The organism is Sporosarcina saromensis (assembly GCF_033253735.1).
Taxonomy (GTDB): domain Bacteria; phylum Bacillota; class Bacilli; order Bacillales_A; family Planococcaceae; genus Sporosarcina; species Sporosarcina saromensis.
Genome location: NZ_JAUBDI010000002.1, coordinates 57,672 through 115,161, shown reverse-complemented (window position 1 = coordinate 115,161; position 57,490 = coordinate 57,672). Strand labels below are relative to the sequence as shown.

At 39.8% G+C, this 57,490-nt stretch carries 70 protein-coding genes, 1 pseudogene and 2 riboswitches (2 of these 73 only partly in view); of the genes and pseudogenes, 65 read left to right on the top strand and 6 right to left on the bottom strand.

The features are described 5' to 3' along the window. A protein-coding gene (locus QT711_RS03240; protein WP_317942077.1) for a hypothetical protein crosses the window boundary here: on the bottom strand, positions 1–547 show its 5' portion. It extends 293 nt beyond the left edge of the window; the window shows 547 of its 840 coding nt (coding positions 1–547); it begins with the start codon at positions 545–547; the stop codon falls past the left edge of the window. A 14-nt stretch (positions 548–561) separates the two neighbouring features. After that, positions 562–1,059 (bottom strand): DUF3102 domain-containing protein, encoded by a 498-nt coding sequence (locus QT711_RS03235; RefSeq protein WP_317942076.1) that lies wholly within the window; start codon positions 1,057–1,059, stop codon positions 562–564. Positions 1,060–1,949: 890 nt separating this feature from the next. On the opposite strand from QT711_RS03235, the gene QT711_RS03230 reads away from it, so the two are divergent. The 30 genes from QT711_RS03230 (at position 1,950) to QT711_RS03085 (ending at position 23,030) form a co-directional block, all read left to right on the top strand. Next, positions 1,950–2,165, top strand: a complete 216-nt coding sequence (locus tag QT711_RS03230; protein WP_317942075.1) for a hypothetical protein — start codon at positions 1,950–1,952, stop codon at positions 2,163–2,165. 211 nt (positions 2,166–2,376) lie between these two features. After that, the gene (locus QT711_RS03225; RefSeq protein ID WP_317942074.1) at positions 2,377–2,598 is read left to right on the top strand and encodes a hypothetical protein; all 222 of its coding nucleotides are present in this window, start codon (positions 2,377–2,379) and stop codon (positions 2,596–2,598) included. Between the two features lie 85 nt (positions 2,599–2,683). Next, complete coding sequence (locus QT711_RS03220; RefSeq protein WP_317942073.1) at positions 2,684–4,507, top strand: hypothetical protein; 1,824 nt, start codon at positions 2,684–2,686, stop codon at positions 4,505–4,507. Positions 4,508–4,620: 113 nt separating this feature from the next. Further along, complete coding sequence (locus QT711_RS03215; RefSeq protein WP_317942072.1) at positions 4,621–6,069, top strand: hypothetical protein; 1,449 nt, start codon at positions 4,621–4,623, stop codon at positions 6,067–6,069. A 73-nt stretch (positions 6,070–6,142) separates the two neighbouring features. After that, the gene (locus QT711_RS03210; RefSeq protein ID WP_317942071.1) at positions 6,143–7,561 is read left to right on the top strand and encodes a helix-turn-helix domain-containing protein; all 1,419 of its coding nucleotides are present in this window, start codon (positions 6,143–6,145) and stop codon (positions 7,559–7,561) included. After that, on the top strand, positions 7,558–7,695 hold the full coding sequence (locus QT711_RS03205) for a hypothetical protein (protein ID WP_317942070.1): 138 nt from the start codon (positions 7,558–7,560) through the stop codon (positions 7,693–7,695). The genes QT711_RS03210 and QT711_RS03205 overlap by 4 nt, the downstream gene beginning before the upstream one ends. 106 nt (positions 7,696–7,801) lie before the next feature. Beyond that, positions 7,802–7,996, top strand: a complete 195-nt coding sequence (locus QT711_RS03200; RefSeq protein WP_317942069.1) for a hypothetical protein — start codon at positions 7,802–7,804, stop codon at positions 7,994–7,996. Next, complete coding sequence (locus QT711_RS03195; protein WP_317942068.1) at positions 7,996–8,148, top strand: hypothetical protein; 153 nt, start codon at positions 7,996–7,998, stop codon at positions 8,146–8,148. Before QT711_RS03200 ends, QT711_RS03195 begins: the two co-directional genes overlap by 1 nt. 9 nt (positions 8,149–8,157) lie before the next feature. Next, positions 8,158–8,454, top strand: coding sequence for a hypothetical protein (locus QT711_RS03190; protein ID WP_317942067.1), 297 nt, complete (start codon positions 8,158–8,160; stop codon positions 8,452–8,454). 60 nt (positions 8,455–8,514) lie between these two features. Next, positions 8,515–8,772: a hypothetical protein gene (locus tag QT711_RS03185; protein ID WP_317942066.1), complete on the top strand. Its 258-nt coding sequence runs from the start codon at positions 8,515–8,517 to the stop codon at positions 8,770–8,772. Between the two features lie 67 nt (positions 8,773–8,839). Further along, positions 8,840–9,121 carry a hypothetical protein gene (locus QT711_RS03180; RefSeq protein ID WP_317942065.1) on the top strand — a complete coding sequence of 94 codons (282 nt, stop codon included), beginning with the start codon at positions 8,840–8,842 and terminating at the stop codon, positions 9,119–9,121. Between the two features lie 96 nt (positions 9,122–9,217). After that, positions 9,218–9,697 carry a terminase small subunit gene (locus QT711_RS03175; RefSeq protein WP_317942064.1) on the top strand — a complete coding sequence of 160 codons (480 nt, stop codon included), beginning with the start codon at positions 9,218–9,220 and terminating at the stop codon, positions 9,695–9,697. Between the two features lie 104 nt (positions 9,698–9,801). Beyond that, positions 9,802–10,392, top strand: coding sequence for a recombinase family protein (locus QT711_RS03170; protein WP_317942063.1), 591 nt, complete (start codon positions 9,802–9,804; stop codon positions 10,390–10,392). A 209-nt stretch (positions 10,393–10,601) separates the two neighbouring features. Continuing rightward, positions 10,602–11,102 (top strand): hypothetical protein, encoded by a 501-nt coding sequence (locus tag QT711_RS03165; RefSeq protein ID WP_317942062.1) that lies wholly within the window; start codon positions 10,602–10,604, stop codon positions 11,100–11,102. Between the two features lie 88 nt (positions 11,103–11,190). Beyond that, complete coding sequence (locus tag QT711_RS03160) at positions 11,191–12,459, top strand: PBSX family phage terminase large subunit (RefSeq protein WP_317942061.1); 1,269 nt, start codon at positions 11,191–11,193, stop codon at positions 12,457–12,459. A gap of 27 nt (positions 12,460–12,486) precedes the next feature. Continuing rightward, positions 12,487–12,774 (top strand): hypothetical protein, encoded by a 288-nt coding sequence (locus QT711_RS03155; protein WP_317942060.1) that lies wholly within the window; start codon positions 12,487–12,489, stop codon positions 12,772–12,774. An 80-nt stretch (positions 12,775–12,854) separates the two neighbouring features. Then, positions 12,855–14,192 carry a phage portal protein gene (locus QT711_RS03150; RefSeq protein ID WP_317942059.1) on the top strand — a complete coding sequence of 446 codons (1,338 nt, stop codon included), beginning with the start codon at positions 12,855–12,857 and terminating at the stop codon, positions 14,190–14,192. A 305-nt stretch (positions 14,193–14,497) separates the two neighbouring features. After that, a complete protein-coding gene (locus tag QT711_RS03145; protein WP_317942058.1) occupies positions 14,498–15,289 on the top strand; it encodes a minor capsid protein in 792 nt (263 codons plus the stop codon). Between the two features lie 204 nt (positions 15,290–15,493). Continuing rightward, positions 15,494–16,087 (top strand): DUF4355 domain-containing protein, encoded by a 594-nt coding sequence (locus tag QT711_RS03140; protein ID WP_317942057.1) that lies wholly within the window; start codon positions 15,494–15,496, stop codon positions 16,085–16,087. 72 nt (positions 16,088–16,159) lie between these two features. Next, positions 16,160–16,942: a phage major capsid protein gene (locus QT711_RS03135; protein WP_317942056.1), complete on the top strand. Its 783-nt coding sequence runs from the start codon at positions 16,160–16,162 to the stop codon at positions 16,940–16,942. Positions 16,943–17,049: 107 nt separating this feature from the next. After that, positions 17,050–17,181 (top strand): hypothetical protein, encoded by a 132-nt coding sequence (locus QT711_RS03130; RefSeq protein ID WP_317942055.1) that lies wholly within the window; start codon positions 17,050–17,052, stop codon positions 17,179–17,181. A 2-nt stretch (positions 17,182–17,183) separates the two neighbouring features. Continuing rightward, on the top strand, positions 17,184–17,522 hold the full coding sequence (locus QT711_RS03125; RefSeq protein WP_317942054.1) for a phage head-tail connector protein: 339 nt from the start codon (positions 17,184–17,186) through the stop codon (positions 17,520–17,522). Beyond that, positions 17,519–17,815, top strand: a complete 297-nt coding sequence (locus QT711_RS03120; RefSeq protein WP_317942053.1) for a hypothetical protein — start codon at positions 17,519–17,521, stop codon at positions 17,813–17,815. The genes QT711_RS03125 and QT711_RS03120 overlap by 4 nt, the downstream gene beginning before the upstream one ends. 1 nt (position 17,816) lies before the next feature. Further along, positions 17,817–18,179, top strand: coding sequence for an HK97-gp10 family putative phage morphogenesis protein (locus tag QT711_RS03115; protein ID WP_317942052.1), 363 nt, complete (start codon positions 17,817–17,819; stop codon positions 18,177–18,179). Further along, positions 18,176–18,568: a hypothetical protein gene (locus QT711_RS03110; RefSeq protein WP_317942051.1), complete on the top strand. Its 393-nt coding sequence runs from the start codon at positions 18,176–18,178 to the stop codon at positions 18,566–18,568. The genes QT711_RS03115 and QT711_RS03110 overlap by 4 nt, the downstream gene beginning before the upstream one ends. Positions 18,569–18,573: 5 nt before the next feature. Beyond that, a complete protein-coding gene (locus tag QT711_RS03105; RefSeq protein WP_317942050.1) occupies positions 18,574–19,005 on the top strand; it encodes a phage tail tube protein in 432 nt (143 codons plus the stop codon). Positions 19,006–19,117: 112 nt separating this feature from the next. Continuing rightward, positions 19,118–19,426 carry a hypothetical protein gene (locus QT711_RS03100; protein ID WP_317942049.1) on the top strand — a complete coding sequence of 103 codons (309 nt, stop codon included), beginning with the start codon at positions 19,118–19,120 and terminating at the stop codon, positions 19,424–19,426. Next, the gene (locus QT711_RS03095) at positions 19,404–19,724 is read left to right on the top strand and encodes a hypothetical protein (RefSeq protein WP_317942048.1); all 321 of its coding nucleotides are present in this window, start codon (positions 19,404–19,406) and stop codon (positions 19,722–19,724) included. Before QT711_RS03100 ends, QT711_RS03095 begins: the two co-directional genes overlap by 23 nt. Before the next feature lie 100 nt (positions 19,725–19,824). Continuing rightward, on the top strand, positions 19,825–22,287 hold the full coding sequence (locus QT711_RS03090) for a phage tail tape measure protein (RefSeq protein ID WP_317942323.1): 2,463 nt from the start codon (positions 19,825–19,827) through the stop codon (positions 22,285–22,287). After that, the gene (locus QT711_RS03085; protein ID WP_317942047.1) at positions 22,284–23,030 is read left to right on the top strand and encodes a phage tail domain-containing protein; all 747 of its coding nucleotides are present in this window, start codon (positions 22,284–22,286) and stop codon (positions 23,028–23,030) included. Before QT711_RS03090 ends, QT711_RS03085 begins: the two co-directional genes overlap by 4 nt. Positions 23,031–23,073: 43 nt before the next feature. Here the strand turns inward: QT711_RS03085 and QT711_RS03080 are convergent, their stop codons facing one another. After that, positions 23,074–23,679, bottom strand: coding sequence for a hypothetical protein (locus QT711_RS03080; RefSeq protein WP_317942046.1), 606 nt, complete (start codon positions 23,677–23,679; stop codon positions 23,074–23,076). Between the two features lie 405 nt (positions 23,680–24,084). On the opposite strand from QT711_RS03080, the gene QT711_RS03075 reads away from it, so the two are divergent. The 12 genes from QT711_RS03075 (at position 24,085) to gcvPB (ending at position 33,471) form a co-directional block, all read left to right on the top strand. Beyond that, a complete protein-coding gene (locus QT711_RS03075; protein WP_317942045.1) occupies positions 24,085–24,939 on the top strand; it encodes a ParM/StbA family protein in 855 nt (284 codons plus the stop codon). After that, positions 24,936–25,166, top strand: a complete 231-nt coding sequence (locus tag QT711_RS03070; protein ID WP_317942044.1) for a hypothetical protein — start codon at positions 24,936–24,938, stop codon at positions 25,164–25,166. The genes QT711_RS03075 and QT711_RS03070 overlap by 4 nt, the downstream gene beginning before the upstream one ends. A gap of 116 nt (positions 25,167–25,282) precedes the next feature. Further along, on the top strand, positions 25,283–26,977 hold the full coding sequence (locus QT711_RS03065) for a recombinase family protein (RefSeq protein WP_317942043.1): 1,695 nt from the start codon (positions 25,283–25,285) through the stop codon (positions 26,975–26,977). Between the two features lie 35 nt (positions 26,978–27,012). Then, positions 27,013–27,189, top strand: coding sequence for a hypothetical protein (locus tag QT711_RS03060; RefSeq protein WP_317942042.1), 177 nt, complete (start codon positions 27,013–27,015; stop codon positions 27,187–27,189). Further along, a complete protein-coding gene (comGD, locus tag QT711_RS03055; protein ID WP_317942322.1) occupies positions 27,167–27,619 on the top strand; it encodes a competence type IV pilus minor pilin ComGD in 453 nt (150 codons plus the stop codon). The genes QT711_RS03060 and comGD overlap by 23 nt, the downstream gene beginning before the upstream one ends. Then, positions 27,609–27,911: a hypothetical protein gene (locus QT711_RS03050; protein WP_317942041.1), complete on the top strand. Its 303-nt coding sequence runs from the start codon at positions 27,609–27,611 to the stop codon at positions 27,909–27,911. The genes comGD and QT711_RS03050 overlap by 11 nt, the downstream gene beginning before the upstream one ends. Next, complete coding sequence (gene comGF, locus QT711_RS03045) at positions 27,896–28,345, top strand: competence type IV pilus minor pilin ComGF (protein ID WP_317942040.1); 450 nt, start codon at positions 27,896–27,898, stop codon at positions 28,343–28,345. The genes QT711_RS03050 and comGF overlap by 16 nt, the downstream gene beginning before the upstream one ends. Continuing rightward, a complete protein-coding gene (locus tag QT711_RS03040) occupies positions 28,326–28,505 on the top strand; it encodes a hypothetical protein (protein WP_317942039.1) in 180 nt (59 codons plus the stop codon). The genes comGF and QT711_RS03040 overlap by 20 nt, the downstream gene beginning before the upstream one ends. 4 nt (positions 28,506–28,509) lie before the next feature. Further along, complete coding sequence (locus QT711_RS03035) at positions 28,510–29,022, top strand: shikimate kinase (protein WP_317942038.1); 513 nt, start codon at positions 28,510–28,512, stop codon at positions 29,020–29,022. A 277-nt stretch (positions 29,023–29,299) separates the two neighbouring features. Beyond that, a riboswitch (glycine riboswitch) is annotated at positions 29,300–29,391 on the top strand. Position 29,392: 1 nt separating this feature from the next. After that, a riboswitch (glycine riboswitch) is annotated at positions 29,393–29,471 on the top strand. Positions 29,472–29,521: 50 nt separating this feature from the next. Further along, entirely contained in the window at positions 29,522–30,628 is a 1,107-nt protein-coding gene (gene gcvT, locus QT711_RS03030; protein WP_317942037.1) for a glycine cleavage system aminomethyltransferase GcvT, read from the top strand. Positions 30,629–30,653: 25 nt separating this feature from the next. Continuing rightward, the gene (gene gcvPA, locus QT711_RS03025; protein ID WP_317942036.1) at positions 30,654–32,000 is read left to right on the top strand and encodes an aminomethyl-transferring glycine dehydrogenase subunit GcvPA; all 1,347 of its coding nucleotides are present in this window, start codon (positions 30,654–30,656) and stop codon (positions 31,998–32,000) included. Next, a complete protein-coding gene (gcvPB, locus tag QT711_RS03020) occupies positions 31,993–33,471 on the top strand; it encodes an aminomethyl-transferring glycine dehydrogenase subunit GcvPB (protein ID WP_317942035.1) in 1,479 nt (492 codons plus the stop codon). The genes gcvPA and gcvPB overlap by 8 nt, the downstream gene beginning before the upstream one ends. A gap of 137 nt (positions 33,472–33,608) precedes the next feature. Here the strand turns inward: gcvPB and QT711_RS03015 are convergent, their stop codons facing one another. Next, positions 33,609–33,989, bottom strand: coding sequence for a rhodanese-like domain-containing protein (locus QT711_RS03015; RefSeq protein ID WP_317942034.1), 381 nt, complete (start codon positions 33,987–33,989; stop codon positions 33,609–33,611). Positions 33,990–34,096: 107 nt separating this feature from the next. Between QT711_RS03015 and QT711_RS03010 the strand changes: the two genes are divergently transcribed. Then, complete coding sequence (locus tag QT711_RS03010; protein ID WP_317942033.1) at positions 34,097–34,933, top strand: lipoate--protein ligase family protein; 837 nt, start codon at positions 34,097–34,099, stop codon at positions 34,931–34,933. A 168-nt stretch (positions 34,934–35,101) separates the two neighbouring features. After that, complete coding sequence (locus QT711_RS03005; protein WP_317942032.1) at positions 35,102–37,666, top strand: vitamin B12-dependent ribonucleotide reductase; 2,565 nt, start codon at positions 35,102–35,104, stop codon at positions 37,664–37,666. Positions 37,667–37,811: 145 nt separating this feature from the next. On the opposite strand, the pseudogene QT711_RS03000 reads toward QT711_RS03005, so the two are convergent. Both QT711_RS03000 and QT711_RS02995 read right to left on the bottom strand, forming a co-directional pair. Then, positions 37,812–38,699, bottom strand: a pseudogene (locus tag QT711_RS03000) (transposase); the annotation flags it as partial. A gap of 391 nt (positions 38,700–39,090) precedes the next feature. Further along, complete coding sequence (locus tag QT711_RS02995) at positions 39,091–40,074, bottom strand: DUF1385 domain-containing protein (RefSeq protein WP_317942031.1); 984 nt, start codon at positions 40,072–40,074, stop codon at positions 39,091–39,093. A 207-nt stretch (positions 40,075–40,281) separates the two neighbouring features. Between QT711_RS02995 and QT711_RS02990 the strand changes: the two genes are divergently transcribed. The 21 genes from QT711_RS02990 to recN form a co-directional block, all read left to right on the top strand. After that, entirely contained in the window at positions 40,282–40,695 is a 414-nt protein-coding gene (locus QT711_RS02990) for a hypothetical protein (RefSeq protein ID WP_317942030.1), read from the top strand. 76 nt (positions 40,696–40,771) lie between these two features. Then, entirely contained in the window at positions 40,772–41,218 is a 447-nt protein-coding gene (gene aroQ, locus QT711_RS02985) for a type II 3-dehydroquinate dehydratase (RefSeq protein ID WP_317942029.1), read from the top strand. Further along, positions 41,215–42,273, top strand: a complete 1,059-nt coding sequence (locus tag QT711_RS02980; protein ID WP_317942028.1) for a M24 family metallopeptidase — start codon at positions 41,215–41,217, stop codon at positions 42,271–42,273. The genes aroQ and QT711_RS02980 overlap by 4 nt, the downstream gene beginning before the upstream one ends. 21 nt (positions 42,274–42,294) lie before the next feature. After that, complete coding sequence (efp, locus tag QT711_RS02975) at positions 42,295–42,852, top strand: elongation factor P (protein ID WP_317942027.1); 558 nt, start codon at positions 42,295–42,297, stop codon at positions 42,850–42,852. Between the two features lie 144 nt (positions 42,853–42,996). Beyond that, a complete protein-coding gene (locus tag QT711_RS02970; protein WP_317942026.1) occupies positions 42,997–43,206 on the top strand; it encodes a SpoIIIAC/SpoIIIAD family protein in 210 nt (69 codons plus the stop codon). Next, positions 43,185–43,583, top strand: coding sequence for a SpoIIIAC/SpoIIIAD family protein (locus tag QT711_RS02965; protein ID WP_317942025.1), 399 nt, complete (start codon positions 43,185–43,187; stop codon positions 43,581–43,583). Before QT711_RS02970 ends, QT711_RS02965 begins: the two co-directional genes overlap by 22 nt. Before the next feature lie 15 nt (positions 43,584–43,598). Continuing rightward, positions 43,599–44,498: a stage III sporulation protein AE gene (locus tag QT711_RS02960; protein ID WP_317942024.1), complete on the top strand. Its 900-nt coding sequence runs from the start codon at positions 43,599–43,601 to the stop codon at positions 44,496–44,498. Positions 44,499–44,741: 243 nt separating this feature from the next. After that, entirely contained in the window at positions 44,742–45,167 is a 426-nt protein-coding gene (locus QT711_RS02955) for a hypothetical protein (protein ID WP_317942023.1), read from the top strand. Then, positions 45,154–45,696, top strand: coding sequence for a SpoIIIAH-like family protein (locus tag QT711_RS02950; protein ID WP_317942022.1), 543 nt, complete (start codon positions 45,154–45,156; stop codon positions 45,694–45,696). The genes QT711_RS02955 and QT711_RS02950 overlap by 14 nt, the downstream gene beginning before the upstream one ends. A 144-nt stretch (positions 45,697–45,840) precedes the next feature. After that, positions 45,841–46,356, top strand: coding sequence for an acetyl-CoA carboxylase biotin carboxyl carrier protein (gene accB / locus QT711_RS02945; RefSeq protein ID WP_317942021.1), 516 nt, complete (start codon positions 45,841–45,843; stop codon positions 46,354–46,356). 14 nt (positions 46,357–46,370) lie between these two features. Further along, positions 46,371–47,717 (top strand): acetyl-CoA carboxylase biotin carboxylase subunit, encoded by a 1,347-nt coding sequence (gene accC / locus QT711_RS02940; protein ID WP_317942020.1) that lies wholly within the window; start codon positions 46,371–46,373, stop codon positions 47,715–47,717. 47 nt (positions 47,718–47,764) lie between these two features. Beyond that, on the top strand, positions 47,765–48,166 hold the full coding sequence (locus QT711_RS02935) for an Asp23/Gls24 family envelope stress response protein (RefSeq protein WP_317942019.1): 402 nt from the start codon (positions 47,765–47,767) through the stop codon (positions 48,164–48,166). A 114-nt stretch (positions 48,167–48,280) separates the two neighbouring features. Further along, the gene (gene nusB / locus QT711_RS02930) at positions 48,281–48,661 is read left to right on the top strand and encodes a transcription antitermination factor NusB (RefSeq protein WP_317942018.1); all 381 of its coding nucleotides are present in this window, start codon (positions 48,281–48,283) and stop codon (positions 48,659–48,661) included. A gap of 27 nt (positions 48,662–48,688) precedes the next feature. Further along, positions 48,689–49,564, top strand: coding sequence for a bifunctional methylenetetrahydrofolate dehydrogenase/methenyltetrahydrofolate cyclohydrolase FolD (folD, locus tag QT711_RS02925; protein WP_317942017.1), 876 nt, complete (start codon positions 48,689–48,691; stop codon positions 49,562–49,564). A gap of 110 nt (positions 49,565–49,674) precedes the next feature. Continuing rightward, positions 49,675–51,033, top strand: a complete 1,359-nt coding sequence (xseA, locus tag QT711_RS02920) for an exodeoxyribonuclease VII large subunit (protein WP_317942016.1) — start codon at positions 49,675–49,677, stop codon at positions 51,031–51,033. After that, entirely contained in the window at positions 51,030–51,272 is a 243-nt protein-coding gene (locus tag QT711_RS02915; protein ID WP_317942015.1) for an exodeoxyribonuclease VII small subunit, read from the top strand. The genes xseA and QT711_RS02915 overlap by 4 nt, the downstream gene beginning before the upstream one ends. After that, entirely contained in the window at positions 51,265–52,149 is an 885-nt protein-coding gene (locus QT711_RS02910) for a polyprenyl synthetase family protein (RefSeq protein ID WP_317942014.1), read from the top strand. The genes QT711_RS02915 and QT711_RS02910 overlap by 8 nt, the downstream gene beginning before the upstream one ends. A gap of 813 nt (positions 52,150–52,962) precedes the next feature. Continuing rightward, positions 52,963–54,867: a 1-deoxy-D-xylulose-5-phosphate synthase gene (gene dxs, locus QT711_RS02905; protein ID WP_317942013.1), complete on the top strand. Its 1,905-nt coding sequence runs from the start codon at positions 52,963–52,965 to the stop codon at positions 54,865–54,867. Further along, a complete protein-coding gene (locus tag QT711_RS02900; protein WP_317942012.1) occupies positions 54,864–55,685 on the top strand; it encodes a TlyA family RNA methyltransferase in 822 nt (273 codons plus the stop codon). The genes dxs and QT711_RS02900 overlap by 4 nt, the downstream gene beginning before the upstream one ends. Positions 55,686–55,710: 25 nt before the next feature. After that, the gene (gene ahrC, locus QT711_RS02895; protein ID WP_317942011.1) at positions 55,711–56,160 is read left to right on the top strand and encodes a transcriptional regulator AhrC/ArgR; all 450 of its coding nucleotides are present in this window, start codon (positions 55,711–55,713) and stop codon (positions 56,158–56,160) included. Between the two features lie 31 nt (positions 56,161–56,191). After that, a protein-coding gene (recN, locus tag QT711_RS02890; protein ID WP_317942010.1) for a DNA repair protein RecN crosses the window boundary here: on the top strand, positions 56,192–57,490 show its 5' portion. It continues 399 nt past the right edge of the window; 1,299 of the gene's 1,698 nt are visible here — the first part of the coding sequence; its start codon is at positions 56,192–56,194; its stop codon lies off the right edge, out of view.

Genomic DNA, 57,490 nt, shown 5'->3' with positions numbered 1-57,490 from the left:
TGTTGGAGCTATTTAAATCTGTTCTGTTTCCCTGTCTTCCTTTAGCTTTAATCCTCTCGATTCTCTCTAATCTTTTTGCCCAGTCAACTTTTTCACTGATACGCTCTTGATATTTTTTAAGTGTGTCTATCTCTCCAGACAAAACCTCCTCTTTAGCTTGTGCTTTAGCTGAAGTTGATTCTGCTGATTTTGCAGATATTGTTTTCGATAGACTTATAGGTAATGCTTCAAAGGTGTTGACTTGCTCTTGCGGAATCCGCAAGAGCTCTGCATATCTATTAATCAATTCATATGCTGTGCGCTGAGGATACTTCATAAAAGAAAGCCATTTACCAAAAACTCCGTCATATTGGTTACTTCCCGCAAGTCTATCGCGCGCTTCCGCTAACTCCCTCCCTAACTCCGTATAAGCCTTACCAACAATCTCTCGCATATTGTTTTCTTTCGTGCGTAGAAACTGTGCTGTGTTTGATTGTGCGGATTCCGCACGAACGTTTTCTTGCTCGTTCATAAACTTATTACATTCCATCTCGTGCACTTGTTGCACTTCTTAAAGTCTCATTATGGGCAATTGCTTAAGCAATATCCGAAGTTCAGAATCTGAACGGCGGAAATCGCCGTTTGATTTTCTGTCTCTCCAATCAGTTCTGTTATATCTTTACAAGTTTTGCTGTTAGACATTTTTGTCTGATAGCTGTTTTGGATCACTCTGCTTGCTTTAGCTTCTTCTTCTTCTTTAAATTTCTTCTTTAGCTCACGTAATTCACGTACAGTCATCCCATCCATTGTCTTAGTTTCATTCGTTGATGGAATTGTATGTGGTTGATTGCGTTTTTCTTCTGGCATGGTTGCAATAAGGTACAGAGCTTGTACTCCCATTTGATGATACGTATCATCATTTGATTTTCCAAATGTGTCGTAAACTGTTATAAATCTTGTTGCTTGAGCTCTATCAATTTTTACGGTTTCAAGCCATCTTTCCCATTCTCCATGCACCAAATCATTCTCCTTCACATGTTTCAATCTCCTGCCGATTTCAAATATAGCTTCACCTGCCATTCTCTGATATGCGTTAATCTAATTATGACAACTTTGTGAACGTGGTAACAACAACAAAACTCTAATGTAAGTGCTATTTTCATGCTTATTGTTAAATAATGGATAATATTCTTGTCAGGAAATTACTACTTTTAGGGGGTAGGTCTCCACGAATATATATTAGAGGGGTAGAATGTGTTTTTTAGCAAAGTAAAAGAAATGTAGAGGAAAGTGCCTTCTCACGCCCAGAAAGGTGAGTGATATTATTTTGCGGAGGTAGCTCATATTACAAGAATTGTATAAAAATCACAGGAGAAGTGGGGCTTTAATAATGAGAGGACTTATTTCAAAAGCAGATGTAAAATGTGCGAAAGTTGATTCCACGGAAAATTGTGTATAAAACAGAGGTTTGCTCCTCTTTAGAGGAGAATAGAGGATTATTCAACATTCACTCCACTCACATTCATAGGCACAAAGTAATATTTTTCACCTCACGTTTACGTTTTTAGACTTCGAATCTATAATAGAATATAGAGGGAGAGGTGGAAATATGTAGTAGGTTCACGATAAAGAGTACAGCCAAACAGTGACTTAGGCTAGTAAATTACTGGTATAAGTGCTCACGTTTTGGAAAAAAAGGATATACCCATATATATATTAATAGAGAGAAGGGAACACCTTTTCTTGGAGCTTATCAAGGCTTACTTTTAATTCTACATTGTTCATTATTTATTCCGGCGAGCTTCATGCTTGCTACCATTTTCAAGTCCGTCCCCACGGACAAGCACATACTGGTTTTTTTAACACTCCTCCAAAATGTTTTCCCAGTATGTGCTCCATTTTTTATAGCTATGTACTACAAAATACATTATATAGCCTTGATTTTACTGGCATGAGAGGAGTTGATAGAGATGATTAATAGACCGACAGACCAAAGACTACGAAATGCATTAGCACGAGAGCAGATTGTATATGTCGTAGATAACTTTGGGATCAAATGGAGTTATGTAGCAAAGAAAATGAATATGCAGCAATCCAATTTCACGCACTGGAAATCAGGTAGCTTTGAGTTTGGCGCTGGCAAGTTAAATATGATTGAAGAATTTATTGATTCGTATTTGGTATAAGGTCTAGTTCACAATTGAACCAGAGCAACAGAGATACAAGTAATCAGTACATTATGAGCTCGTAAGGGGTGGCTAATTATACACTCCTTCTATATAAAGTGACTTTATCGCACTTTTTAAAGTCCTTTAAAGACTTTTAAATTAGAAGGTTTTCAGAATATGAAACTTTTAAAGACTTTTAAATTAGGTGGTACAAAGGAAGGGATAATAAATGGTCGTACAACTTAAAGAGGGCTATGAGATGAATGTTGAGAGGGTGACTTACTTTTATTGCTACAATCCGAAACTAAGAAAGTATTTAGGGTTGAACGGATTAAGGTGGGGATATAAAGGTTTTAACCAAGCGATAAAAAAATATTACTGGACATTTGAAGAGAATGAGGAATTGAGCAAGTTGATTGAAAAATATAAGATTGAGAATGCGAATTCATAAAAGTCACTTCATATTAATAGAACATTAAGTACTATACAGTGACTTTTATGAATTTGAACAATACTAATAGGAAGGAAAATTTAATATGAAGAAAATTGAAGTTACGGAAATTGAGGCTTTGGAAATCTTAATGGCATACGGAATATCGAAAGGAGAGGAGAAAGAAACTTCCTTCTATAAAAAGAATGGTTACATCAACTCAGATAAATCGTTGGATGCTTTCTTGGAAAAGTTGGAACAGATATACTCATACGCTAAGTTGGTTGTCAATCCAAACTCTAAAAAAGGAAAGCCATACAGTGGAAAGAAGCGATTGATTGAGCTTGGGGAAAAAAGAGAAGAAGTTGTTGAACGCATCACAGGTAATTCCAACAACGGCTACAAGCAAAATGATATTGAGCAACGCATGAAAGAATTCATCTTCAACGAGCTTATTAAAAGGAATGAAGAGTTTCAAAAATATGAACACGGCATGAGTCATTCCACTTGGGCATCTTTCATGGGCATCCATCCAGCCGAGGAATCAGAGTCATTCGTGGAACAAGCTTCTCTCCATCTTGAGAGTTGTTATCATACTAAGGCTAATGAATTCTTTAAGCCTAATGAGATAGTAGATGAGTTTAATAGAGCATATACGAACACAAGGAAGAGTGTCATCGGCAATGCTTTCAAAAGTTTGGTATCTGAAGGATTGATTACAACTGAGTCATTCTATCTTAAAGGTATTCCAGTAAAAGAAGTTGATGATGACAGGGTTTCTTACAAAGCAATCACTCATGAACAATATGAGGAAATGAAAAAGACACGAGAGGAAATCTTGGTAGCTAATGGATCAAACCTGAGTGAATACTTTGCTTACCTTACCAAAAAGAAAACTGAGAAAATGAAGATGGTATACAAGGCAGTTCGTAAAGGATTGATGAAAAAGTATGGTGCTACGAGATTTCATGAATCTATTAAAGTTGAAATCATAGACTTACAGAATCAGCAATCTGTCATATGGGCAGGAGATATTAATCATTTGTTCCATAAACATTTTATCGAGCGCACAAAGACATATCGACACGGTAGCAAAACGTATAAGAGTTCCACATACTTTTGGAGACGGTTCTACTATTTGAATACATGCTTCCTCCTTCAATTCATGGACGAGTCATCAGCGATTGATATGGCACTCCTAGAAGATGAGAAAGCTAATTTTGCTACCAACTTTGAGAAATATCTTTATGACTTCGACATGGAATATTATCTGGAACGAGAACTAAAGGATATGTATTTCTTTGGGGATATGGCTGAGGAAAAGAAGAAACGTCATGCTCAAAGGATCAAAACGATTCGTATTCATGTTGAAGCACAGTCGGAAGATGATATTAAAGAACAGGTAGATGTGCAGCTTGGAGATTTCTTTGAGGTTAAATCGTCTTTCGATAAATCTCGAATGACAACAATCGAAAAGGTGGAAGTGAAGAAAGTGAATGACGATATGGAATGGTTAAGTAGATTTAATAGTAGGAAGGTAGTTAAACAACAATTAAATGATGAGCAAAAAGCGAGAATCCAGCAGAAGGTGAATGAGCCAATGGAAGGCATGATTGACATTGCTTCAATATTTGAGGATGAACCTGTGAAGGAGAAGGAAGTTGTGAGTGACTTTAATCCATTTGATGACCGTAAGAAAGATACAAGCGATCCAGTAAAGTTAGATGTCATAGTGGATACTGATGATGAAGATGAAGAAGAGTATGACATGGTTAGTTTCCATGAAATGTTAAATAGAAGGAAACGAATAAACGTAACAGAGACTATAGCCAAAATGCCAAAGGTTAAAGGGTTCGGATGGGAACTTGAAGAAAAAGAAAGACAAGAACGTGAAGCACTAGCAAGAAGAAAGCTACTCCACGTCGTATAAACTCTTATTTTTTTGGTCTCTCACACCAAAATTAGAGCAGAGTACTACACCTTATATTATGAACAAGTCGAAAAGGAAAGTCAACTATAAAATGAAAGAATGGGGATTTGGAAATGGTCGCAATACAACATGAAAACTTTGAAATGGATAATGAGAAAAACAGAGAGAAGGCTGATGTGATTAATATGACAAAGGGTGATTGGGAGCATTTAAGTGATGAAGGGATTTTATTTTACAAAGGTATTTTTATAGAGCAATACTTTTTCCATGACGGCTATGCAATAGAAGCTAGGAATGAGAAATCTAAATCAGCAATCTTGAGATTGTGGAATAAATACGGGTATTTCTATGAAGATAAGCAAGAATTTATGTCTGAGGTTATGACTGCTGTATGTTCGATAGTCATCGCCTTCAAAGAAAGCCAGGAAACGTATGATTATTCTCAACTAATTGTTGAAGGCACTCGTGAGCATAATGCGATGCATAGTTATATTGTAAAACCGAGCGTAAAAAATATCAGTGCACTCGAGACTGAAATTATGAAATATGCAAGCTTTAACTCGAATATCAAATACAGCAATGGCAAAGCGAAGATGTTGGAAATGTTATCGCTAGATAAAGAAATGGTCGGTGAAGAAGGTGCTTATACGCTTCATGGTGCAGTAGCCATTGAGTCAAATGCATTTTATAGCCGTGAGGGATATGTGCCGACTGAAGAGGATTCTAGTAAATATGAATATAAATCTCAGTATTTTGCACCACATTTTAAAGTTTGGTTTCTGAAATGGGTGGAATCGCAGAAGGTGCTACGCAAAATGAACCAGCCTGCTCAATTAACTAATGCTCAAATTGAATATTGGGATGTTATGAGGAACTGTTTTGTAGGTGAACTAATCTCAGACAAGAATGGCTACGAAGGAACTTATACAGAAGCTAAGAGAACATTGGAGACAGAGGGGTACAAGACTTACAATGAAAGCCAGATTTATGAGTACAATAGAGGGATTAGAAAAAGAGCCCTAGAAGCTTATTCAAAAGAGTTCCCTTCCGGTGAATTGACTTTTCTACAGATGCAGCATGAAGAAGATAGAGAAATCCTGAAAGAAGTAATTGAGATCATTGAAGATGAAAACACTAGCAACAACTCTTTGAACTATAAGCTTACTCGTTGGATTCATAAAAACTTTAATCAGAGGGTAGTTCAAAGTATTTTAGAACAAATGGACAGCAGCGACTATTTCAATGTTACGTCATCCAAGATGGCAAGAACCAAACTGGAAAGCCAGACACTTTATAAGTTTGTCGATTTAGTTGAGAAGAAACTCGATGAAATTGCTACATCTACACACGAAAAGGTGAAATTCTATAAACGTAATGATGAGTTCATCGAGGGTAGTAAGGCGAAAGCGTTAGAAGCCAAAAAACTCAGAGATGAAAAGTATAAAGCGTTTGTTGGTGACACAGTCAAAAAGCCGTCTTATATCGTACAAAAAGTAACTCCGTTTGGAGCAATTGTCGAGTTGGATCTATTCGATGATGAAATATACGATATGGATTTTTAATCTGTCAAAATAAAATGGACAGGCTATCTCATCATAAATGATACCACAATAGATAGAAGGAGGGCAACACTTAATGAGCAAAGGTGTAAGGGAATTAAGCATTGAAGATGTTGTCCTCATAAAACGACACCTACTATTTAAGGATTTGAAACAGAAGGAGATAGCTTTTAAGTTTGGAGTTGCTCCTTCTGTCATTTCCAAAATAAAGAATGGTCAACGATACAAGGATGTGAAAATTGATGAAAATGGCAACCTGATCCAGCAAGAAGAGGGGATATTGCCAGAACACTTTCACATTCCTTCTATTGAAAAGGAAGAGAAAAGAGAGAAACCAATAGATGACGGAACAACTTCTTATCGAGTTGAATTTATAGAAAACTATTTTAAGAGGACTCCTAAGCCTAATCCGTATGATGAAGATGCTACCTATATTCATTATGAGGCGAAATCACCAAAATCAAAGAGGTTTATTGGTGCAATATACAACTCTCGGAAAGGCTTCTTTAATAATGAATGGAACGACTTTATCAGCCAAATAATGTTCATCGTAACTAAGGCAGTAATGACTTACATTCCGGTAGAAAGAGAATTTGATTGGTCAAAAGTAAGGACGAATGGAACGAAAGAATACCTAACGTTGAACAGCTACATTAACAAGGCGATCAAACATGAAATCCAAGAATATGCGAATCAGATTAACGACACTATCAAGATTGAGCGGGATGGTGTAAAGGGATGGTCTTCTCCTAGTATGTCCTCATTAAGCAAAAAAGCGAGTGAAGAAGATGGTTCAGCAACACTTGGGGATAGCGTGACCGATAGCTACTGGAAAATGAAGAAGGGTTATAGTCGCTCTCATTTTCTGGACTTTTACACGAAGAATTATGAGCGACTCCTAACTAAAGAGCAGATTAAACATTTGAATGTCATGAAGTATTATCAGCATGATAGAGATGATTCCTATACGATTCCGTATAGCCAAATACCAGATAAGCCATACAGCCAACAGTCGGTTGAGCACAATAGACGAAGGATAAGAAAGCGAATTGAAGACGAGTATGAAAAAGCCCCTCGTGTGACGTTGCGACAAATGGCTTATGAGAAAGAGTATGAATTCTGGAGTGGATTTATGGAGCTGATATGGATAGAGGATGACAGAGTTTATGACCAGAACAGATTGATGACATTGTGGCTCAAGCAAAGGAAATCTTATCAGTATATTGATCCATTGCTATGGGAGTTAACACCTGAGCATGTGTTATCCTTTAAAAATTCAGGTAGCGAGATGGATAGTAAAACGCTTTATTTGATTTCTACATATGTAGAAAACCGCATGAGCGAATTAGAGCAACTAATAAACAAGTGGAAAAAGGTTGTTCCCCTTCCTATTGCAAGAGTTGAAGAAAAGATTGAATTAGATGAAGAAGAAACAGCTAAATTTGTTAGCACACCAACTGGAATTTATTTAATAAAAGGAGATAGAACAAATTGATGAACGAACATGAAAAAGAAATTGAAAAGTTGAAAGCAGAAATTGAGAATCTCAAGATGCAAATTAGACTTGCAAACTGTGAGATTGAGCTAAGGAAAATGTTAGCAGGAAGCGATAAGTTAACAACAAACTAAGAGTTGGGAGAAAAAGGATGAATTTAAAAATGATTTGGTTGAAGCTTTGCCTTCATTGGTATTGCTTTTTATTGTGGATCAAAACAAATAAGAGGGGCTGATGAGGATGGATAAGCAGGAATTAGTTGTGATGTCAAAAGGTGAACTTGAAGAGTTGATTGAGCGTGTGACAGCTAAGACAGCAAAGAAAGCGAATCAGAATCTATACGATGGCATTACAAAAGCAATACTCTTCCCGATGGAGCGAGATATTAGAATCATAATGGATGAGCTTGATGCCTTACGAAGAGGTGAGTATTGATGTTAATTGCATATCAGATATTATTGATACTCCTCATCGTGCTATTTGGAATATTAGCCTTTGGAGCGACAGATGAAAAGTTAAAGGATAGATCAGCTAAATTAACAGCCATGGGAATGATAAGTTTATTAATTACATTTTGGCTATTTTGAGTTCCCTCGTTGCATGAAGAAAAAATAAAAATTGAAATGGAGAAGATGAAAATGAAAGAAATGTATGAAATGATTGAGCAACAGAAAGCACATTTGAATGGACTAGTTGAGCGAATTAATGAGCTAGAAGCTAATTATCAACAATGGCTTGCATACACAAACATTTGGACAAAATATGCAGAGTTGGCTGAGTTGGTAGATGACTATTATGAAAAATATGAGGTAGTGCCTGAAGATGAGGATGAGGTTGAATTAGATGAGATTGACCAATATTTAATAAGACAAATTGAAAAATTCTGCTATTAATTTGCTTCTCTCATTCTATTGTTCTATGATTGATTTGTAGGACGATGGGAGGTGAGAGGGATGGATTATCATAAGCAGATTGAAATACATCAATACTGTGATGAAATGTGGCAAAGACTGATTGATGAAAAGGGTTTATATACCGATGACATTGATGATGTTGTATTGAATAGTGCAGCAGAAAAATTCAATCTAACTACAAATGAAGTTGAAACTATTTTTCATCGTATTGATAGGTTTATGGTTGCTTTGAGTGGGGATTTTACTGCAGAGAATATTCGTAAAGCCATAGAGAAATACAAAGAAGAAAATGAATAACAATTCAAGTCATCCCTTAGTTGGGGTGGCTTTTTGTATGGAGTAAATTACGAGAGGAGACATTTAATTGACTAATAAAGAGTTAGCATATCGCAATTATAAAAGTTGGCGTGACTTGATTAAACATAGAACCAAAGGGAAAAAAGTAGGCATGATTAGACGGTTGTTTATCTTGCTCATGAGCGGAGGATGGAAATATTTAATTAAATCTGCATATTACGCTACTAAATTTGTGAGGGTAAAAATGATACTAAGTAAGCGTGATGCTAATGAAGATGCATTGTATGATGAGTTACGTGACGAGTTTAAAGAGAGATATTTGAAAGAGAATGCAGTGAATAATTGCTAAATAGGATACGCAAACTTTGCGTGCCCCTTGTTGAATAAAGGTGAAATTAAGTAGGTGGTAGAAAACTAAATGAGTAAACTAAAGTAGGTGAAAAGGTTGACTAAAAACACCAAGGGAAAAAAGAGTAAGCAAAATGGTGAAGAATATAAATTGACGAGTGGACAGAGAGCGTTTATTGAACACTATTTAATCAGTGAGAATGCCCAAGAATCCTATTATAGAGCATATCCGAAAAGTAACTTAAATACTGCTGGAGTGAATGGTCATAAGTTGCTGAAAATGGATAAGATACAGAAGGAAATTGCTAAACGGAAAGCCGAATTAAAAAATGCCCGTCATGTTGCATCGGCTGAAGACATTCTCATGAGATTAACTACACTAGCATTTGATCCTGATGTTAGACACAGTGAGCAATTAAAAGCATTGGAGCTACTTGGAAAGAATCAAGCATTGTGGATTGACAGACAAGAGATACATTCTACAACAGACTTCCAAATTAATCTAACTGGCTTCCAAGATGACAAGAAGATAATTGAACATCAAGCTACTGAGTATATAGAGCATGAGGAAGATTGAATGTATCATATGAGTGTACCCTCTTGACACGTTTTGGTATTGTTGATACTATTGGTTTAACAGTGTATCAAATACATGTATCAAAATAGAGAGGGGTTATTCATATGATTTACGGTTATGCAAGGGTATCGAGTGCAGGACAAAACTTGTCTGCTCAAATCCAACAGCTTGAAGAGTATGGAGTTGCTAAAAAGGATATTTTTAAAGAAAAGGTAAGTGGAAGGAAGAAAGATAATCGAGAAGCGTTTAATCGTCTCCTTGATATAGTTGTATCTGGAGATATTATTGTTGTAACTAAATTAGATAGGTTTGCTAGGTCAACTAAGGATGCATTAAACACTATTGATATGCTTCAAGAGAAAGAAGTTGGTCTAGTTGTCTTGAATGTTAAAAATGAAATCCTTGATACAACTACAGCAACAGGTAAGCTAATGATAACAGTTCTCTCAGCAGTTGCAGAGTTTGAAGCCGATATGATTAAAGAGCGACAGATCGAGGGAATTGCTGAAGCAAAGAAGCGTGGTGTGTATAAAGGTAGACCGTCTACTTACCATGAGAATCACAAAGGTTTACAGAAGGCGATAGAACTCTTTAACGATAGAGACAATAACAAGATGACTGTAGATGAGATAGCTGAAACTTTTAACATTAGTAGAGCAACCATCTACAGGGAAGCAAGGAAGCAAAAACTATGACCGATGATGAACGTCTAACATTCATACTACGTCTTAGGGAGCTATACAGCTACTTTGAGGAAGACTTAAAGCCATCTGATATAGCGAAGGTACAGGAAGAAATAGACCGCATAGAAATAGGTTTTGGAGTTAAATTAGACACTCATTAAAGCTATCTCATTCATTTGAGATGGCTTTTTTGTATGCCCAAATAAAAGGAGAAGATTACTATGACAAAGAAAATTGGTATTATTTACAAGGTTAGCAACAACATTGACGATAAGGTTTACATTGGCTATACAACTTCATCGTTAGCACTCGTAAAGGCACAACACAGATATGAGCTGAAAAATGGAATCAACAGCCATAGCAAATTGAATGAAGCGTTTCGCTTATATGGTACGGCAGCGTTTGAATATGAAGTGCTAGAAGAAATTGATGCGACAGAAAACAACAAGGAATTGCGTAAACGATGCCGTGACATTATGTCACAGTTTGATTCAATCGAGAACGGTTACAACGACAAGCGTGGAGTTAAGCCAGGATCAATCGCTGATTACAACAAAGGTGAGCTACACTACAAAGCTAAGCTAACAGAAGCAGATATTCGTAACATCAGATTCATGCTAAAGCAGAACGTGCCAGTAGTAGCCATTGCTGATTACTACGATGTATCACAGCCCAATATAACCTACATTAAAGACGGTAAGACATGGAAGCATGTAAATTGAGCTAACACTAACACAACTAAATAGAACAACGACAGGACACTTGTATGAGCTCATACAGGTGTCTTTTTTGTCGTGGGAAGGAGGATAAATGAGACAACAGAAGCAGAACAATACAATCAATATTAATGTTGATGCTTCATTCTTTAACGAGGCATTTAGACCGCTCATGTTAACTGATAAGCGTTATGTATTGCTAATGGGCGGTGGAGCTAGTGGTAAGTCATACTTTGCTGTTCAACGCATGATACTTAAAGCTATGGAGTCTAACAGGAGAGTGTTAGTTGTCCGTAAAGTAGCAGCGACACTCAGAGCTTCTATATTTGAGTTATTCATCCAGCAACTATCTGAGATGAAGCTACTCCCTTTGTGTAAGGTTACAACATCTAATCTCAAGATTGAATTCCCCAACGGTAGTCAATTTATCTTCATGGGATTGGATGATCCAGAGAAGATTAAGTCTATCACAGGCATAGATGACATTCTGATTGAAGAGTGTACAGAACTCACACTTGAAGACTACACACAGCTTCAATTAAGGCTAAGAAGTAATAAGAAGAATCCTCAGATTTGGATGATGATGAACCCTGTCTCTACTTCCAATTGGACATATAAACACTTCTTTGAAGAGGAACAGCCAGATACACTTATTCATCATTCCACATACAAGGATAATATTAAAAACCTCACTCCTGATTTTGTTCAGACTATGGAGAGTTACAAGACGATTAATCCAAACTATTATCAAATTTATGTACTTGGTAAATGGGGATCACTTGGTAAGACTGTATTCACCAACTGGAAAGTAGAAGAGTTTGAACTAGATAAGCTAATCAAAGCTAATCCTAAATTAGAGACAGCCATAGGAGCAGACTTTGGTTTTATTAACGATCCTTCTACCCTCTCATGCTCATTGGTAGATTTAGATAATCGTAAACTCTACATTTTTGATGAACTGTATGAAAAAGGACTGCTTAATGATGAATTTGCACAACATATTATCGACAAGGGATATGGCAGACAGTTAATCTTAGCCGATAGTGCAGAAAAGAAATCCATAGAGGAAATCCGTCAATATGGTGTTACCCGTATCAAGCCAGCTAGAAAGGGTGCAGGTTCAGTCAATGCAGGAATTGGCTTCTTACAGCAATTTGAAATCATTATCCATCCTAAATGTAAGCACACAATCACGGAGTTTGAAAACTACTCATACAAGAAGGACAAGCAGACTGGTCAATATTTGAATCAACCTATTGATAGCTTTAACCATATCATTGATGCATTACGGTACAGCATGGAGACATACAATGGCAACAAGAATAAAGCTCAAGCATTGCCTTTGTCGTGGCTGGGGCTTTAACTCTAACACTGAAAGGGAGTTATCGAATTGGCTGATAAAAAGTTTGATGTTAGAAGGCATTATCATTCAGTGGACTGGAAAGATAGGCTTTTAACTGGCAACAGAATCTACCTTGTAGAAGTTGGCGTAGACATGTTGCCCCATGATATTACAGATTGCTTTACTAGAAAAGAATTGTTTGACGTTAACACAATTATCATAAACAATAAAGAAGAAGCATATCCTTATGTTGATTCCTACACAATTTTGGATAGGGTAGTTGACAGCAATAACAATTTAATCTTGTTTGCTCAAGGTGAATATTACAGATTATAAAAAATAAATTCAGTGAAACGATTCTATTCATTTAGGATCGTTTTTTTATTGCCAAAAATAATAGAAAGAGGTATCGCATATTGGAAAAATACAAGATTAACAGTGTAGATGACTTGACTCCTGAGCTTGTCAATGCACTCATTAAGCGTTTCAAATTGAAAGAGGTAGCGCGTTTAAACAAGCTTTTCCGTTATTACAAAGGGGAGCAGGATATCCTCAAGCGGTCAAGAGCTGGAGACAAGCCTAATAATCGTATTAACAATCCTTGGGCTAGATTTATCTCAAATACAGCCATGAGCTATTTTATTGGGAATCCAATCAGCTACCAATCGGCAAATGACCAACTTATGGAAGTCTTGCAGGATATATTTGACAATAACAATGAGCAGTCAGAAAATATGAAGCTTGCAAGAGATGCATCTGTCGGTGGTATCGCATACGAACTCCTTTATATAGATGAGGAAGGAAATATTAAGTTTGATGTGCTGAATGCCAATGAATGCTTTATGGTATATGATTCCACTATTAAAGGGAATGTCCTTGCAGGAGTCAGATTTTACGAAACCTATGATTATGTCACAGAAGAATCTCAAATGTTTGTTGAAGTTTACACATCGGATTCTATTCATTATTACAAGCAAGATGAAGACTTATTGAAGCTTATTAACGAGCAACCTCATTACTTTAAATCTGTTCCGATGATTCCCTATTACAACAACTTAGAAATGCTAGGTGATGCTGAGCCAGTTCTAACGCTCATTGATGCTTATGATGTGTTGCAATCTGATTCAGTAAACAATCTTGAAGAGGTAGCCAACAGTTATCTATTCATCAAAGGCGTGGAGCTAACTAAAGAAGTAGCAGAAGCCATGAAATCCAATCGTATGATTAACGTTGATGGACAGGATGCACAAAACGCTGATGCAAAATGGCTTGTACGAGAAAGTGAGCCAGCAGAAGTTGAAACTCTAAAGGTTCGAACTGTTGATGACATGCATCGGTTGAGTGGTGTTCCCGATTTGAGCGCACAAAGGTTTAGCGGCTCTGAGTCAAGTGGAGCAGCATTGCGTTATAAGATCATGAATCTTGAGAATATGGCATCAAACAAGGAAAGATACTTTAAGCATTCACTTGAAAGACGATTAAAGCTAATTTGTAACTTCTTGAATGTAAAAGGACACTCATTCGACTACAATGATGTATCTATGCAGTTCACACGTAACCTTGCAGCCGATGTGGAAGGTTTAGCCAACATTGCTAAAGAACTCAAGGGAATTGTGTCAGATAAGACTCTATTGTCCATCCTCCCATTCATTGAAGATGTTGAGTTTGAATTAGAACTCTTGAGACAACAAAATGAAGGGTCATTAGATGATTATGGACAAGTATTCGATAAAAATGACGAAAACATTGAATAATATTGGTCGCTCATTTTTGTGCAACCAATAAAGAAAGAAGGTGAATTATCATAGCGACAGGACAATATCGTAACTTAAATAATCAAGACTACTGGCAACAAAGGTCATTAGAAATAGTAGATGCTAAATGGTCAGATATCAAAAAGGTTGAGCGAGAACTTTTGAAGCACTATCGCTCAGCACTCAATGATGTTCAGAATGATTTGCGCTCCTTCTATCAACGTTACGCAGATGAAAATGGTCTAAGCTATGCTCAAGCTATGCAGCAACTTAACAAATCGGAAATAGGAGGCTACGGTGCTAAAATGGCTATGCTCAAACGTCAGATTGAAGCTACTTCTAATCCATTTGCTATTGCAGAGATTGAGAAACTAGTCAAACAAGGACAGATACATCGACTTACATCGTTGTTAGCTCAAATAGATGCTCGTTTAATATCGTTAGGACATACTGAGCAAATGGATTTGTTCTCTCCTTGGCTATCTGAAGTATATTTATCAACCTATTATCGTACAGGCTACACTTTAGCCAAGGGAACTGGTATGGGAATGAGCTTCACTAGGATAAATGAGAGAGCGGTAATTGAAGCGATCACATACCCTTGGAGCGGTCAGATGTTTAGTGAGCGTATTTGGTTTAATCGTGGGAAGTTAGTGAGAGATATTAGACAGATTATAACCAATGGTCTAATACGAGGTTCATCCGTCCAAAGAATGAGTAGAGAGCTAAAGGAGAAGATGAACAGTTCATATAAGAACAGTCTCCGTTTAATCCGCACTGAAACAGCAGAAGTCTTAACCTCTTCAACAGCCAAAGGATATGAAGAGTACGGAGTAGAGGAATATCAATTCCTTGCCACATTGGACAATAAGACTTCATCCATTTGTCGTAACTTAGACATGAAGATATTTAAAGTGAAAGAGAAGCAAGCGGGAGTCAATGCAAGTCCAATGCATCCATCTTGTCGTTCAGCAATTGCTCCATATTTTGATGGGATAGATAAAATTGGAAGATGGTCAAATTTACCAGACGGTGAGAAGAAGCTTGTAAAAGGGGATATTAGTTACGATGAGTGGTACAGCACATATGTGACATAACGTAGGTATTTACTGGTATTAGTTACCATTTTACTGAAAAAAAGGATATACGCTTATATATAACTTAGAGAGGGAATACCCTCGTCTCCTTTTATTTGTGGCATCCATGCGGAAACATGGGTGTCTTTTTTAATGAAACAATACTAAAAAATATATTGAACTATTTGGGCATTGAACAAGTAGGGCAAGAAAGAGGTTATGAAAATGACAGTAGAAAATAATGAAGCAGTTAATGAGACAGTAGAACAAACTGAAGAAGTGAAAACATTTACGCAGGAGGAAGTTGACAAGCTCCTACAAGCTGAAACAGACCGCAAGACAACGAAAGCATTGGAGACAGCTAAAGCAAAATGGGAACAAGAATTTGAAGCTAAATTGCAAGCTGAGAAATCTGAAGCTGAGAAACTAGCGAAAATGTCTGAAGAGGAGCGTCATAAAGCTGAACTTGCCAAGGAGCGTGAAAAGTTTGAGGAGGAAAGAAAAGCATTCCATCGTGAACGCTTAGAAGCTCAAACTGTCAAGGAACTATCTCAGAGTGGTCTACCTGTTCAATTTGCCTCATATCTGATGGCTGATGATGCCGATTCAATTAAAGGAAACATTGACACCTTTAAAACACACTGGCAAAAAGCTATAGAGGATGCTGTCAATGAGCGACTAAAAGGATCAACTCCTAAGTCGGCTAATGTTGCAGGGAAGACGATGACAAGACAGGAATTTGCAAAACTTAACTATCACGAGCGAGTTAAACTCATGGAAGATAATCCTGATGTGGTCAAACAATTCCTAAATAAATAACTTCCATTTAAGCATCCTTTGAGGATGTTTTTTTATTACTAAAAATCTAATTACAGAAAGAGGAAAATAATTATGCCAAACAATGTATTTATTCCAGAACTATTATCAGTAGGTGTAACAGAAAAACTAGGAAAAGCTATCAAACTTTACAATATCGTAAATGTTGAAAATCTTGGTGAGAAAACAGAAGGTGATACGGTTAAGTTTATCTCCACTGAGTATATCGGTGATGCTGGTGTCGTTTTAGCTGGTACAGAAATTCCGAAAGCTGATTTCACAGATACTACTAAATCTGCACCTGTTAAGAAGTATGCAAAAGGTGTCATCTTCACGGAAGAAGAAATCATGAGTGGCTTTGGTGACGTACAAGGACGTGCTGAGAATCAAATCGCTAAGTCAGTTGCAGCAGGTGTTGAGAATGCACTATTTGCAGAATTGAAAGCAATTGCTGGCGCTATGGCTCATGCAGCAACTAAATTCGATGTAGATGAAATTGGACAAGCTCTCGTTAAGTTTGGTGAAGACATCGACGATGAGAAATATCTTTTAGTCTCTCCAGTAGATTTTGCTAACCTACGAAAAGATCCAAACTTCATTGTGAAAACTAATGAGAAAGTAGATTCAGTAGGTGAAATCTTTGGTTGTACTGTCGTGGTTAGCGGTCGTGTGGCAGCTAATGAAGCGTTCATTGTTAAGCTTGATGCCCTTACAGTTGCATTGAAACAAGACGTGAAGATTAAGGTACAAGAAGAAGCAGATGACGATACAGTTCTTGTAAATGGTCGTACTCATGCGGCTGTAGCTCTTACAGATGAGGCAGGAGCAATTAAGATTACTGTTACTCCAGCACCTTAATAGAGCGTCAAATTTGATGGAGGGGTATTCTCCTCTAATTTGAGAGTAAGGGGTGGGTCAAATTTGACCCTCCCTCTTTTTATATGGCATGAAAGGAAGTGGTCTATATGCCTATCAAATATCGTAAACGACGAAAGCAGGAACGACTAGCTGATAAAAAGGCTAACGCTACTCCTGTAGAAAAGGAAGCTAAAAAAGCTACTCCTAAAAAGAAAACTGACAAGAAGAAAGGTGATTAAGTATGACATCGCCAAACCTTCTTGCTCGTGTCAAACGACTATTAGACATTGCAGATACTACAAAAGATGATGTCTTAAATGACTTTATTGAGATGTATGATCGTGCAATCTGTCTCCATACAGGAACTAATTTAACTCCAAGCGAGTTAGAGTTTGTCCTCATTGAGTTGGTCATTACACGCTTTAATCTCATTGGAAGCGAAGGGTTAAAATCAGAGCGAATTGATTTAGTCTCTAATACTTTTAACGATGATATTTTCAAGACGTTTCTTCCTTACATTGAACAATGGAAATCCTTGAATACTCCCTCAAGTGGAAAGCCAAGGTTGAGAGTGCTATGAGATATAACTCTACGCTCTCATTCGTTGTTCGGAAAAAAGTCTATGACGATTTAGGTGGATTTGATTATGTTGATACAAATGGTCAAACGTTTAAGGCGTATATGCAACCTGTAAAAGCTGAGAACATTCTCAAAGAATATGGGATTGTTACGAATAAGCCTTATCGTGTTGTCACGAAAGAGAAGCTTAATCAACCACTAGAAAGCACGACACTCACTGATGGCACTCAAAAATACAAGATTCTTGAATATCTCGATTTGAAATATGGAATCTTGCTTGTTGAGGTGATATAACATGTCATCATTCAAGATTGATGGATTCGAAAAGTTTATGTCTACCATTGAAAGAATGCCAGCGAAGCTAAATGATGAAGCTAAGAAAGCTATCCATACTCGAACACTTGAAATGGAAGCTAACGCTAAATCATTGAGTCCTATTGATACTGGTCATCTAAGACGTTCTCTTAATAGCACATTCTCAGATGAAGGAAGCTCTACAGTAGGAGAGGTATCTACAGTCGTGGAGTATGCTCCATTCGTGGAATTTGGAACTAGTAAACAAGCAGCACAACCATTTTTAACACCTTCATTTGTCAATGCTTCTAAGAATTTGGAAGCAGACTTAAAAAAGGTGATGGGAGGACTTGATAAGCTATGATCCTCATTCCATCGGTTGAGTTGCAAAAAGCTATTATTAAAACTCTTTCACCTCATCACAAAGTAGTAAGCGTTAAATCAGATGATGTTACATTTCCGTTTGTTGAAATTGGCTCAGAGATTGAACGTGACGGCGGCACAAAAACACACAATCGCTCTTATCATCATTTAACCATTCATACTTGGACAAAATCTAACAGCCCATTAGATAGCAAGACTCTCAATCACAGCGTGAAGCATAAGATTATGAACTTGCAGACAGTAGAGGGCTTCTATTTAGATTTTGTGAAGTTGTCTAGTGTTATGACGATGACTGAGACAGAAGCAGATACCACCATATGGCACGGTATTTTGCAATTTGAAATTGAAATGACAAAAAAGGAAGGATGAAATAAATGAGCAAAGCAATTCTTGGTGCAGACGTTGCACTGTTTGTTGATAAAAGCACAACTGGCTTCCCTATGTACAATATGATTGGGGGTCAAAAAGGAGCTTCACTTTCTCAGTCTACAGCTATGCATGAGTATACGCATAAAGGTGAAGGTGGACAAGTTAAACGCTATATCCCTGGCTCAACTGAGTGGAGCTTAGAATGTGATGGTCTCTTCATGATTGACGATCAAGCTACATCAGACTTTTTGAAGGCTTACAATGAAAAGCGTGAGCTGAAGATTGAGCTGAGAATGCCAGATAACAAGAAGTACGCTGGGAAAGTCTTAATTGAGAACTTTGATTTGGAATTCTCTGAAGACGATACAGCATCGTACTCTACAACATTACTTGGGAACGGTGCATTGGAATTAGTAGAGCCTGATCCAGGACCTTAATACAAACAAACACAATTGAAAGAACGGGTGGCACAACTTGACGGTTCAGCCATTCGTTGTTTCTTTTTATGTGCATTAAAAGAACATTAACAATTAAAAGGAGAAGATTGATTTGAATAAAATTACAATTAGTGGAACTGATTACACGTTAAAGTTTGGTTTTAATAGTTTGATTGAAATGGAAGATGACACAGGTGTCCCTATGGAAAAAATGAGTGAAGTGATGGGTGGTCTTAAAGTGGCATTGACAATGTTTACCTACGCCATTAAACACCAAGTTCCTGATATTACGACAACTCAAGCAGGAGATTTAATTGATGCTTATTTAGATGAAGGTGGCACAATTGATAAGTTGTCTGAAACATTAAAGAAAGCTATGGAACGCTTTAGTGGCGGTAATGCCATGCCCAAGAAAAAGTGATGGATTCATTGACTATGATGAAATCTTTAAGATAGTTGTTGGTACGCTTAATAGACCGATTGAGGACTTAGAAAAGCTTACGCTCAAACAAGTTTATCTCTTAAATGATAATCATATTCAGAATCAACGAGATCACTATGAAATGATGGCGCATGTTGTGAGAGTTGGTTATGTTTCCGCACATTCCAAGAAGGAAATTAAACTATTCCAGAACTCGAAACAGCGCTCAAACAATACAGTTACAGCCGAAACTAGGGAGCAAGTGTTGAAAGAACTATCCGATGAATTCGGTAACTAAATAGGTCAAGACAGGGGAAGTTGCCAACTTTTATAGTCGGTGACTTCCCCTTTTTTTTGTATCTAAATTTGAATATAGAGAGAAGTGATGAAATGTGAGTATGGAAATGATTGCTCGTCTTGGTGCTGATATTAGTGGTTTCACTTCTGAGATGGGCAAAGTTAAACATGAAATGTCAGGACTCCAAGATGGTTTTAAAGATTTAGGAAATAAATTGAGAGGCTTAGATGGGAAGTCTCTCAAGGAGCTAGGTGGCAATATCACAAACGCAGGAAAGAATATGACATTGCTTTCTGCTCCTCTAGCAGCATTAGGATTTGGAGCTATTAAAATTGGCTCAGACTTTGAACAGTCTATGGCAAACGTTTCTGCTATTTCTGGAGCAACTGGTGATGACTTAGCATCATTGGAAGCTAAAGCAAGGGAACTCGGAAGTACCACTAAGTTCAGCGCAAGTGAAGCAAGTGATGCCCTCAGTTACATGGCTATGGCTGGATGGAAGACTGAGGATATGCTTGGTGGAATAGATGGTGTAATGAACCTTGCAGCGGCTTCTGGTGAAGATTTGGCATTGGTTTCCGACATTGTAACGGATGCACTTACAGGGTTTGGAATGTCAGCTTCAGACAGCGGGAAGTTTGCAGATATACTAGCAGCGGCTTCTTCTAATGCTAATACTAATGTTGGAATGTTAGGAGAGTCCTTCAAGTATGTAGCTCCATTAGCTGGTGCAATGGGATATTCAGCAGAAGATACATCTAAGGCACTTTCATTAATGGCGAATGCTGGAATTAAGGGGAGTCAAGCAGGTACATCACTAAAGAGTATGCTCTCTAACTTGGCATCTCCTACTAAAAAAATGCAGAATGCTATGGATGATTTAGGTATCTCACTAACAAACTCTGACGGTTCAATGAAGACATTAGATGAGGTTATGTTAAATCTACGTGACTCATTTGGCGGTTTGGATGAACAACAGCAAGCAGCCTATGCTTCTACTATCTTTGGGAAAGAGGCAATGGCAGGGGCTTTGTCAGTTATTAATGCTTCAGAGGAAGATTACAACAAGCTAAGTGATGCATTAGGCAACTCCTCTGGAAAAGCTGAGGAAATGGCTGATGTAATGGGTGATACCGTTCAAGGTAGAATGTTAGAAATGAAATCAGCATTAGAAGAGGTAGGAATCATCATCTTTGAGTCTCTAAAGCCAGCACTAGAAAAGGTTATTGAATGGGTAACTAAACTAGCTCAATGGTTTCAGAACTTATCGCCAGAAATGCAGACAGCTATTGTTGTCATTGGAGGAATTGTAGCGGCAATTGGTCCCGTTTTAGTCGTTGTCGGAACATTGGTGAGTGCAATTGGTTCTATTATTACAGCCTTTACAGCAGGATCAGCAATCATGACAGCGTTTGGTGCTGTATTAGCAGTATTAACTTCTCCAGTTTCATTAATTATAGGAGCAATCGCAGCCCTCATAGCAATTGGTGTATTACTATGGAAGAATTGGGACACTGTTTCAGAAAAGGCAGTAGAAGTGTTTGATTTCTTGAAAGAAAAAATAAACTCAGCTATGAATTCGGTGAAAGATATCATAGACAATGTAATGGGGTTTGTCGAGTCTATTTTCACATCAGCTATGAAGTTTATTTTTGAATCAGTAGGAATCAACTTTTCAGCCATCGAAGATAAGGTGTCCAATGTAATGGATGGTATTTGGAATATTGTGGATGAAGTGTGGTATGCAATTAAGTCTACATTTAACACTGTTCTAGAAGTGCTAAAAGCTCTTGTGACTGGTGATTTCAAGAAGATGAAGGAATTAATTTCCAACCATCTAAAATTAATCAAAGCAACGGTATCTAATATTTGGGAAGAGATAAAGCTAGTATTTTCCAATTTGATAGGATTGATTGTTACATTTGTAGCAAAAAAGTTCACGGATATTAAGAATTCCATTACCGACAAGATAACGCAGGCTAAGAATTTAGCTTCCTCAATCATAGAAGGGTTGAGAACAGCATTTTCCAATACAATTTCAACCCTCTACAATAAAGTCAAGTCAACATTTGACAATATTAAAGATGCAATATTCAAACCGATTGAGAGGGCTAAGGATTTGGTGAAAGGTGCTGTAGATTCTATCCTAGGATTTTTTAGAGGATTAAAAATCCCTGAGATAAAAATTCCTAAAATTAAACTACCTCACTTCTCAATTCAAGGGAAATTTAGTCTATCTCCTCCGTCAATACCTAAAATCGGTGTTAACTGGTATAAAACAGGAGGAATCATAGAAGGCTCTCGTCAAGGTTCTATAATTGGAGTTGGTGAGCAAGGTGGAACTGAGGCAGTTCTTCCGTTGTCCAACAAGTCGAAAATGAAACCATTCGCTCAGGCTGTTGCCAAAATGATGCCTGACTCAATTAAAAATAGAGAGTCTGAAAGTAGGGGACTTGTTATTCATTTTAACGTGGAAAAAATGGTGGCAAATGAAAAGACCGCAAATGATTTTGCTAAAACACTAGAAAATGAATTGTTCAAGAAAGGATTTGTGCTTAGGTGATTACAGAAACGTCCTTTTCGTACGACGGACTCCACAGCGACAACTTTGGAGTCATTAAGGTCAGAGTAGAAGGTGGATTAGTAACAGACACCTTTCTCTCGACTTCTAATGTTAACTATTCCTTACCAAGAAATAGGCGTAAAGCTAGAATCGAATCTATTGAAAGAGAGCCTTTGGTTATTCCAATGGCTCTTTATTTTGATGAAAATTTAGATGATACCACTATTAGACGAGTGAAGAATTGGCTTTCAAAAGATAACTACAAGAAGCTCATCATCGGGAATAAGGTTTATTACGCTATTTTATCAGATGAGACACCAATAACTCATAATGCTATTTCTAGTGGCTATATTAAATGCAATATGCTAACTAATTCTCCCTACACATTCTCAGAGACGATTGAGATAGAAGGGATATCCAATAGTCTTTCGCCTACTTCCCTGCTACTTAATAACGATGGCGATATGGCAATTACAGTAGATATTGAAATTTCAATGACCGCTGATGGAAACATTGAAATTGAAAATATCACTAATGGAGAAACATTAAGATTAAATGGAAATTTCGCATCTGAAAAAATAATGTTCTTAGGTGATAGCGAAGAGATTCACACTTCAATTCCTTATATGCATAGATACGGAGACCATAATGACACTTTTATTCAGCTTGAAACTGGATCAAACGAGTTAATTTTCAAAGGTGACTTCACCTGCAAAATAACGATGGAATATGTTTATAAGTGAAAATCCCCTCTGCTGTCCAATTTAGGATAACAGAGGGGCTTTTTTATTTTTTCCAATGATTGATAACAAACGTCTCAACTGAGTCTTGTATTTTCTCAGCATTCAATTTTACCTCATCAACTAGATAGGATAGGAACGATCCCCATGATACTTCTTCGCTATAAGGATTATTCTCGTTAATATACTTCAGCACCTTCTTCAATTCCTTCATTCGATTATAGTCTACATGCTTTTGCAGATAGTTTTGAACAAACTCATCAATAAATTCTACATCTCTTACACTAGCATCCAACAAGAGGGCACATGCTCTAGCAATTGAACAATCTAAAGAGTAGGCAAGAACCTTTAATGTTTCATGCATGTTGCCATCTACTCGTGTCGATATTCTTTCAGTTCTTCCTACAGCTATCCTCTTCTTAACTGGAATCCTCTCAATGTCTCCAATATAAAGAGTATTATCCACTCTGACAGTTCGCCTAAAATTTTGTGACAAGTGGCTAATAACTTTCTTTCTCTCTAAGCCATGCTCACAAATTGCTTCCACTACATCTTTAACAGGTTGGTCGGTGATGTAAGATAGCCGATAGATACAATCCTTTAACTCAATCGAGACAGTAGGCTGGACGCTCCATTTTTTATCCGATCGCACCTTCCTACCCCCTACCCCACTCAACATATATCCCTCCGTTTTTGATGATTAGCCCTAAGTCAGTGACGTAGTGACTCTGCTTTATTTTCATTGTATGTAGATTTCGAAAGAGGTATGTATAAAGATTTGTAGAAGTAGAAAGCATGATATAAAAATGAAAGTAGGGATTATAATGAGCAAAAACACGAAGATGACGAAAGAGGAAGCAGCAGAACTAGCTAAAAAAATGATTGATAATGGAAAAAAGTACAATCTACCTTCTAAAAAGCTAACTGGTAAGAAGAAATAATGAATTGATGCATATGTCCTCATCTAACTCCATACGATGTATTACAGCCGTATTATTAGCTTTGACAACAAGAGCAAAATGTAATACGACTGTAATACCAAAGTGGAGGGGAAGCATTGAGTAAGCTCATACTGGGAATTGATGCAGGGAACTATCGTGCTAAGATTGCAGGGGAGTATGGAGTGGATTCTTACAGGACGGCTATATGTGACTGGTTTCAGCGTGACTTTGTTGAGACATTCGGAGAAGATGATATGGAATTCGAAATAGATGGAAGAAAAGGATATGCAGGATCAATAGCAACAGTCGAAGACGTATTCGGCAGTGGTGGAATGTATGGAGATTCTAAAGCGCATGAAGACACCAAAATAAGGATATTGCTTGCCCTATTCAGATACATTAATCAGTACAGCCCGAATACTGATACAGTTAGCATCGTTACGGGTCAACCTATTGTCTCTCATAACACAAATGAGAAACAGAAGATAGTTGGTATGCTCCAAGGTGGTCATGAGTTTACTGTCAATGGCAAGAGTCAGTATGTCTACATTGATGAAGTAGGAGTTGCGGCTGAAGGTAGTGGTGCGTACTGGTGTGTTCCCAATAGCGGAAAGAATAGAGTGCTAGATATTGGTAGCGGAACAGTAAACGCAGCAAGTATTATAGATAGGAAGCATATCAATACAGCTAGTGATACGTTTAACTTTGGTATTGAGACAGTTAATAGAGGGCTTGATTCGGTTGCTAGGGGAGTTGTTAGGGAAACTACACGATTGAATTGGCAACGCTCTGATGAGGTGCTTGTGTGCGGTGGAGTAGCAAAAGAAATACTCCCATTCATTCAACATCACTATGAAAGTGCCAAGATAATTGAACCTTTATTAAAAACTAAGAATGGTGTTCAATTACTTGATCCCACTTATGCGAATGCTGTTGGTTTCTACGAACTAGCAAGGTTGAATTTTTCATGAAGAGCCGAGAAATTTGTCCAGTTAGTTTTAACCTGAAGGATGAGTATGAGCGAGAGCTATTTGAATTTGCTAAGCAACCTGAGAATGGTAGATTTAGCCTGTTCATTAAAAGGTTAATTGCTGAAGAGAGAAGTAGAAGGGAAGCACCAATAATACCACAAGCACCTGTCCAAGTGATGAAGGTGGATCATGAAGATAATAAGCAAGCAGCAAAGGGATTTCTGTAGCCTCCTATAAGGGAGGTTTTTTTGTTGCCATTTAAATAGTAGAAAGTCATTCTATAAGGTACAATAGACTCAAGAAGGTTGTGTAGCGTTTAAAGATAAAAAGGGGGAAATACACAATGAAAGTAGCAGTATATACTCGTGTCTCTACAGATAAGACGCAACAAAATCACTCTTATGAGCTTCAGAAGGAAGTTTATGAGGAGTATTGCAAGCAACGTGGTTATGATTTGATCGAAATGTACGCTGATAAAGGAACAGGAATGCATGTCCGTAATAGAGGGAATTTTGTCCGTATGATGACAGATGCAGGACTTGACTATAAAAAAGTGGAAAACGGCTATGACACCTTTGTTAAATCGAAAAGGAAGCCAAAATTTGAACTGATAATAATTAAAGACGTTAGTAGAATGTCACGAAACATGAATATCGGAATGACTACCGTTGAATATCTCAGAGATAAAGGTGTCTATGTTCTGTTTGAAAATGCAGGATTGAACACAAAAGACGATGACTGGCATATGAGACTCTCCATGCTTTTTACAATGGCACAGAATGAGTCACACTCACTCAGTAGACGTGTAAAGTTTTCACGAAAACACAATAACATTAAAGGAAAATACAATCCTAGTAGATTGAGCTATGGATATGAGCGCAATGAAAAAAATGAAATCGTAGTAAAAGAAGATGAAGCAGAAGTAGTCAAAAGGATATTTGAACTGTACAAAGTGTATGGTGCTTCTGTTATCTCTAAGATGCTGAATGAAGAGGGGAAGAAATCTCAAAATGGTTATGACTTCTCTCCTGATAAAGTGCTAAGGATCATACGCAACAAGTTATATTGTGGAATTGCAGTTGTTAACAAATCGACTCGTGAGAATGTGACTGACACCCACCGAATTATTAAGCCAAAGGATGAATGGATAGAGATACCTAACGCAGTAGAACCAATTATCTCGTTTTCAACTTGGAGTACTGCTAACATTAAAAGGAAAAGCAGAACTAACACCAGTTCAAAAAGAGGAAGAAAACCAGCCATTAACGATGAGTTTCACGGCAAGATTTATTGTGAAGAGTGTGGCAGTAGATTTGTCAGACACCAAGGGAGAAATAATCCCAATAGCCAGCTTAAACTGTCCTACATGTGTCAGAGTCGAAGAAAGAAAGGCACTACTAAATGCTCGACTCGTGGCATTGCGTTTAATGTCCTAAATGACATGTTGGATCAAATTGATGTTACCCATCTTTTCAATAATATTGGGGATTCTATCTACTATCAATTGCTCATGGACAACCTAGGCTACGAAAGTAAGAATATGCAGCGACACATAGATGACTATACGGCAAAAATTGAAGCGTTAGAAAAAGAGAATGAGAAGATTGCTAATGGTTTAATTGAACACTTATCAGGAGGATCACAAGCAACAATAGATATACTGTCAAATAAAATTGAAGCAAACAAGAAAGAGATAGATAAACTTGCTCTTCATCGTTCAAAGTTTAATGTTGAAACAATTGAACATGCAAGAGGTCTTGTGGAAGCTAAGAGACTCCTTATTAAAGAAATCAAAAACAATAAAGTTACTAGAGAGCGAAAATTAAACTTAATCAAAGAGATTCGCATTAGAGACTATGAAGTGACATTTGAGTTTTTCCTTCCATCATATGAGGAGGAAATAGATGTATTTAATTCGCTTTTCCCATCTATTGCAATAGAAGAAGATATTGAATACAGACCATTTTGGAAAACAATTAGACGAGAGCATAAAGAAGCAAGAGAGTATTGGGCTGAAAGAGAATCAATGAATAAATAAAATCATTTGGGTTGCTTTTTTGTCGGACAAGCAAGATGGCACAAGGGCAGTTACAAGCTTATTTGCTTGACCATAAAGATCCTATTAATGATATTTCTGTGCTTGTAACAAATGGTTATTTGCCTGACAATAAATGCCCAGATGGTACAAGTGTTGCAATTGAGGATGGAAAAGTAGTTGCTGCACCAAATGCAGGCAATGGAAACAACTAATGAGAGAGGTTTTACCTTCCTTGAGTTGTTACTCGTCCTTAGCGTGGTAGGTATTGTATCCATGACGATTCTTTATGTTGGTAATCGTTGGTTTACTGAACAAAGTGAAAAGGAAGCTGTAGATGCTTTTATTGCCACCATCCACCATGCACAGGCCTATGCAATCGGTCATGAAACTGCTACTGCAGTAAGATTTAGGAATTCTGGAAAGTCCTATAGTTTATTTACCCCACATACAACGACATATTCGACAACGGATTTTCCTGCTGATATGAAATGGGTGGCAGGGGGGAATAGGATTAGTGCCATAGAATTCCAATCGAACGGACGGATTGCGAAACCTGGAACAATTATTTTGCGGACATCGACGGGAAATATACGGCTAACATTGCAATTGGAACATGGAAGGGTGTTTGTTTATGAGGAATGAAGATGGATATTCGTGGTCGGAATCAATCCTAGCCTTTGTCATCGTGGTAGTAATTTTTGGCACGCTTCTCCCGCTGTACGCAAATATGTCTGCACAGTTAGAGCGTAAAAAGAAAGAGATGCACGCTTCTGAAGCTGCTTATCATGCAGCAATTCTATACCGGGCGTATGGAATGACGCACGGGATCGTGGCGATTGCAGACGTTACGTTTAATTGGCGGGTTACGGAGGATGCAATTTGCGTTTCGTACGTAGATGCTCAAAAGGAATTTTTAAAGTGTTTAGATGGTTAACATTGAGGCAGGAGTCCGGCTATTCACTCATTGAATCGATTTTTCAATTAGTCATATTTTGTATATTTGTTCATTTTATCGTTCTTTTCTTTTTGTGGAAAACGCCTGTAGAGAGTAAGATGGCTGATTACTATGCGACTGAATGGGAGTTGTTTGCCATTGAGTTACAAGAGATGCTAGCAGGAGTTTCAACGTTTAATGTGATGGTCGGTGACCGAGATATTGTATTCAAAACGAATAGAGGAGATATCGAAATCGGTCAGAGGGGAGCTGTCGTTCGGAAGACTCTAAATCAACAAGGGTATGTTCCAATGTATACGAATGTTGCTCAAGTCATCTTTACCCGGCACGGTGAAGAGTTGCATATGGAAGTGACCATGTTGGATGGACGCATACGTGAGAGGAGATTTGCGATTGGACTCCGTCAGGAATGAAAGAGGTACAGTATTGGCTGCTGCGTTGCTATTACTAGTTGCAGTGAGCCTTTTTCTATTTACACTCGTGTCGTGGCATAGTAATATATATAGAACTTTTGATTCGATTGAAATCTATTACGATAAGCAGGCAACAGAGACGATGAAGTTAGGAAGGTAATTCTATGAACAAGGTCTATTTAGTAGGATTCATGGGTAGTGGTAAAAGTGCAATCGGTAAGCGGCTTAGTACGTTGTTAGATATCCCTTTCTATGATATGGATGCAGAAATCGTTACAAGGACCGGAATGACAATCCCGCAAATTTTTGAAACGTATGGTGAACCAAAGTTCAGGGAAATGGAGACAGAATTTCTTCGTCAATTTCCTGATGAATTCTGCATTATCGCGACGGGTGGTGGAGTGGCGATGCGTGCGGAAAACAGGGAAATCATGCGGCAAACTGGATTAGTCTTTTACTTGAATTCAACATTTCGAGATATTTGGCGGCGTGTGTCCACCGATACGAATAGACCGATTGTACAACGGTCTTCTCGCGGAGACTTAGAAGCGCTCTTTCTAAAAAGGAAGCCGCTTTATTTACAAAGTGCTCACATACGAGTAGAAACGACGAATTGGTCTCTCAATGATATTACTCAATATATTGGGTTCCAAGTGTTGAGATTGAAGAATGGCTGAAGCGTGTAGATGGAAGAATGGCTGTTAACAGCCGCATACGTCAGAATGTTTTCTAGTGATCAACCTAACAAAAAAGAGGAAGTTCAATTAGCTCATAAAAATAGGTTCTCCACCTTTATAAACGAACGATAAATATTTTATCTTTAATAATGTTCGTGTTTTAAACATTACTTGAAAAAGGATTGCGCTTACGTTTTTGAAATGTTAAGATATAAGGCGAAAGCATATGTTGTTGTCCGAATCTTAAACATTTTCATTGGAACGTAAATATGGGCGGATGATTGGATGGGGAGAGCACGCATAGGCGTCGCCGAAGGAGCAAGTAACGGAAGTTATGAATCTCTCAGGCAAAAAGACTCATTCAGGACGCATCTCTGGAGAGTGCCGAGAAGATCGGCCACCAACGAGGAAAGCCGTAAGGTCAAACTTTCAGGTACACGGACAGAGGTTCTCTTAGCGATAAGGGGATCTCTGTCTTTTTTTATTCAAATTAAGGAGGATGACGTCTGTGACAGAAACATTGAAACGAACCGCTCTTTTTGATACGTATCAACAATTTGGCGGGAAAACAATTGATTTTGGTGGATGGGAATTGCCTGTTCAATTCTCTAGCATCAAGGCTGAGCACGAGGCTGTAAGAACGAATGCGGGCTTATTTGATGTATCCCATATGGGGGAAGTGTTTGTAGAAGGTGAAGGGGCGCTTCCATTTTTACAAAAGTTAGTGACAAATGATGTTTCAAAATTGAAAGACGGTCAAGCGCAATACACTGCAATGTGCTATCCCGATGGTGGTACAGTTGACGATCTTCTCATTTATAAAAGAAAAGAAAACGACTATTTACTTGTCGTGAACGCTTCGAACATTGAAAAGGACGTTGCATGGATGAATGAACATGTAACAGAAGATGTCACAATTACTGATCGTTCAGATGAATACGGACTCATCGCTATTCAAGGGCCAAAAGCGCAGCAAGTTTTGCAAAAACTCACAAAAGAACCACTTGAAGACATTAAATTTTTCCGTTTTAAAGAAAATGTAGATGTTGCAGGGCACCAAGTCCTCGTTTCACGTACTGGTTATACAGGTGAAGACGGTTTTGAAATCTATGGAAACCATGAAGCGATTGTCGCCTTGTGGTCTACGATTTTAGAAGCAGGTTCTGAAGAAGGAGTCGTACCTGCTGGATTAGGTGCGCGTGACACGCTTCGGTTTGAGGCAGGATTACCGCTTTATGGACAAGAATTGTCAAAGGATATTACACCATTGGAAGCAGGCATCGGCTTTGTGGTGAAGTTGAACAAAGAGGCTGATTTTAACGGAAAAGCTGCACTAGCTGCTCAGAAAGAGAATGGCGTCCCTCGAAAACTGATTGGTCTTGAAATGATTGATAAAGGCATTCCACGGACGGGTTATAAAGTATTCATCGGTGAGCAAGAAGTTGGCGAAGTAACGACTGGTACCCAATCGCCTACCTTGAAGAAGAATATTGGTTTTGCGTTGTTGAACACGGAGCATGCCGCAGAAGGAACAGAAGTCGAAGTGGAGATTCGTAATAAGAGACTAAAGGCAGTTGTAATTTCCACGCCATTTTATAAACGATAATTGATAGTAGAGGAGAAGTGTTGATATGAAGCATCGTTATCTTCCTATGACCGAAACAGATCGGGATGAAATGTTAGCTGCAATTGGTATTGCAACAATTGATGAACTTTTCGAAGATATTCCTGAAAAAGTTCGATTTAAAGGTGAACTAAACATTAAACCTGCAAAATCCGAATCAGCGTTAACGAAAGAGTTAGCACAGATTGCTGCTAAAAACGCAGATGCACGTACATATGCATCTTTTCTAGGGGCTGGTGTATATGATCATTACAAGCCAATCATTGTCGATCATGTCATTTCGCGTTCAGAGTTTTACACAGCGTATACACCTTATCAACCCGAAATTTCACAAGGTGAGTTGCAAGCCATTTTTGAATTCCAAACGATGATTTGTGAATTGACAGGAATGGATTTAGCGAACTCATCCATGTATGACGGAGGAACAGCATTAGCGGAAGCTGGAAATTTGGCAGCAGGTCATACAAAGCGAAAGAAGATTCTCGTTTCTGAAACTGTTCATCCTGAGTCAAGAGATGTCGTGACAGCTTATGCTTCAGGTCAATTCATTGATGTCGTGACGGTTCCTCAAAAGAATGGTGTGACAGACATGGAAAAACTTGCGGAATTAGTCGATGAGGAGACAGCTGCAGTTCTTGTTCAATACCCGAACTTCTTCGGTCAAATCGAGGATCTTCAAACTGTTAGTGCGCTAACACATGAAAAAGGCGCATTGGTCGTCGTTTCATCCAACCCATTAGCATTAGGAGTCCTTACACCACCAGGTAAACTGGGGGCAGATATTACGGTTGGGGATGCGCAACCATTTGGTATTTCAGAGCAATTTGGCGGTCCACATTGTGGATTCTTTGCAACAACGAAAAAATTAATGCGTAAAGTACCTGGTAGATTAGTAGGGGAAACAACTGATGACCAAGGTAGAAGAGGGTATGTATTGACGCTTCAAGCGCGCGAACAACATATTCGTCGTGATAAAGCAACGTCTAATATTTGTTCCAACCAAGCATTGAATGCACTCGCTGCGTCCGTAGCGATGACAGCTCTTGGAAAAGTCGGCGTCAAGGAAATGGCTTATCAAAACATCGCAAAAACCGCTTATGCAAAACAAGCATTTGAACAAGCGGGCTTCACTGTGACATTCAAGGGTGCGCACTTTAATGAGATTGTTGTAGATTTACAACAACCCGTCAAAGAAGTGAATGAAAAATTGCTTGCCAAAGGATTCATTGGCGGATACGATCTCGCGTTAACTTATCCACAACTTGCAAATCATGCACTCATTGCAGTAACTGAGCAACGTACGAAAGAAGAAATCGATGCACTCGTGCAGGAATTGGAGGCTCTTCATGCATAAGGAAAACCAACCGCTTATTTTTGAAATGACAAAAGAAGGTCGTGTAGGCTACAGTTTACCTGCACTTGATGTGCCGGAAATCGATCTTTCCAGTCACTTGCCTAGTGGATTTTTACGTGAAGAAAGTGCTGAACTACCAGAAGTTTCAGAGCTTGATATTATGCGTCACTATACTGCATTGTCAAACCGTAACCATGGTGTAGATACTGGTTTTTATCCATTAGGATCTTGTACGATGAAATACAACCCGAAAATTAACGAAGCGGTAGCTCGTTATGCAGGCTTTGCGCATATCCATCCATTGCAAGATGAATCTACGGTTCAAGGCGCGATGGAAATCATGTATGACCTTCAGGAGCATTTATCAGAAATTACAGGAATGGATGAAGTGACGCTTCAACCAGCTGCAGGTGCTCATGGAGAATGGACAGCACTCATGATGATCCGTGCATTCCATGAAGCAAATGGTGAATTCAACCGTACGAAAGTACTTGTTCCGGATTCTGCGCACGGAACAAATCCTGCTTCTGCAACAGTTGCAGGTTTTGATACTGTTACGGTGAAGTCTAACGAGCTAGGACTCGTCGACATTGAAGATTTGAAATCTAAAGTAGGACCAGATACTGCAGCATTAATGCTTACAAACCCGAATACACTAGGCTTGTTTGAAGAGGAAATTCTTACAATGGCTGAGATTGTACATGGGGTTGGCGGCAAGTTGTATTATGACGGCGCGAACTTAAATGCTGTTATGTCGAAAGCACGTCCAGGAGACATGGGCTTCGATGCGGTGCATTTGAACTTGCATAAGACGTTCACAGGACCGCATGGCGGTGGTGGACCAGGATCAGGTCCAGTTGGTGTCAAGAAAGACTTAGCGGCGTTCTTGCCAAAACCGGTTTTAGTGAAAAAAGAAGATCGTTATACGTTTGAATATGATCGTCCTCAATCTATCGGTCGAGTGAAGCCGTTCTACGGAAACTTCGGTATTTATTTACGTGCGTATACGTATATCCGTTCAATGGGTCCAGATGGTTTGAAAGCCGTTACCGAATATGCTGTGTTAAACGCGAACTATATGATGCGAAGACTGGAGCCTTATTTCGATCTTCCATATACACAACATTGTAAACATGAATTTGTATTATCCGGACGTCGCCAAAAGAAATTGGGTGTACGTACATTGGATATGGCAAAACGCTTGCTCGATTTCGGATTCCATCCACCAACAATTTACTTCCCGCTAAATGTTGAAGAGGGAATGATGATTGAACCAACAGAAACAGAGTCAAAAGAGACGTTGGATTCTTTCATCGATGCAATGATTCAAATTGCTAAAGAAGTTGAAGAGAACCCTGAAATCGTTCAAGAAGCACCTCATACGACGGTCATTAGCCGTCTTGACGAAACAAAGGCGGCGCGTCAACCAGTATTACGATATACGAAAGAACAAGAGCTTGTGAATGTTTAATAAATGAATTGCAAAAGGAGATCCCTCTTCTCGGATCTCCTTTTAGCTGTTCATTCCGATTTTGTTTCTAAGCATAAAATAGTAAAAAAGTTCCTCCTAATTGGAAGAACTTTTTTTTACTTCGTGATTAGAGATGATTACTTGCTTTTTACTTTACCGGTCCACGTACGGAATCCACCTTGCAATTGGTACAAGTGTGCATAATCTTTTTTCTTTAAAAACATTGCAGCACGAGAACTTTTACCGCCGTTTTGATCGTATAGATAGACAGGTTTGTCTGGACGAATCTCTTTAAAACGTTGTCTGAATTGTGAATACGGAATATTGCGTGCTCCTAAAATATGCCCCGATTCGAATTCTTTTGGTTCGCGTACATCGATTAGTTGTGCTTTGCGATACCCTTCAATGAATTGTTCTTGTGTTAAATTTGTAACTGATTTACGCACACGCAACATCGTAATAACGAAATACACTACGATGGCAACGAGAAGTGCAATAAGAATATATAAGCTGCTCACAATCAATTTTCCCCTTTCTATCTATACATTCATTATAAAGAATGAGTAGCACATGTTCAATGAGAATGATAAAATGAAATGCATTGCAGTTAATAGGGGGAAACGTTATGTCAAAAACAGTATGGCATTTCATCAATTCAGGAAAGTGTTCACCGTCTTACAATATGGCGCTTGATGAAGCGTTAATGGAGTGGCATAGCCAAGGCGAAATCGGACCGGTTCTGCGGTTTTATGAGTGGGAGCCTGCAACATTATCGATCGGTTATTTTCAACGTGTTGAAAAGGAAATTGATATGGCAGCCGTAGAGGCACATCAATTAGGGTTTGTACGTCGGCCGACAGGTGGACGGGGTGTATTGCATGAACATGAACTTACTTATAGTGTCATTGTGACGGAAGAATATCCTAACATGCCTGAGACTGTAACTGAAGCCTATCGAGTGATCTCAGGAGGTTTACTGGAAGGATTCCGGAACTTAGGCTTGAACGCTGAATTTTCCGTTCCTGAAACAAAGAAACAAAGTGATGATTTAAAGCGTCCGAAAAGTGCAGTTTGTTTTGATGCACCGAGCTGGTATGAATTAGTCGTCGAAGGAAAAAAGGTGGCTGGAAGTGCTCAAACACGTCAAAAAGGTGTGATTTTGCAACATGGCGCTATTTTACTTAGTTTAGACGAGGAAAAGTTAGTGTCATTGTTTAAATTCGATAGCGAGGAATCGCGTAAACGTATGCTTGAAAGCCTTCCGAACAAAGCGGTTGCCATCGATCGATTGACAGATAAAGAAATCTCTATTGATGCTTGTATTGATGCGTTTTCGAAAGGATTTGAAAAAGCGCTATCTATACAATTACAACCATTGGAGCTGTCGATTGAACAAAAGCAGTTTGTGTATGAAATAGAGAAAAAGAAGTACGCAAACGATGAATGGACATACCGTAAGTGAACCCTATATCTTTTGTTCTATTTTTCATGAATGAAATTGAGTAGGTATGCGATTTGTTAAAATGTGTAAAATACTACAAGTTGAAGCGTGTGTCAATATGTAGTAGATTATTTACTAGTTAACACACTAGATGTGGTGTGTAATATATTCCGTGAAGGAGAATGTAAGATGGTTGTAGTTTCAAGTGGACAAAATCCTGTGTTGGACATTGCGCAATTAAATGAGGATATTGCGGTGTTTCCACAGGTACATCCAATCACGGATGACATGAAGATTGTACATAGTGGTGTATCTCGTCTCGTCATGATTGATCGCTACTCTTTCAAGGACACAGAGAAAAAGACTTTAAAAGCAGGTGACTTTGTCGTTCTGACAGTGAAAGAAGATCCGAAATTTCCTGCACGAGGACTAGGTTTTATCAAATCCATTGACATGGAAAAAGGCACTGCTTCTATCTGGATTGAACCTGAATACCGAACGTCTATCGACAATGTGGATGAGCAAGAAAACGGAGTTATCACTCGACCGCTAGATGTCATTGAGAAACCGTTGGAAGTGTTTTACGAGCAAATCGCTAAAAGAAATGCAACAGGTCTAGCTTCCGTTGAATCGACGGAGGACAAGCGTCAACAATCCTTTGAACTGTTCTACGATCAACTGGCACGCTTGAACTTCATCCCGGCAGGTCGTGTTCTATATGGGGCTGGTTCTGAAACGGAAGTGACATTCTTTAACTGTTACGTGATGCCGTTCGTAGCGGATTCGCGTGAAGGTATTTCAGATCATCGTAAACAAGTGATGGAAATTATGAGTCGTGGCGGTGGAGTCGGTACAAACGGCTCAACACTACGTCCCCGCAACACCCTTGCGAGAGGTGTGAACGGGAAGTCTTCTGGATCTGTTTCTTGGCTAGATGACATTGCAAAATTGACGCATCTAGTGGAACAAGGCGGAAGCCGCCGCGGTGCACAGATGATCATGCTGTCGAACTGGCATCCGGATATTTGTGAATTTATCATTTCGAAAATGCAGAACCCGAGAATTCTCCGTTTTCTATTGGAAAACACAGAAGAGGAATTGATTAAAAAGCTGGCGAATGAAAAATTGAAATTCACACCTCTAACTCCACAAGAGGAAGCGATGTATCAAGGGATTCTGAACTACCGAACGATTCCTGGCATGGGTGGTTTCAATGAAGCAATCATCCGTGATGCAGAAATGAAGTTAAAAGATGGGGGTACGTATTCTGTCCACAACCCTGAATTCTTGACAGGTGCCAACATTTCCGTAACGTTAACAGACGATTTCATGAAAGCTGTAGAAAATGACGAGGCGTATGAGCTTCGTTTTCCGGCGGTTGAAAAGTATACAGCAGAACAAATGAATGTCTATAACGAACAATGGCACAAAGTTGGTGACGTCCGTGAATGGGAGCGTTTAGGACATGAAGTGCGTGTCTACCGTACAATTAAAGCAAGAGCATTATGGGATCTCATCAATATCTGTGCTACGTATTCAGCGGAACCAGGTATCTTCTTTATTGATAATGCGAACAACGAAACGAATGCAAAAGCATACGGGCAGCAAGTTGTTGCAACGAATCCATGCGGCGAGCAGCCGTTAGCACCCTATTCCGTTTGTAACCTTGCAGCAGTGAATCTAGCAGAGTTTGCGGATAAAGAAGCGAAGACTGTAAACTTCGAGAAATTGAAAGAAACAGTAAGCGTCGGTGTACGTATGCAAGATAACGTAATTGATGCAACCCCTTATTTCCTTGAAGAGAATAAAAAGCAAGCACTTGGTGAACGACGTGTAGGACTAGGTGTAATGGGCTTAGCCGACCTGCTGATTTATTGTGAAAAAGAGTACGGTTCACCGGAAGGGAACGAACTCGTTGAACAAGTGTTTGAAACGATCGCTACGACCGCTTATCGGACGTCTATTGAACTCGCTAAAGAGAAAGGGAGCTTCCCATTCTTAATCGGTAAAAATGATGAGGAAACGGCTGCATTGCGTCATGCATTCATCCAAACAGGGTTCATGAAGAAAATGCCGGAAGATATCCGAAATGGCGTTTTGGAACACGGCATTCGAAATTCGCACTTATTAACGGTCGCGCCAACAGGATCGACTGGCACAATGGTAGGTGTCAGTACGGGATTGGAACCGTATTTCTCATTCACGTATTACCGTAGTGGTCGATTAGGGAAGTTCATTGAAGTGAAAGCGGGAATTGTTGAAGAATATTTAACACGCCATCCTGAAGCGGATCCAAATGAGTTGCCAAACTGGTTTGTTTCGTCAATGAGCTTATCTCCTGAAGCGCACGCTGACGTCCAATGCATCATCCAACGTTGGATTGACAGCTCGATTTCTAAAACAGTCAATGCACCACGCGGCTATACAGTCGAACAAGTGGAAAGTGTGTACGAGCGTCTTTACAAAGGTGGAGCAAAGGGCGGTACTGTTTATGTGGACGGAAGCCGTGATTCACAAGTGTTGACGCTAAAAGCTGAAGAGAATGTCATGGACAACAATGAAATGACGGAAGAAGTCATTGAACAACGCAAAGTCGTTCTTGTGAATACTGTTCACGATTTACGTTCTACAAATGTGACAATTGGCTCGGAAGTCGGTAACACATGTCCGGTATGTAGAAAAGGGACAGTAGAAGAAATGGGTGGCTGTAACACGTGCACAAACTGTAACGCACAGTTGAAATGTGGTTTGTAATTTATAGAACACGCAAAAAAGGAAGTGCCATTAGCTAGGCTACTTAAAAACCTCCGTTTTTTATATTTCAAGGCGCTCTGTAATAAAAAGGCACCCTTTCGTTCTTTCTTTGAACGAAAGGGTGCCTTTTTTACTTTGATATTTCTTACTCTGTTTCCCTCATTAAGGTAAGTATTCGCTTCAGATTGACTGCAAATATCGTCATCGCTCCTTGCATCTGGATGCCAAATAGACCCGTGAATGTGGCTACATCATACCCGTGTCTTTGTTTTAATTCACTATTCTTCGCTTCAATCTTATAGCGAGATTTGGATTTTACCTTAACTTCATTGCTATTTTGAAACGCTTCCTGTTCCTCATGTTCTTTCGATTTAATGGTGACTGAATATGTTTTACTTTTGCCCCCTTCCTTGTAATAACCCTCGCGGAGTAGGCAAACATTTCTCAACGTCAAAATAGTAAGTGCGCGATTGGTAGCTTCCCTGGTTTTTCTTTCCTGTACGCGCTTTGCGAATGGCCATATGCCCAGCCTTACATACATACATACATACATACATACATACATACATACATGCCTGCATCTTTATTGAATTCAAATTCATCTTTTTTCGCGCACGGGTGCCTTGTGTAATTTGCAGATGTAATTTCGACACCAACTGGAGCTCATTTTCATTTGCGTAGAGGATATTATCTTTTTCCGAATAAGCTGTGTCTCCGATTACTGTATCAATCTTCATACCATATTGCGATAGAAGTTTTATAGCCAAAGAATGAAGAATAGGCCGTTTAATGACCAACACGCGCATCTAGATCCGTTGAATAATTAAGCAGATCCGTGTAATCTTCGACTACTTCTTTTAATACATTCAATTATTCCTGTAAAGCTGGTATTCACATAATGTGAGCTTTACTTTCAACAGTGGAGATATCCTTTTGGTAATACTCAATTTCGTCTTTCCCTTCGTCAGAAGTGGTTCTAGGTGGAAACTTTTCTTTCATAAGACTTATCGATTTGATAGACTGCTTTTCGCACATTTTAGGATTTCTGCATATACAATAAAAACAGTGACCCTTTCCTGTGAAAATGGAAATAGGTCACTGTTTAATTATCACTTTAAATACAGGTGAGTTCCGTTGATTGGAGTGGAGAGCGGCGACTCCTGTGGGATTAGCGGGACAGGTGAGACCCCGCAGGAAAAGCCGTCACGTAGAACGGCTTTTGCGAGCAAAAGCGCAGCGTTGGGAGCAAGGATGCCTTAATTTCCGCGAAGTACGCAGAAATACGGCAAATCGAACTCTTCGTTGTTCGATTGGCTCACCGCCCGCCCCACGGAAAGCGTCCGCTCGGAACGCAAATCAACAGTTCCAGCAAAAAACCTCTTAGCGGACTTTTTCAGTGGCCTCCCATTAGCGGCACTTCCTTTTTAGTTCGCAGCAACAGTTGTATTCACTGTTTTTTCAGTTGTGGACTTTAAGATGTCGATGTTTTCAATACCTTTTTCCTCAATCTCCAATAACTTGTTGAACGAAGCAATTGCGACTTCCACTTGTTTGTCGTCAGGCTCTTTTGTTGTCAACAATTGCAACCAGAGTCCAGGATACCCTAGAAACTTCAAGACTGGGATATTCCGAAGGCTATTTGTAAATTGCAACACCTCAAAAGAAACACCGATGACAACAGGTATTAACAGAATGCGGTTCACAATACGAAGCCAAAAAGGATCGGTCGGTACGAGGAAATAAATGAACATCCCTACGATGACCGTAAACAATAGAAAACTACTGCCGCAACGATAGTGCAAGCGAGAAGACGCTTGGACGTTTTCTACGGTGAGAGGAAGGCCACTCTCGTAAGCATTGATTACTTTGTGCTCTGCACCGTGATACTTAAACACACGTTTAATAAGAGGTGTCATCGAGATCAACGAAATATACGTCAATAAAAGCGCGAGTTTAAAGAAGCTTTCGAGTAGGATTTGAGCTGTTTTACCAGGCGCGATGAATTCAAGCATTTGCGCAAGGAAAACAGGCACTAACGTAAATACGAACTTACCAAAAATGAATGATAAAACACCAACAGCTGCTACACCAAGTACCATTGCGAGTTTTGATGATTCTTCTTCTGTGTGGTCGACTTCTTCTCCAGGCATAACATCATAACGTTCGTTTGCAAAAGTAAGATGCTTGGAACCGATGCCAGCAGATTCAATTAGTGCAACAATACCACGCACGAAAGGAATCTTTTTCAGCTTCGCAGCAAGTGGTTTTTGCTCTTTGGGCACGTAATAGTAGTCAAGGGAATCGTCTTTTCTCCGAATCGCTGTAACTGTATGATTCCTACTTCCGAACATGACGCCTTCAATTAAAGCTTGACCACCGTATGTGGGGGCTTGTTGTTTTTTACTCATGGATTTTCCAACACCTTCTCTTTTCAATTGACCTTCATCTATTTATTGGTATGCCACGCTACTGTAATTGCCTGTAGTTCGTTGTATACCATTCATATAGCAAATCTTATATCTTTCTATTGTACAAAAAATCGAAGAGCTACTCCACCATAAAGGTTTAAAAATTGCGTCGCATTCCTACACTTCGAGTGAGGAGGGAATTGCACAATGACAAAAACAATGATATGGACAACTGTTGTAGCAGCATTGTTCACGACTGCATCACTTAAGATGTTGCATTATTTTAATTTTATTAAATGGTCGCCGATTGGATGGGCGAAGAAATGGTTACTCTTTGGCTCTACGCATGAATGGTGGAAATGGAGTGTTCTCTTTATTGTCCTGTTCATCATTTTCGGTATATTTTATCAAGTAGCTGTACGGACATCCCGCATTCCACCGTCTGTAACAGCTTTGTGTATCAGTGCGATTGCTGCTGTGACGATTGAGTGGCTCATCCATGCACCTACTTCCGTAACAGAAGGGTTCAAAACACTTTCCATCCCATTCTTTTCAATTCTTGCAATTGTAAGCAGGTTTGTAACTGGAACCGCTGTGTATATGAAGAAATCTTTCCGCTAAGCACGATAAAATAGGTTGCGACTATTGGACAGTGTGATAAAATGGGAAAGAAAAAGGTGAGGGGAATGATGTAGCTGTGAAACTGCTCGTTCTGAATGGACCGAATTTAAATCGATTAGGCAAAAGGGAACCTGGCATCTATGGAGCGGAAACTTTGGAAGATATTGAAAACGATCTGAGAAAAGTTGCTTCTGAACACTTTGTGGACATTTCCTTTTATCAATCGAATCATGAAGGAGCTCTCATTGACAAAATACATGAAGCCGAAGACGATGGGTACGATGGTATCGTTTTCAATCCGGGAGCGTATACACATACGAGTATCGCTTTGCGGGATGCTGTGTCATCGGTAAATGTACCTGTCATTGAAATCCACATTTCCAATATACATAGTCGGGAGTCTTTCAGACAACATTCAGTCATTGCACCCGTCTGCATTGGGCAGCTTGCCGGTTTTGGGGCACATGGGTATGAATTAGCAGTTCAAGCTTTCCTTCTCCGCAGAAAAGGGGTAGAGCTATGAATCTTGTAACATTACGTGAAGCACTTAAAGAAAATGCCTTAGATGCAATTCTCGTAACCAATTCGTATAATCGTCGCTACATCACTGGTTTCACAGGTAGTTCAGGTGTTGCAGTTATTTCCGCGAATGATGCAGTTTTCATTACGGATTTCAGGTACACTGAACAAGCAGCTGAACAAGTGAAAGGTTTCCGAATCGTTAAGCACGAACGGACGATCATTGAAGAAGTTGCTGCGCAAGTGCAAGAAATGAATATTCAAACGCTCGGTTTTGAAAAAGACGATGTGACATTCGGCATGTACGAACTGTATAATGAAAAGGTGCAAGCCGAATTAAAACCTGTTTCGGGAATCATTGAAAAGCAAAGAATGATCAAATCTGCTGAAGAAATTGAAATTCTAAAAGATGCAGCAAAGATTGCCGATGACGCATTTGCACATATTTGCACATTCATTAAACCAGGCGTTTCTGAGCTTGAAGTGTCAAACGAATTAGAAATGTTCATGCGGAAGCAGGGAGCGACTTCATCTTCATTCGATATCATTGTTGCTTCAGGAGAAAGAGGCGCATTGCCACATGGCGTAGCTTCTGCTAAAATCATTCAATCAGGCGAATTGGTCACTTTGGATTTCGGAGCTCTTTATAATGGGTACATTTCCGATATTACACGAACAGTCGCTGTAGGTGAGCCTTCGGAGCAAATGAGAGAAATCTACGAAATTACCCGTGCTGCTCAACAAAAAGCTTTAGAAGAGATTAAACCGGGTATGACTGGAATAGAAGCGGATGCAATTGCTCGTGACTATATTAAGTCAAAAGGGTACGGTGAAGCCTTTGGACACTCGACAGGGCACGGTATTGGGTTAGAAGTGCATGAAGGTCCAGCTTTGTCTTTCCGTTCAGAGACAGTACTTGTACCGAATATGGCTGTAACAGTAGAACCAGGTATTTATGTACCAGGAGTAGGTGGCGTTCGAATCGAAGATGACATCATCATTACCGAAGAAGGTAATGTCCGTTTGACGCACTCACCAAAAGAATTAATAATCCTATAACGACATAATGGAGGAACATGCATGATTTCAGTAAACGAATTTAAAACAGGTTTGACAATAGAGGTTGACGGAGACATTTGGCGTGTAATTGATTTTCAACACGTGAAACCAGGTAAAGGTGCAGCATTTGTACGTTCAAAATTACGTAACCTTCGTTCTGGTAACGTCAATGAAAAAACATTCCGTGCAGGCGAAAAAGTAGAAAAAGCCCAAATCGATAACCGTCGCATGCAATACTTGTATGCAAACGCTGACGATCACGTATTTATGGATAACGAATCCTACGAACAAATTGAATTACCTTCCGCACAAATTGAGGAAGAATTGAACTACTTACGTGAAAACATGGAAGTGCATATCATTTCCTACAAAGATGAGATTCTCGGCGTAGAACTTCCTTCAACCGTTACTTTGGAAGTAACAGCGACTGAACCAGGCATTAAAGGCGATACAGCGAGTGGTGGCTCCAAGCCTGCAACGATGGAAACCGGATTAGTCGTTCAAGTACCATTCTTCGTAAACATCGGAGACAAACTCATTATCAATACTGAAGAAGGCGCATACGTTTCAAGAGCTTAATACATTGTATTTAACAGGCACTTCATTTCTCGACAAAAGAGAAATGGAGTGTTTTTTTTTTGCATCCGTATGAAGTTTCGGTTGAACAAATCTTCATAATCCCTCAGCCGTCCTCATAAGGTGTTACATGAAGGGGGCACCCGAATGGAATTAAATGATCTATTGCGTATTGCAGGCATTGGCTTGGTGATTGGTTTTCTTCATGTCTTTTTTGAGCAGACCGGCAAGAAGGAATTTTCTTTTTTTCTCTTTTTTGTAGCATACATTTATATCGCTGCAGAAATGCTTCGCTTCCTACGGATTTTCTTCTCGGAAATCGCTGAATTCTTCCAATGGCTGTCCATGGCGTTCTAATGAGTATACTGTTCCAATTAATTGTCGTTTATTTACTACTGATCATGTTGTCGTTTACGTCGAAAAGCCTACAACCTGTTCTCTATGCGGCAGTCTTTTTCATTTTTCTGGCGTATGTCAGTATGACAATTATCGTTCCGTTTGGAAAAACATTCATGCAATTATTCGACCCACTGCCTACCCCTTTTGCAAAGTTATTAATCGGAAGTGTCGTTCTCTATTATTTAGCAGAATTAATTTGCAAACATATTGCCGAAGCAGGATACGAATCAATTGCTTCTGTTGCGCAAGTTGCTATTAAGATTGCTATTCTGTCATTGTGGTTGCCACAACTTTCAACTCTTATCGGCACGCTCTCCAAATTAATCATTAAATGATTGGATGTTACATTCATGCTCAATATGCTGCAATCTGTTGTTGGAACAGTACTCTCCAGTTTTCTCATTGTAATCCTTACATCATTCATGGCACTTATCGTCGATTTCCTTTTTCCGTCTTTTAAAAGATGGACGAGGCTCTTTTTGTTCTTCATTATATTGACAATCGTATTGCAACCAGCTTTTGAACACCTCCAAATGATTCGTACCATTACCCAATCGATTGCAACGATCTTCATTTCAATTTATCCGTTGTTAACGGCAAGTATCATTGCATCAGGTGGCTCTTTTAGTATGTTGAACTTCCAACCTGCCATGCTGCTGTTTGCCAATGGCGCTGTTCTTCTAGCGGATAAAGTATTAATACCGATGTTGGCGGCTGCAATCTTATTGGATATTTTGACAAGGATTCTCCCTGATGTCTCTTTTTCGAAGATGTCAGACTTGCTTCGAACGACATTATTAGGTGTCGTTTCAGCACTTGTAGCCGCTTATTCCATTTTCATCACGGCTGGTGGCACACTATCTTGGGCACTCACGGGTGTTACGAGTGAACCGATTAAAGAACTCGTTCGTCAAAATGTTCCACTCATTGGATCATTTCTAACAGATAGTATGGGGGCGATCGGAAGATATTCTTCTGGTGCTAGCGTGTTTGTTGGGGCGTGGCTTATTATTACGATTTGGACGGTCGCTCTTTTGCCGACGCTTAAAACTTTACTGACAGGGTTTCTTTACCGATGGACGGCTGCACTGATTGAACCATTCGCACATGAGGAAATCACTGGCGTACTAGATGATATCGGTAAAACATTGTTTGTCTTATGCGCAGTTTCATTTCTTGTCGCATTCGCATTTATTTATACAGCATTGTTCACCGTCATTCTAATCAAATTAATAACCGCAGTGAAATGAGGGGTGGCATGCTTGAGTTTTTGAATGGCCTTATGCTCATTATTTTATTGTCTACTAGCCTATTGTTGCTGCTACCAGAGGAATCGGAGTCGGATTTCCTTCCACTTGTCAAAATAGCAATAGGAATTTGGATCATTCATTCAATCACGCGAATTTTTGGTCATACCCTCTTTTGAACAAGCATATTATGCATCATAGATGACACGAACCAGATCCGGCTCGAAGGGATGAAGTGGTGATCAAATGCAAAAACCAAAACGAAAAATCCATATGCTCTTCATCGGTACACTGCTCGCGCTCTTCATCATTTTCATCAATACGACTTTTGGTTCGATTGGAGGGGAGAAAAAGAAGGGGGAAGAGAACCGGGAAGTGGCAGCGCTTGAAACGGCGCTGATGAAGATGGAAGGAATCGGGGAAGTGTTTATCTACTTCCACTATGAGCACGTCGACACGTCGAGTTCGCTCGCGGATATGTTATCGGTTAGTGGCTCATCTCCGAAAAAAGCTAGTTCATTACAAGGGATTTTAGTTGTAGCGGAAGGTGTAGAAAATAGTAAGAAGAAAAATGAATTGACACGCATTCTATCGGCAGTGCTCCAATTGCCAGAACATCGAATTGTCATCGTTGAACATGAAAAAAGGGGGATACAACTTGAAAGCGAATAAACGTACTGTGTGGTTTTTAACTTTACTAAGTCTCGTAGCGGTTATCTCAATCTACTATTTAAAAAAGGAAGCACCAATGGATTTGGATGCAATGGCAATATTCGGAGATGCTGATAAGGTCACTGTATCAAAGCCGGGAGATGCGGACAGTGCTAAAAAGCCCGTGTATGCGGATTCGATGTTGTTAGAAGAAATGAGAATGACCGTTCAAAATGAGCGCAGCAACTTGAAAAGTCAGTTGACGGACAAGATGACGTCAGCGGACTCGACAGCAGAAGAAAAAAGTGCTGCATATGACGCAATTGCGGAATTGACAAAAACGTCATCTGCTGAAGAAATGATGGAGATGCAAATTCGAGCACTTGGCTACCCTGAAGCGTTCGTCAAGAAGGACAATGGTAAAGTGACGATTACTGTCATTTCCGAAGATGGTGGTCATTCCTCGAAGATGGCTGCTGAAATTACACAATATGTCATGACGAGCTGGGACGATGCACGAACTGTCCAAGTCGATTTTATGAATCAATAAACTTGTTAGAGGCCCGAATAGGGTCTTTTTCTTTTGGTTGAAAGGTTTTTGAAACAAAAAACATGATATCTGTTTCAAAATGTACGAAAAACGTCTAAAATAGGTTTGAACCCAATAAATATTAATGAGTCAGGAGAATCGCTAATGTTGAAAATTCAAGAAATTCGCGAAATAATTAAATTAATTGATCAATCATCCATTGACAAATTCACTTTTGAATCAGATGGTACAAAAATTAAACTCGAGAAAAAGAATGAAGGAGCAACACATCAAATGGTCGCTCAACCACAAAGTGAGCAACCGGTTCAGCAAGCGGCGCCTGCTGCTGCAGAAGTGAAGAAAGAGGAGCCGAAACAGGAAGTTGAAAAAGTGGAAGAATCGCCAGCAGCGGAAAGCAAAAAGTCTGTTGACGATGCATCTTTGCACAAAATACCTTCACCAATGGTAGGAACGTTCTACAAATCTTCCGCACCGGACGCACCAGCTTACGTCCAAAAAGGAGATTCCGTCAAAGCGGATACAATCGTCTGCATCGTAGAAGCAATGAAGCTCTTCAACGAAATCGAAGCAGAAGTATCCGGTGAAATTGTGGAGATTCTCGTGGAAGATGGACAACTTGTTGAATACGGTCAACCTCTCTTCCTCGTCAAACAAAACTGAGGAGGAATGTAAAGATGAAAAAAGTGTTAATAGCAAACCGTGGAGAGATTGCGGTACGTATTATCCGTGCGTGCAAAGAAATGGATATTGAAACGGTTGCGGTGTATTCCGAAGCAGATCGTGAAGCCCTTCACGTTGAACTTGCTGACGAAGCCTACTGCATCGGCCCTAAACTGTCAAAAGATAGTTATTTGAACTTCTCAAACATTATTAGCATTGCAAAGTTAACTGGATGTGATGGAATCCATCCGGGTTACGGCTTCCTTGCAGAGAACGCAAGCTTTGCTGAATTATGTGAAGAAGTGAATATTGAATTCATCGGTCCTACTGCAGATGCCATTTCAAAAATGGGTACAAAAGACGTTGCAAGAGAAACGATGAAGCAAGCGGGTGTCCCGATTGTTCCAGGCTCAGAAGGTATTGTTGCTGATGAAGTGGAAGGATTGGCTGTTGCAAAAGAAATTGGTTTCCCAGTCATCATCAAGGCGACAGCAGGTGGAGGCGGTAAAGGAATCCGTGTCGCAATGAACGAAGAAGAGCTTGTCAAAGGGATTAAGATTACACAAAAAGAAGCGGCAGCTGCTTTTGGTAACCCTGGCGTCTATTTGGAGAAGTTCATTGAAGAATTCCGCCATGTTGAAGTGCAAGTGTTGGCAGATAAGCATGGAAACACAATTCACCTCGGGGAACGCGATTGTTCCATTCAAAGACGAATGCAAAAACTCGTTGAAGAAGCACCATCTCCAGCGTTAACAGCTACATTGCGTGAGCAAATGGGTGAAGCGGCTGTTAAAGCTGCACAAGCTGTTAATTATCGAGGTGCAGGGACTGTTGAGTTCATCTTCGACCATGTAAATGAGAAATTCTATTTCATGGAAATGAACACACGGATTCAAGTTGAGCATCCGGTTACAGAAATGATTACTGGCATCGATTTGATTAAACAACAATTGCGTGTTGCTGCGGGTGAAAAATTGCAGTATCGCCAAGAAGACATTACGTTTACGGGTGTGTCAATCGAATGTCGCATAAATGCAGAAAATCCATCGAAGAATTTCATGCCTTCTCCTGGTGAAGTGAAAATGTATATGCCACCAGGCGGCTTCGGCGTAAGGGTCGATTCTGCAGTATATCCAGGTTATTCGATTCCGCCATTCTATGATTCTATGGTGGCAAAACTCATTGTACATGCTGATACACGTGAAGAAGCTGTCGCAAGAATGAAAAGAGCACTGGAAGAATTTATCATTGAAGGTGTTCATACGACCGTTCCATTCCATGTGAATTTAATGGATCATGAAGTATTTAAATCGGGTGATTTCGATACGAAATTCCTGGAGAAATACCAAGTAATGAAGTAATGCATGCTTTTATAGGACCGTACACGATAGTAAGGGAGGAACAGTGAATGGCTGAAAAAACAAATCCTTCGTTCGTTGGAATGAGTTCAAAAGGTGACGCAATATTAGGTCGAGTCCAGCTTGCTCCTGAAGTGCTCGAAGTCATTATCGGTATTGCTACAAACGAAGTCGAGGGTGTAGCGACGACGAAAGGTAGCTTTGCAACAGGAGTGGCTGAGAAGTTCGGGAAAGTATTCCACGGAAAAGGCGTTAAAACGGAGTGGGTTGACGACAAACTTGTAATCGATGTGTATTGTGTCGTTCGGTACGGCTATTCGATCCCGAACGTTGCAACCGACATCCAAAAGCAAATTCGCCAAACCGTTTACAATATGACTTCACTCCAAACGAAAGAAGTGAACGTTCATATTACAGGAATCGCATTTGAATCAATGGCTGACACAGAATGAAGTTGAAAAGCATCGTCCATAGGATGGTGCTTTTCAACTTGTCCTACTATATCTTCATCAACTGAGTATGCTATGATAAAGCCCAAGAGATATAGGAATGAAGGAGACGAAAGAATGAAACGAAGAGAAGCACGTGAAAAAGCGGTACAAACCCTTTTTCAATTAGACAATACTGAAATGACTGTGGATGAAGCCATTGCTTATATTACAGACTCACCGGTCAACGCATTTTATGAATCGCTCGTTAAAGGGACGATTGAAAACCGACAAGAAATTGACGCTGTGTTAAAAGACAAATTAGAAAATTGGTCACTCGACCGATTACCTAAAATTGAAAGAACGGTACTCCGATTAGCTGTTTATGAGCTACTGCATAATGAAGACGTTCCGCATCGTGTCATTTTGAACGAAGCGATCGAACTCTGCAAGCAATTTGGAGACGAAAAATCAGGCCGCTTCGTAAATGGCGTCCTCTCTAAATTCGAAGAGAAATAAAAAACGGGTTGTGTGGAGGGAAAGTAGATGACTGCAAAATTGATTAGTGGTGTGACGATTGGAAAAGAAATAAGAGAAGAGATTGCGACGAGTGTACTTGATTTGACAACAGAGGGTTGCCAACCTGGTCTAGCGGTCATTCTTGTCGGTGAAAATCCGGCTTCTCAAACTTATGTGAAAAACAAAGAGAAATCCAGTATTGAAGTTGGTATGAAATCACAATTGATAAAACTTCCCGACACAGTTTCAGAACAAGAACTGTTAGGACATATCGAAGAGTTAAACAGTGATGATAGCATCCATGGAATCTTAGTTCAATTACCATTGCCGAAGCACATTAATGAAGATTTGGTCATCCGATCCATTGACCCGAATAAAGACGTTGACGGATTCCATCCACAGAATGTCGGAAAAATGATTATTGGCCAAGAGGGCTTTCTACCTTGTACCCCATATGGCATTATGGAGATGTTGGAACGCAGTGGAATTTCAGTAGCTGGAAAGCACGCTGTCATTATCGGGCGAAGCAACATTGTTGGCAAGCCGATGGGGCAATTACTACTTCAAAAAGATGCTACTGTTACATATTGTCATTCTCGGACAAAAGATCTTCCATCTTTTACAAAGCAAGCAGATATTTTAATTGTAGCGATTGGTAGAGCTAAATTTGTGACTGCGGATTTTGTAAAAGAAGGTGCCGTCGTAATCGATGTCGGTATGAATCGGGATGAAAACGGCAAATTGTGTGGAGATGTAGATTTTAATACGGTGAAAGAAGTGGCTTCCGCAATCACTCCTGTTCCTGGCGGTGTAGGGCCAATGACCATTACAATGCTGTTAAAAAATACAGTGTTAAGTGCTGAAACGGCACTGCAAGAAGGCCGATGCAAGCAACAAGCGTAAGCAAACACAGTTAACTTAACTGTGTCAGATGTCAATAGCATTTCAAAACAGCGCTGTTTTTCAAAAGAAAGACAGCGTTTCTATACGTAAGCGACTTGGGGGTATGAAGGATGAGTCAAAATCTATATCTGACTGTACAATCACTTACAAAATACATAAAACGCAAATTTGAAGCTGATCCCCACTTACGAAACGTCTTTGTAAAAGGGGAGTTATCCAATGTGAAAATTCACCCAAGTGGCCATATCTACTTTACACTCAAAGACGATAAGAGTCGTATCCAATCAGCGATGTTCAAAGGTGCAGCCAATCAGTTAAAGTTCAAACCCGAAGAAGGGATGAACGTTCTTATCAATGGGGATGTAAATGTCTTTGAAGCAAGTGGACAATATCAACTATATGTCCAGTCCATGCAACCTGATGGTGTGGGGGCATTATACTTGGCATTTGAACAATTGAAAAGACAATTAGCGAGTGAGGGTTTATTCGATCAACGATGGAAGCAACAAATCCCTACTTTACCTAAAAAGGTTGGTGTCATTACAGCGCAGTCTGGAGCTGCGATTCGAGATATTTGTTCGACAATCCAACGTCGATACCCGTTAACTGAAATTGTGTTGTTTCCGGCTGTTGTACAAGGACCTCAAGCAGCACCGTCTATTAACCAAGCGCTCATTCAAGCGGAACAATACGGTGAGATCGATGTCATTATCGTTGGTCGCGGTGGCGGATCAATTGAAGACTTATGGGCATTTAATGAAGAATCTGTTGCACGGGCCATTTTTTCATGTAAAATCCCGATTATTAGTGCAGTCGGCCATGAAACGGACACGACAATTGCAGATTTTGTAGCGGATATGCGTGCACCTACTCCAACAGCAGCAGCAGAATTAGCAGTACCTTCAAAAGAAGAGTTGTTTGACAGGATATTGCAAAGGAAGCGGTCAATTTATCGCTCTTTTTCCAATCAAATTAAAACGGAAAGAAAAAGGTTGGTAAACGTTCAACAATCGTATCCTCTCCAATACCCAGAACGATTGTATCGACCATTTATTGAAAAAATGAGCGCTCTAGACGATCGACTCGTGCGTAGTCGACATGAGTTGACTGCTACAAGAGTTGCAGAACATGCACGATTAGCTAAGATGTTGGCTTTTTATTCACCCAATGTGCGCATTAAAGAAGAAAGTCGCTCCACAACATTATTGACAGAAAGATTGACGAGAGCAATGCAAATCGAACTTCGCAATAAAACAGATCATTTCACTGCTTCTCTTCGGATGTTAAAAGCGCTAAATCCATTGGAAGTGATGGACAGAGGCTTTTCGATTGTGTATAAAGAAGGGAATGTCGCAAAATCTGTCAATACATTGACAGTAGGCGATCAACTAACCGTTCAATTACAAGATGGAACTTTACAAACTGAAATTCAGTCAATACAGTTGAAGGAAAAGGAGGAAGACAAATGAGCAAGGAGACGCTTCGTTTTGAAGAAGCAATGAGTAAGCTGGAAAGCATCGTTCAAAAATTGGAATCAGGTGATGTGCCATTGGAAGATGCGATCACTTTATACAAAGAAGGAATGGAATTGTCAGCGTATTGTCATGGGAAACTGCAAGATGCAGAAAAGCAACTCATTACAATAATTGATAAAGATGGTCAATCGAGCTCATTTGACCCTTCGAAAGGACAGGACACAAATGGATAAACAGTTAGAGATGTTCATGACAAAACACATACCTATGATTGATGAGCAACTACAGCAGTTATTAACAGGAGGCTATTCACCAATCTCTTTGAGGGAATCCATGCTCTATTCTGTCAAAGCAGGCGGCAAACGAATTCGTCCTCTTCTCGTTTTAGCGGTATTAGAGGATTTTGGTGTACAGTCTGCGGATGCACTGAAAGTCGCTAGCGCGGTGGAATTGATACATACATACTCACTCATACATGATGATTTGCCTTGCATGGATGACGATGATTATCGAAGAGGTCAATTGACAAATCACAAAGTTTTCGGTGAAGCGACTGCAGTATTAGCGGGTGATGCACTTCAAACGGCTGCATTCAATGCATTGGCATCATTGGAAAATACCTCAGCAGAAAAAGCGCTTGCATTAGTTCGATTGTTAGCGGAAGCTTCAGGTGCAAAAGGAATGGTCGGTGGTCAAATCCTTGATATGGAAGGGGAAAAAGCATCCCTATCACTCGAACAGCTAGAAGAAGTGCATTTGCATAAAACAGGTGCCTTATTATCATTTTGTATAGAAGCAGGTGCAATCCTTGCAGGGGCAAATGAAAACCAAATCGCTCAATTACGCAGTTACGCGCGTAACATCGGCCTTGCTTTTCAAATAAAGGACGATATTCTAGATGTAACCGCAACGACCGAACAACTAGGCAAGCCAGCGAACAGTGATACCGATAGTGAAAAATCGACCTATCCATCCTTACTTGGATTAGAAGGTGCCCGTCTACAACTGGAAAAATACCATACGAATGCAATTGAATGTCTTTCGTTCTTACCGAGTGATAAATCTTACTTAGCGCTTTTCGCAGATTATATTGTTCAAAGGGAACTGTAATTAGGTTTAATTTGCAAAGGTAAGGGCTCAGAATTGGGAGAAACGTCTACGTCGCTCAATCAGAACAATGTTGAAACAGGCTTGATGATTAACCAATTTATGAATGTAAGACTATGTGATTTTCCAAATTATCGTCGATATACATTGGATTTTTCGTCCAGATGGATGCGTTCCGCGGGCACCACTTCAGCCAAGCGAACTGTGTAAGTTGAGCTTTGTCGTATTTCTGTGCTTTTACAGAAACTAAAACAGCAATTTATTCTGTCGTTTCGCTCGCTCAAGGGTTTTCAGCTAGTGCTGTTCTCGCAGGAAGTGCAGTAACGAAGAACGGCTTTTGCGAACAAAAAGTGGAGTGTTGAGAGAACATCTTAGCACTTCGCCCGTCTTGAACTCCAATCCTGATGAGCATCTTCTAATGTGTGTGGTAAATAAAGTCCTGTCACAAACTAATTGGCTGGAGTGCAGGCGCCGACTCCAGCGGGGGAATAGCACGATTGAGACCCCGGAGGGAAAGCCGTCACGCAGAACGGCTTTTGCGAGCAAAAGCGTAGCGTTGGGAGCAAGGATGCCTTAATTTCAGCAAAGTACGCAGAAATACGGCAAATCGAACTCTTCGTTGTTCGATTGGCTCACCCGTGCCCCGCGGAAAGCGTGCGCCGGAACGCAAGCCAATGGGTTCGAAGAAGTCAACTTGTAAATACGTGGTTAATCAACAGAACAATGTTGAAAGTTTCTATTGGAAGGCCTTCTTGTTATAATGAATACAATTACTTACTAACAGAGGCAATCAATTTACAAAGGTGTGTGATCGTTATGGATCTGAATCAAATAACCAATCCGTCCTTTTTGAAAAAGATGAATAAAGAGCAATTGACGGAATTAGCGAAGGAAATACGAAAGTTTCTAATTGAAAACCTTGCTTCGACAGGTGGGCACATTGGACCGAATCTAGGTGTAGTCGAACTGACAATCATGATGCACAAACTGTTTCATAGCCCTGAAGACAAATTTATATGGGACGTCGGTCATCAAGCGTATGTGCATAAAATCCTAACAGGTAGAGCAAACCAGTTTGGGACACTTCGACAATATAAAGGGTTGAGCGGATTCCCTAAAATGGCTGAAAGTGAACACGATGTGTGGGAAACCGGACACAGTTCGACATCTCTTTCTGCTGCGATGGGAATGGCTGCTGCAAGAGATATGCAAGGCAAATCCAATTATGTCATTCCGGTAATTGGCGATGGTGCCTTAACGGGTGGTATGGCATTAGAAGCACTCAATCATATTGGTCATTTGAAAACGAATATGATCGTTGTGTTAAATGATAATGAGATGTCAATTGCGCCAAACGTAGGAGCTTTGCATACGGTTCTAGGCAAATTGCGTACTGCAGGCAAATACAACAGTGCAAAAGACGAGTTGGAATATATTCTGAAGAAAATCCCTGCGGTTGGTGGAAAAGTAGCGGCTGCTGCTGAGCGAGTGAAAGACAGTTTAAAGTACTTGCTCGTATCAGGGGTGTTTTTTGAGGAGCTCGGATTTACGTATTTAGGGCCAATTGATGGACATGATTTCGCAGATCTTGAACGTAACCTTTTATATGCGAAAAAGATGGAAGGGCCAGTGTTGCTTCATGTCATCACGAAAAAGGGGAAAGGTTACCAACCTGCTGAAGAAGATAAGAAGGGAACTTGGCATGGAACTGGACCTTACAAGATCGAAACGGGTGATTTTGTGAAATCGCCAACAACAGCGCCGTCTTGGAGTGGACTAGTTGCAGAAACGGTAAGGAAATTAGCGAGAGAGGACAAACGGATTGCGGCCATTACACCTGCAATGCCGGTTGGTTCGAAACTGGAGTCCTTTGCTGAAGAATTTCCTGAACGCTTCTTTGATGTCGGGATTGCTGAGCAACATGCTGCTACGATGGCAGGTGGCTTAGCGACACAAGGGATGAAACCGTTTTTAGCGATTTACTCAACGTTCCTCCAACGCGCATACGATCAAATGCTACATGATATTACGAGGCAAAAGTTAAATGTTTTCATTGGCATCGACCGTGCTGGGCTTGTCGGTGCAGATGGTGAGACACATCAAGGTGTATTCGATATTGCATTTTTAAGACACTTGCCGAATCTTGTGATCATGATGCCTAAAGATGAAAATGAAGGCCAACATATGGTGAAAACGGCTATTGACTACAATGAAGGGCCGATTGCAATGCGTTATCCAAGAGGGAATGGATTAGGCGTTAAAATGGATGAACAGCTTAAACCGATTCCAATTGGTACGTGGGAAGTTTTGAGTGAAGGTACCGATGGAACAATCTTAACTTTTGGAACGACTATTCCGATGGCGTTGGAAGCAGCTGAAAAGCTCTCTAGCAAAGGAATCTCTGTGAAAGTTGTAAATGCTCGTTTCATTAAACCGCTAGATACGGATATGTTGGATCTTTTGTTTGTGGCAGGTAAACCAATTGTGACGGTCGAAGAGGCAGTGTTAGCTGGTGGATTTGGCAGTTCGGTCATTGAATATGCCCACGATACGAAGGCAACAACTGGTTCCATCGATCGCATTGGAATTCCTGATGAATATATTGAACACGGAAGTGTAGATAAACTGTTAGAGGAAATTGACGTTACTGCGGAAGCGATCGTAGCGACGATGGAAAAAGCTGTCGAAAATACGCTTGTGAGAAAAAGGGAAAAGATATGACGAACGGGCAACAAAAAGAACGAGTTGATATTTTACTTGTCCAAAGAGGACTCGTTGAAACGAGAGAGCAAGCGAAACGGTCTATCATGGCTGGCCTTGTATACTCGGCTGAAACACGAATGGACAAACCAGGAGAAAAGGTTAAAGTGGACGCACCATTGCATGTGAAAGGTTCCGCTTTGAAATATGTGAGTCGTGGTGGTTTAAAACTTGAGAAAGCACTAGAAGTCTTCGAATTGGACGTGACAGGCAAAATAGTATTGGACATCGGCTCTTCTACAGGCGGATTTACCGATTGTGCGTTACAGAACGGCGCGGAGCATTGCTATGCACTTGATGTGGGAACGAACCAGCTCGCTTGGAAAATCAGGAGTGACGAACGGGTCACTGTTATGGAGAAAACGAACTTCAGACATGCGACACCCGCATTGTTTACGAACGGTTTGCCACATGTTGCGACAATCGACGTTTCTTTCATATCATTGACTCTAATACTTCCACCATTAAAAACGATTCTACTACCCGGTGGAGATGTGGTTGCGCTCGTGAAGCCTCAGTTTGAAGCAGGAAAAGAAAAAGTAGGGAAAAAGGGCATTGTCAGGGAAAAGTCTGTGCATTTGGAAGTATTGCAAAAAATAGCCGATGCTGCAATCGCGAATGGATTTTCCTTAACCGGTATTTCTTTTTCCCCTGTTACAGGGGGAGAAGGGAATATTGAGTTCCTCTATCACTTGAAATCTGAATCCACCCCTGTGAATGGATTCACGACCGACGATTTTGAAAAGTTATTGCATGAAGCTTATAACCACCTAACATAAACAACTTTGCATTGGAGTGATATTCATGAACAAGGGGCAGAGGCATCTAAGAATTCGTGACATAATTTCTAACGAAGAAATTGAAACGCAAGATCAACTTGTCGATAAACTAAAACGTGCAGGCGTTGACGTGACGCAAGCGACAGTCTCTAGGGATATAAAGGAATTGCACCTCATTAAGGTGCCTGTTCAAGATGGAAGATACAAATATAGTTTGCCGACCGTCCAAAAATACAATACAGAAGAGAAACTTCGGCGCATGCTGACAGATGCTTTTGTTAGTGTGGATAGTGCAAGTCATTTTATCATCTTAAAAACACTCCCGGGTAACGCACACGCTGTAGGTTCACTTGTCGATAATCTCGGTTGGGAAGAAATGCTTGGGACGATTTGCGGAGATGATACATGTATGATCATCTGTCGGGAAGAAGCACTAACAGAAGAGGTCAAATCAAGACTATTAGCGTTACTTTAACGGTACTTTCGACAAAGGAGATGCATCCTACATGCTAAATGAAATTGCCATCCATAACTTTGCCATCATCGAACATCTTGAAGTCCCTTTTGATGAAGGGCTTACGGTTTTGACAGGTGAAACAGGTGCAGGTAAGTCGATTATCATTGACGCTGTGCAACTTCTCGCAGGTGGCAGAGGCTCTCAAGAATTCATACGGCATGGTGCAAAAAAAGCGGAGTTGGAAGGAATGTTCACCGTAGAAGCGGAAGATCACCCTGTTTTTGAAAAGATGAGGGAGTTTGGGATTGACGCAGAAGACGGGAGCATTATTTTACGACGGGATATAAATTCAAACGGAAAAACGACTTGCAGAGTAAATGGTAAACTTGTCACCATCGCGACGTTACGTGAAATTGGTTCACAATTAATTGACATTCATGGGCAACATGATAATCAAGAACTAATGCAGGAAAAACGACATATCCATTTACTTGATCAATTCGCCGGACAACCACTTGCCGAAGCACATGCGAACTACATGGATGTTTTCGATCGGTACAGTAGATTAAAAAAGAAGCTGGCAGCAACTTCTCAAAACGAACAACAAATTGCCCAGCGTATTGACTTGTATTCTTTCCAGTTGCAAGAAATTGATGCTGCTTCTTTAAGAATTGATGAAGAAGAAGAGTTGGAAGAAGAGAAGTTGAAACTGCAACATTTTAATCGGTTGTTCGAAAGGTTACATACAGCATACGAGTCAATAAGTGGAGACAATCATGCGCTGGATTGGGTTGGCTCTGCAATGAGTGATTTGGAAGATGCCGCTTCGATTGATAAACAACTTGCTGCTCACGCAGAAACGGTTTCTACTAGTTTCTATGCATTGCAAGATACTGCACACGAGATTAAGAGTCTAATTGATGAAATGGAATTCGACCCTTTACGCTTGGATGAAGTGGAAAATAGGTTAGCAATGCTTAATGCATTAAAAAGAAAATACGGCAAGACAATCGAAGACATTGTTATTTATCGCGAAAAAATTGCGGATGAGCTTGATCAGTTGTTGAATCGTGACGAACGGATACATGCAGAGGAAGAAAAATTAGAACAGTTAAAGAAGGATTTGGAAGTTGAAGCGAATGAGCTATCGATGATTCGACGAGAAGCGGCAGTGCGATTAGAGGAAGCAATTATGACACAGCTGACCGAATTGCATATGGCCAAATCGACTTTTCATGTCTCCATTGAACGAAAAAGTGCGGGTAATTTTGATGCGAGTGGTTTTGATGATATTGCGTTCCTCATCTCTACAAATGTCGGGGAACCGCTAAAGCCGTTAGTGCGAATT

Coding starts and splice junctions, on each gene's coding strand:
- QT711_RS03235 (WP_317942076.1), bottom strand. CDS start 1,059: ATGGCAGGTGAAGCTATATTTGAAATCGGCAGGAGATTGAAACATGTG.
- QT711_RS03230 (WP_317942075.1), top strand. CDS start 1,950: ATGATTAATAGACCGACAGACCAAAGACTACGAAATGCATTAGCACGA.
- QT711_RS03225 (WP_317942074.1), top strand. CDS start 2,377: ATGGTCGTACAACTTAAAGAGGGCTATGAGATGAATGTTGAGAGGGTG.
- QT711_RS03220 (WP_317942073.1), top strand. CDS start 2,684: ATGAAGAAAATTGAAGTTACGGAAATTGAGGCTTTGGAAATCTTAATG.
- QT711_RS03215 (WP_317942072.1), top strand. CDS start 4,621: ATGGTCGCAATACAACATGAAAACTTTGAAATGGATAATGAGAAAAAC.
- QT711_RS03210 (WP_317942071.1), top strand. CDS start 6,143: ATGAGCAAAGGTGTAAGGGAATTAAGCATTGAAGATGTTGTCCTCATA.
- QT711_RS03200 (WP_317942069.1), top strand. CDS start 7,802: ATGGATAAGCAGGAATTAGTTGTGATGTCAAAAGGTGAACTTGAAGAG.
- QT711_RS03195 (WP_317942068.1), top strand. CDS start 7,996: ATGTTAATTGCATATCAGATATTATTGATACTCCTCATCGTGCTATTT.
- QT711_RS03185 (WP_317942066.1), top strand. CDS start 8,515: ATGGATTATCATAAGCAGATTGAAATACATCAATACTGTGATGAAATG.
- QT711_RS03170 (WP_317942063.1), top strand. CDS start 9,802: ATGATTTACGGTTATGCAAGGGTATCGAGTGCAGGACAAAACTTGTCT.
- QT711_RS03165 (WP_317942062.1), top strand. CDS start 10,602: ATGACAAAGAAAATTGGTATTATTTACAAGGTTAGCAACAACATTGAC.
- QT711_RS03160 (WP_317942061.1), top strand. CDS start 11,191: ATGAGACAACAGAAGCAGAACAATACAATCAATATTAATGTTGATGCT.
- QT711_RS03145 (WP_317942058.1), top strand. CDS start 14,498: ATGGCTATGCTCAAACGTCAGATTGAAGCTACTTCTAATCCATTTGCT.
- QT711_RS03140 (WP_317942057.1), top strand. CDS start 15,494: ATGACAGTAGAAAATAATGAAGCAGTTAATGAGACAGTAGAACAAACT.
- QT711_RS03135 (WP_317942056.1), top strand. CDS start 16,160: ATGCCAAACAATGTATTTATTCCAGAACTATTATCAGTAGGTGTAACA.
- QT711_RS03130 (WP_317942055.1), top strand. CDS start 17,050: ATGCCTATCAAATATCGTAAACGACGAAAGCAGGAACGACTAGCTGAT.
- QT711_RS03125 (WP_317942054.1), top strand. CDS start 17,184: ATGACATCGCCAAACCTTCTTGCTCGTGTCAAACGACTATTAGACATT.
- QT711_RS03120 (WP_317942053.1), top strand. CDS start 17,519: ATGAGATATAACTCTACGCTCTCATTCGTTGTTCGGAAAAAAGTCTAT.
- QT711_RS03115 (WP_317942052.1), top strand. CDS start 17,817: ATGTCATCATTCAAGATTGATGGATTCGAAAAGTTTATGTCTACCATT.
- QT711_RS03110 (WP_317942051.1), top strand. CDS start 18,176: ATGATCCTCATTCCATCGGTTGAGTTGCAAAAAGCTATTATTAAAACT.
- QT711_RS03105 (WP_317942050.1), top strand. CDS start 18,574: ATGAGCAAAGCAATTCTTGGTGCAGACGTTGCACTGTTTGTTGATAAA.
- QT711_RS03095 (WP_317942048.1), top strand. CDS start 19,404: ATGCCATGCCCAAGAAAAAGTGATGGATTCATTGACTATGATGAAATC.
- QT711_RS03090 (WP_317942323.1), top strand. CDS start 19,825: ATGGAAATGATTGCTCGTCTTGGTGCTGATATTAGTGGTTTCACTTCT.
- QT711_RS03070 (WP_317942044.1), top strand. CDS start 24,936: ATGAAGAGCCGAGAAATTTGTCCAGTTAGTTTTAACCTGAAGGATGAG.
- QT711_RS03065 (WP_317942043.1), top strand. CDS start 25,283: ATGAAAGTAGCAGTATATACTCGTGTCTCTACAGATAAGACGCAACAA.
- QT711_RS03060 (WP_317942042.1), top strand. CDS start 27,013: ATGGCACAAGGGCAGTTACAAGCTTATTTGCTTGACCATAAAGATCCT.
- comGD (WP_317942322.1), top strand. CDS start 27,167: ATGCAGGCAATGGAAACAACTAATGAGAGAGGTTTTACCTTCCTTGAG.
- QT711_RS03050 (WP_317942041.1), top strand. CDS start 27,609: ATGAGGAATGAAGATGGATATTCGTGGTCGGAATCAATCCTAGCCTTT.
- QT711_RS03035 (WP_317942038.1), top strand. CDS start 28,510: ATGAACAAGGTCTATTTAGTAGGATTCATGGGTAGTGGTAAAAGTGCA.
- gcvT (WP_317942037.1), top strand. CDS start 29,522: ATGACGTCTGTGACAGAAACATTGAAACGAACCGCTCTTTTTGATACG.
- gcvPA (WP_317942036.1), top strand. CDS start 30,654: ATGAAGCATCGTTATCTTCCTATGACCGAAACAGATCGGGATGAAATG.
- gcvPB (WP_317942035.1), top strand. CDS start 31,993: ATGCATAAGGAAAACCAACCGCTTATTTTTGAAATGACAAAAGAAGGT.
- QT711_RS03010 (WP_317942033.1), top strand. CDS start 34,097: ATGTCAAAAACAGTATGGCATTTCATCAATTCAGGAAAGTGTTCACCG.
- QT711_RS03005 (WP_317942032.1), top strand. CDS start 35,102: ATGGTTGTAGTTTCAAGTGGACAAAATCCTGTGTTGGACATTGCGCAA.
- QT711_RS02995 (WP_317942031.1), bottom strand. CDS start 40,074: ATGAGTAAAAAACAACAAGCCCCCACATACGGTGGTCAAGCTTTAATT.
- QT711_RS02990 (WP_317942030.1), top strand. CDS start 40,282: ATGACAAAAACAATGATATGGACAACTGTTGTAGCAGCATTGTTCACG.
- QT711_RS02980 (WP_317942028.1), top strand. CDS start 41,215: ATGAATCTTGTAACATTACGTGAAGCACTTAAAGAAAATGCCTTAGAT.
- efp (WP_317942027.1), top strand. CDS start 42,295: ATGATTTCAGTAAACGAATTTAAAACAGGTTTGACAATAGAGGTTGAC.
- QT711_RS02970 (WP_317942026.1), top strand. CDS start 42,997: ATGGAATTAAATGATCTATTGCGTATTGCAGGCATTGGCTTGGTGATT.
- QT711_RS02965 (WP_317942025.1), top strand. CDS start 43,185: ATGGCTGTCCATGGCGTTCTAATGAGTATACTGTTCCAATTAATTGTC.
- QT711_RS02960 (WP_317942024.1), top strand. CDS start 43,599: ATGCTCAATATGCTGCAATCTGTTGTTGGAACAGTACTCTCCAGTTTT.
- QT711_RS02955 (WP_317942023.1), top strand. CDS start 44,742: ATGCAAAAACCAAAACGAAAAATCCATATGCTCTTCATCGGTACACTG.
- accB (WP_317942021.1), top strand. CDS start 45,841: ATGTTGAAAATTCAAGAAATTCGCGAAATAATTAAATTAATTGATCAA.
- accC (WP_317942020.1), top strand. CDS start 46,371: ATGAAAAAAGTGTTAATAGCAAACCGTGGAGAGATTGCGGTACGTATT.
- QT711_RS02935 (WP_317942019.1), top strand. CDS start 47,765: ATGGCTGAAAAAACAAATCCTTCGTTCGTTGGAATGAGTTCAAAAGGT.
- nusB (WP_317942018.1), top strand. CDS start 48,281: ATGAAACGAAGAGAAGCACGTGAAAAAGCGGTACAAACCCTTTTTCAA.
- folD (WP_317942017.1), top strand. CDS start 48,689: ATGACTGCAAAATTGATTAGTGGTGTGACGATTGGAAAAGAAATAAGA.
- xseA (WP_317942016.1), top strand. CDS start 49,675: ATGAGTCAAAATCTATATCTGACTGTACAATCACTTACAAAATACATA.
- QT711_RS02915 (WP_317942015.1), top strand. CDS start 51,030: ATGAGCAAGGAGACGCTTCGTTTTGAAGAAGCAATGAGTAAGCTGGAA.
- QT711_RS02910 (WP_317942014.1), top strand. CDS start 51,265: ATGGATAAACAGTTAGAGATGTTCATGACAAAACACATACCTATGATT.
- dxs (WP_317942013.1), top strand. CDS start 52,963: ATGGATCTGAATCAAATAACCAATCCGTCCTTTTTGAAAAAGATGAAT.
- QT711_RS02900 (WP_317942012.1), top strand. CDS start 54,864: ATGACGAACGGGCAACAAAAAGAACGAGTTGATATTTTACTTGTCCAA.
- ahrC (WP_317942011.1), top strand. CDS start 55,711: ATGAACAAGGGGCAGAGGCATCTAAGAATTCGTGACATAATTTCTAAC.